This is a genomic window from Xanthomonas axonopodis pv. maculifoliigardeniae (genome assembly GCF_041519315.1).
Taxonomy (GTDB): domain Bacteria; phylum Pseudomonadota; class Gammaproteobacteria; order Xanthomonadales; family Xanthomonadaceae; genus Xanthomonas; species Xanthomonas euvesicatoria.
This window is the reverse complement of sequence record NZ_CP167998.1, coordinates 3,616,962-3,674,632: the sequence shown is the minus strand read 5'-3', so window position 1 is coordinate 3,674,632 and position 57,671 is coordinate 3,616,962. Positions and strand designations below refer to the sequence as shown.

At 65.2% G+C, this 57,671-nt stretch carries 40 protein-coding genes, 1 tRNA gene, 1 other RNA gene and 1 pseudogene (2 of these 43 cut by a window edge); 22 read left to right on the top strand and 21 right to left on the bottom strand.

Translation table 11 applies throughout. From position 1 onward, the window contains the following. On the top strand, nucleotides 1-22 hold the end of the coding sequence (locus ACDH77_RS15710; protein WP_003487259.1) for a class I fructose-bisphosphate aldolase. The gene continues 983 nt to the left of window position 1, outside the view; 22 of the gene's 1,005 nt are visible here — the last part of the coding sequence; its start codon lies beyond the left edge, outside the window; its stop codon occupies nucleotides 20-22. A gap of 215 nt (nucleotides 23-237) precedes the next feature. On the opposite strand, the gene ACDH77_RS15705 is transcribed toward ACDH77_RS15710, so the two are convergent. From ACDH77_RS15705 to cobA, 4 genes are all read right to left on the bottom strand, one after another. Continuing rightward, on the bottom strand, nucleotides 238-777 hold the full coding sequence (locus ACDH77_RS15705; protein WP_008574675.1) for an O-acetyl-ADP-ribose deacetylase: 540 nt from the start codon (nucleotides 775-777) through the stop codon (nucleotides 238-240). Nucleotides 778-973: 196 nt separating this feature from the next. Continuing rightward, entirely contained in the window at nucleotides 974-1,480 is a 507-nt protein-coding gene (locus ACDH77_RS15700; RefSeq protein ID WP_031424124.1) for an isoprenylcysteine carboxylmethyltransferase family protein, read from the bottom strand. A gap of 297 nt (nucleotides 1,481-1,777) precedes the next feature. Further along, nucleotides 1,778-2,737 (bottom strand): cysteine synthase A, encoded by a 960-nt coding sequence (cysK, locus tag ACDH77_RS15695; protein ID WP_011348421.1) that lies wholly within the window; start codon nucleotides 2,735-2,737, stop codon nucleotides 1,778-1,780. Between the two features lie 16 nt (nucleotides 2,738-2,753). After that, nucleotides 2,754-3,956: a uroporphyrinogen-III C-methyltransferase gene (gene cobA / locus ACDH77_RS15690; RefSeq protein WP_277573667.1), complete on the bottom strand. Its 1,203-nt coding sequence runs from the start codon at nucleotides 3,954-3,956 to the stop codon at nucleotides 2,754-2,756. A 164-nt stretch (nucleotides 3,957-4,120) separates the two neighbouring features. Here cobA and ACDH77_RS15685 point away from each other — a divergent pair, with 164 nt between their 5' ends. The 3 genes from ACDH77_RS15685 (at nucleotide 4,121) to ACDH77_RS15675 (ending at nucleotide 5,754) form a co-directional block, all read left to right on the top strand. Further along, nucleotides 4,121-5,104 (top strand): LysR family transcriptional regulator, encoded by a 984-nt coding sequence (locus ACDH77_RS15685; RefSeq protein ID WP_372353543.1) that lies wholly within the window; start codon nucleotides 4,121-4,123, stop codon nucleotides 5,102-5,104. Nucleotides 5,105-5,112: 8 nt separating this feature from the next. Further along, the gene (locus ACDH77_RS15680; protein WP_031424117.1) at nucleotides 5,113-5,394 is read left to right on the top strand and encodes a hypothetical protein; all 282 of its coding nucleotides are present in this window, start codon (nucleotides 5,113-5,115) and stop codon (nucleotides 5,392-5,394) included. An 87-nt stretch (nucleotides 5,395-5,481) separates the two neighbouring features. Continuing rightward, nucleotides 5,482-5,754 (top strand): hypothetical protein, encoded by a 273-nt coding sequence (locus tag ACDH77_RS15675; protein WP_372353542.1) that lies wholly within the window; start codon nucleotides 5,482-5,484, stop codon nucleotides 5,752-5,754. 483 nt (nucleotides 5,755-6,237) lie between these two features. Here the strand turns inward: ACDH77_RS15675 and ACDH77_RS15670 are convergent, their stop codons facing one another. Then, nucleotides 6,238-7,434: a sensor histidine kinase gene (locus ACDH77_RS15670; RefSeq protein WP_031424111.1), complete on the bottom strand. Its 1,197-nt coding sequence runs from the start codon at nucleotides 7,432-7,434 to the stop codon at nucleotides 6,238-6,240. A 304-nt stretch (nucleotides 7,435-7,738) separates the two neighbouring features. Here ACDH77_RS15670 and ACDH77_RS15665 point away from each other — a divergent pair, with 304 nt between their 5' ends. From ACDH77_RS15665 to ACDH77_RS15655, 3 genes are all read left to right on the top strand, one after another. Next, a complete protein-coding gene (locus ACDH77_RS15665; protein ID WP_057681792.1) occupies nucleotides 7,739-8,176 on the top strand; it encodes a DUF2946 family protein in 438 nt (145 codons plus the stop codon). A gap of 195 nt (nucleotides 8,177-8,371) precedes the next feature. After that, complete coding sequence (locus ACDH77_RS15660; protein WP_372353914.1) at nucleotides 8,372-10,375, top strand: TonB-dependent receptor; 2,004 nt, start codon at nucleotides 8,372-8,374, stop codon at nucleotides 10,373-10,375. Beyond that, nucleotides 10,375-11,976: a PepSY domain-containing protein gene (locus tag ACDH77_RS15655; RefSeq protein WP_031424107.1), complete on the top strand. Its 1,602-nt coding sequence runs from the start codon at nucleotides 10,375-10,377 to the stop codon at nucleotides 11,974-11,976. Before ACDH77_RS15660 ends, ACDH77_RS15655 begins: the two co-directional genes overlap by 1 nt. Nucleotides 11,977-12,102: 126 nt before the next feature. Here ACDH77_RS15655 and ACDH77_RS15650 read toward each other — a convergent pair whose 3' ends face one another. The 3 genes from ACDH77_RS15650 to ACDH77_RS15640 all read right to left on the bottom strand — a co-directional run bounded on the left by ACDH77_RS15650 (nucleotide 12,103) and on the right by ACDH77_RS15640 (nucleotide 16,502). After that, nucleotides 12,103-12,828: a phosphoadenylyl-sulfate reductase gene (locus tag ACDH77_RS15650; RefSeq protein WP_031424105.1), complete on the bottom strand. Its 726-nt coding sequence runs from the start codon at nucleotides 12,826-12,828 to the stop codon at nucleotides 12,103-12,105. Further along, the gene (gene cysI, locus ACDH77_RS15645; RefSeq protein ID WP_031424103.1) at nucleotides 12,825-14,531 is read right to left on the bottom strand and encodes an assimilatory sulfite reductase (NADPH) hemoprotein subunit; all 1,707 of its coding nucleotides are present in this window, start codon (nucleotides 14,529-14,531) and stop codon (nucleotides 12,825-12,827) included. Before cysI ends, ACDH77_RS15650 begins: the two co-directional genes overlap by 4 nt. Nucleotides 14,532-14,654: 123 nt before the next feature. Further along, on the bottom strand, nucleotides 14,655-16,502 hold the full coding sequence (locus ACDH77_RS15640; protein WP_031424101.1) for an assimilatory sulfite reductase (NADPH) flavoprotein subunit: 1,848 nt from the start codon (nucleotides 16,500-16,502) through the stop codon (nucleotides 14,655-14,657). Between the two features lie 179 nt (nucleotides 16,503-16,681). Between ACDH77_RS15640 and cysD the strand changes: the two genes are divergently transcribed. The 6 genes from cysD to ACDH77_RS15610 all read left to right on the top strand — a co-directional run bounded on the left by cysD (nucleotide 16,682) and on the right by ACDH77_RS15610 (nucleotide 27,188). Continuing rightward, entirely contained in the window at nucleotides 16,682-17,590 is a 909-nt protein-coding gene (gene cysD / locus ACDH77_RS15635) for a sulfate adenylyltransferase subunit CysD (protein ID WP_031424099.1), read from the top strand. A 17-nt stretch (nucleotides 17,591-17,607) separates the two neighbouring features. Next, nucleotides 17,608-19,566, top strand: coding sequence for a sulfate adenylyltransferase subunit CysN (gene cysN / locus ACDH77_RS15630; RefSeq protein ID WP_372353913.1), 1,959 nt, complete (start codon nucleotides 17,608-17,610; stop codon nucleotides 19,564-19,566). 59 nt (nucleotides 19,567-19,625) lie between these two features. Next, a non-coding RNA gene (locus ACDH77_RS15625) (sX9 sRNA) lies at nucleotides 19,626-19,699 on the top strand. Between the two features lie 268 nt (nucleotides 19,700-19,967). Further along, nucleotides 19,968-21,038, top strand: coding sequence for an efflux RND transporter periplasmic adaptor subunit (locus ACDH77_RS15620; RefSeq protein ID WP_029820154.1), 1,071 nt, complete (start codon nucleotides 19,968-19,970; stop codon nucleotides 21,036-21,038). Further along, nucleotides 21,035-24,160, top strand: a complete 3,126-nt coding sequence (locus ACDH77_RS15615) for an efflux RND transporter permease subunit (protein WP_011348407.1) — start codon at nucleotides 21,035-21,037, stop codon at nucleotides 24,158-24,160. Before ACDH77_RS15620 ends, ACDH77_RS15615 begins: the two co-directional genes overlap by 4 nt. A gap of 352 nt (nucleotides 24,161-24,512) precedes the next feature. Next, nucleotides 24,513-27,188 carry a M1 family metallopeptidase gene (locus tag ACDH77_RS15610; RefSeq protein WP_372353541.1) on the top strand — a complete coding sequence of 892 codons (2,676 nt, stop codon included), beginning with the start codon at nucleotides 24,513-24,515 and terminating at the stop codon, nucleotides 27,186-27,188. A 324-nt stretch (nucleotides 27,189-27,512) separates the two neighbouring features. Here ACDH77_RS15610 and ACDH77_RS15605 read toward each other — a convergent pair whose 3' ends face one another. Next, nucleotides 27,513-28,490, bottom strand: coding sequence for a hypothetical protein (locus tag ACDH77_RS15605; RefSeq protein ID WP_008576809.1), 978 nt, complete (start codon nucleotides 28,488-28,490; stop codon nucleotides 27,513-27,515). Between the two features lie 593 nt (nucleotides 28,491-29,083). Here ACDH77_RS15605 and ACDH77_RS15600 point away from each other — a divergent pair. The 3 genes from ACDH77_RS15600 to ACDH77_RS15590 all read left to right on the top strand — a co-directional run bounded on the left by ACDH77_RS15600 (nucleotide 29,084) and on the right by ACDH77_RS15590 (nucleotide 32,365). Continuing rightward, entirely contained in the window at nucleotides 29,084-29,653 is a 570-nt protein-coding gene (locus ACDH77_RS15600) for a GNAT family N-acetyltransferase (RefSeq protein WP_218488867.1), read from the top strand. Nucleotides 29,654-29,942: 289 nt separating this feature from the next. Next, on the top strand, nucleotides 29,943-30,860 hold the full coding sequence (locus ACDH77_RS15595) for a TrmH family RNA methyltransferase (protein WP_033479195.1): 918 nt from the start codon (nucleotides 29,943-29,945) through the stop codon (nucleotides 30,858-30,860). Then, nucleotides 30,860-32,365, top strand: a complete 1,506-nt coding sequence (locus ACDH77_RS15590) for a carboxylesterase/lipase family protein (RefSeq protein WP_218211954.1) — start codon at nucleotides 30,860-30,862, stop codon at nucleotides 32,363-32,365. The genes ACDH77_RS15595 and ACDH77_RS15590 overlap by 1 nt, the downstream gene beginning before the upstream one ends. 50 nt (nucleotides 32,366-32,415) lie before the next feature. Here the strand turns inward: ACDH77_RS15590 and ACDH77_RS15585 are convergent, their stop codons facing one another. After that, a complete protein-coding gene (locus ACDH77_RS15585) occupies nucleotides 32,416-33,903 on the bottom strand; it encodes a neprosin family prolyl endopeptidase (protein ID WP_206212848.1) in 1,488 nt (495 codons plus the stop codon). Between the two features lie 300 nt (nucleotides 33,904-34,203). Further along, the gene (locus ACDH77_RS15580) at nucleotides 34,204-36,168 is read right to left on the bottom strand and encodes a glycoside hydrolase family 97 protein (RefSeq protein WP_372353540.1); all 1,965 of its coding nucleotides are present in this window, start codon (nucleotides 36,166-36,168) and stop codon (nucleotides 34,204-34,206) included. Nucleotides 36,169-36,386: 218 nt separating this feature from the next. On the opposite strand from ACDH77_RS15580, the gene ACDH77_RS15575 reads away from it, so the two are divergent. Beyond that, complete coding sequence (locus tag ACDH77_RS15575) at nucleotides 36,387-39,854, top strand: glycoside hydrolase family 2 (protein WP_031424086.1); 3,468 nt, start codon at nucleotides 36,387-36,389, stop codon at nucleotides 39,852-39,854. Nucleotides 39,855-39,994: 140 nt separating this feature from the next. Further along, complete coding sequence (locus tag ACDH77_RS15570; protein ID WP_014090908.1) at nucleotides 39,995-42,931, top strand: TonB-dependent receptor; 2,937 nt, start codon at nucleotides 39,995-39,997, stop codon at nucleotides 42,929-42,931. Nucleotides 42,932-43,302: 371 nt separating this feature from the next. On the opposite strand, the gene ACDH77_RS15565 is transcribed toward ACDH77_RS15570, so the two are convergent. The 5 genes from ACDH77_RS15565 to ACDH77_RS15545 all read right to left on the bottom strand — a co-directional run bounded on the left by ACDH77_RS15565 (nucleotide 43,303) and on the right by ACDH77_RS15545 (nucleotide 48,199). Then, the gene (locus tag ACDH77_RS15565) at nucleotides 43,303-44,355 is read right to left on the bottom strand and encodes a LacI family DNA-binding transcriptional regulator (RefSeq protein WP_008576822.1); all 1,053 of its coding nucleotides are present in this window, start codon (nucleotides 44,353-44,355) and stop codon (nucleotides 43,303-43,305) included. A gap of 355 nt (nucleotides 44,356-44,710) precedes the next feature. Then, nucleotides 44,711-46,129 carry a M28 family peptidase gene (locus ACDH77_RS15560; protein ID WP_031424084.1) on the bottom strand — a complete coding sequence of 473 codons (1,419 nt, stop codon included), beginning with the start codon at nucleotides 46,127-46,129 and terminating at the stop codon, nucleotides 44,711-44,713. Between the two features lie 123 nt (nucleotides 46,130-46,252). Continuing rightward, nucleotides 46,253-46,684 carry a large-conductance mechanosensitive channel protein MscL gene (gene mscL / locus ACDH77_RS15555; protein WP_003487203.1) on the bottom strand — a complete coding sequence of 144 codons (432 nt, stop codon included), beginning with the start codon at nucleotides 46,682-46,684 and terminating at the stop codon, nucleotides 46,253-46,255. Nucleotides 46,685-46,744: 60 nt separating this feature from the next. Beyond that, nucleotides 46,745-47,458 carry a fumarylacetoacetate hydrolase family protein gene (locus tag ACDH77_RS15550; RefSeq protein WP_008576826.1) on the bottom strand — a complete coding sequence of 238 codons (714 nt, stop codon included), beginning with the start codon at nucleotides 47,456-47,458 and terminating at the stop codon, nucleotides 46,745-46,747. A gap of 465 nt (nucleotides 47,459-47,923) precedes the next feature. Then, complete coding sequence (locus tag ACDH77_RS15545; RefSeq protein ID WP_008576828.1) at nucleotides 47,924-48,199, bottom strand: hypothetical protein; 276 nt, start codon at nucleotides 48,197-48,199, stop codon at nucleotides 47,924-47,926. Nucleotides 48,200-48,457: 258 nt separating this feature from the next. On the opposite strand from ACDH77_RS15545, the gene ACDH77_RS15540 reads away from it, so the two are divergent. Continuing rightward, the gene (locus ACDH77_RS15540; protein ID WP_008576830.1) at nucleotides 48,458-48,799 is read left to right on the top strand and encodes a Rieske (2Fe-2S) protein; all 342 of its coding nucleotides are present in this window, start codon (nucleotides 48,458-48,460) and stop codon (nucleotides 48,797-48,799) included. A gap of 60 nt (nucleotides 48,800-48,859) precedes the next feature. On the opposite strand, the gene ACDH77_RS15535 is transcribed toward ACDH77_RS15540, so the two are convergent. The 4 genes from ACDH77_RS15535 to thiS all read right to left on the bottom strand — a co-directional run bounded on the left by ACDH77_RS15535 (nucleotide 48,860) and on the right by thiS (nucleotide 52,851). Next, a complete protein-coding gene (locus ACDH77_RS15535; protein ID WP_008576832.1) occupies nucleotides 48,860-50,722 on the bottom strand; it encodes an SLC13 family permease in 1,863 nt (620 codons plus the stop codon). 37 nt (nucleotides 50,723-50,759) lie between these two features. Then, a complete protein-coding gene (trmB, locus tag ACDH77_RS15530) occupies nucleotides 50,760-51,551 on the bottom strand; it encodes a tRNA (guanosine(46)-N7)-methyltransferase TrmB (RefSeq protein ID WP_029820146.1) in 792 nt (263 codons plus the stop codon). 255 nt (nucleotides 51,552-51,806) lie between these two features. Continuing rightward, a complete protein-coding gene (locus tag ACDH77_RS15525) occupies nucleotides 51,807-52,601 on the bottom strand; it encodes a thiazole synthase (protein ID WP_011348384.1) in 795 nt (264 codons plus the stop codon). A 49-nt stretch (nucleotides 52,602-52,650) separates the two neighbouring features. Continuing rightward, nucleotides 52,651-52,851 carry a sulfur carrier protein ThiS gene (thiS, locus tag ACDH77_RS15520; RefSeq protein WP_008576838.1) on the bottom strand — a complete coding sequence of 67 codons (201 nt, stop codon included), beginning with the start codon at nucleotides 52,849-52,851 and terminating at the stop codon, nucleotides 52,651-52,653. A 188-nt stretch (nucleotides 52,852-53,039) separates the two neighbouring features. Here thiS and ACDH77_RS15515 point away from each other — a divergent pair, with 188 nt between their 5' ends. From ACDH77_RS15515 to ACDH77_RS15505, 3 genes and pseudogenes are all read left to right on the top strand, one after another. Continuing rightward, entirely contained in the window at nucleotides 53,040-54,824 is a 1,785-nt protein-coding gene (locus ACDH77_RS15515) for an autotransporter outer membrane beta-barrel domain-containing protein (protein ID WP_122272416.1), read from the top strand. A 118-nt stretch (nucleotides 54,825-54,942) separates the two neighbouring features. Then, nucleotides 54,943-55,016 (top strand) — tRNA-Gly (locus ACDH77_RS15510). 115 nt (nucleotides 55,017-55,131) lie between these two features. Next, nucleotides 55,132-56,692 (top strand): annotated as a pseudogene (locus tag ACDH77_RS15505) (tyrosine-type recombinase/integrase). Nucleotides 56,693-57,523: 831 nt separating this feature from the next. Here ACDH77_RS15505 and ACDH77_RS15500 read toward each other — a convergent pair. Further along, a protein-coding gene (locus ACDH77_RS15500) for a hypothetical protein (protein WP_039443891.1) crosses the window boundary here: on the bottom strand, nucleotides 57,524-57,671 show its final stretch. 584 nt of this gene lie beyond the right edge of the window; the window shows 148 of its 732 coding nt (coding positions 585-732); the start codon falls outside the window, past its right edge; it ends in the stop codon at nucleotides 57,524-57,526.

Below are 57,671 nucleotides of genomic sequence, written 5' to 3'. Positions count from 1 at the left end.
GCTGGGTAAGTGGAAGGGTTGATCGATTGATGGCGGCTGCAAGGCCGCCGCATCGATGAAACAAACACGCCGGCAGCGATGCCGGCGTTTTTTGTTTGCCGCATCCACAGGTGCGCTTCGATGCCGCGCGAAAAACGCAAAGGGCGCCTTTCGGCGCCCTTTGCTCCAATCGGAATCGCTCAATGGCTTGCGCAATCCAGCCGGGCGATGCGGCAGGCCGCCAACGTCAATCCGATCTCAGGCCGCCGCAGTTTCCTGGGTGGCCAGCGCCTGCTGGTAGGCCTTGTAGGTCGCCTCGTTGTAGGCCACCAAGACAATGTGCTTGGGCACCTTGTGCGAGCGCTGCCAATCGCGCGTTTCGGTCACGGCGATGCGCGCTGCCTGATACAGCGGATAGCCGTAGATGCCGCAGCTGATCGCCGGGAACGCGATCGAGTGCAGCATCATCTGTTCGGCGAGTTTCAGCGATTGCCAATAGCAGTTGGCCAGCTGTTCGGGTTCGTTGTGCTTGCCGTCGCGCCACACCGGGCCGACGGTATGAAAGACGTGGCGTGCCTTCAAATTGAAACCGTCGGTGATGCGGATTTCGCCGGTGGGGCAACGCACGCCCGGTCGCACCTGCGGCAACGCTTCGCAGGCTTCCAGCAAGCGCGGGCCGGCGGCACGGTGGATGGCGCCATCGACGCCACCACCGCCGAGCAGTGATTCGTTGGCGGCGTTGACGATGACGTCAACGTCGAGTTCGGTGATGTCGCCTTGCCAGACTTCGATTCTCATAGCGCGATAATTATGCGAATTGCATGATGGGCGCGTGATGGGGAGCACGCTGCGGAATCCGCACGCTATCGGCCATTCATCTCATCTGCTGCGACTGTCCGACGGGGTGGAATGTATGCCGCCCCGCGACACCTTGTCGCTGCCTCGGGGCGATCGGCAACAACCTTCGCCACGCATGAGGCGATGCATGTCGGGTCTACAACCAGCGGCGGACACGCGCGCAGTAGTCGTTGTAGTGGCGGCCGAATTCGGCGCGCAGCCGCGCCTCTTCGAACGGAATGACATAGCGCTGCAGCGCAAGCCACGGCAGCGGCACCAACACAACCGCCCACAGCAGGCCAAGTTGCAGGCACAGGCCGATGTAGCTCAGCACCAAGGCCTGGTACATCGGGTTGCGGGTGACGCGATACGGGCCGTCCAGCACCAGGCGCGAGGGATGGCCGCTGGGCATGATGGTGGTGCGCCGACGCGCAAACAGCACGAAGCAGCTCACCGCCAACGCCAGGCCGAGGCAGGCGATGCCGCCACCAGCCAATTCGATACAGGCCAGCGGCGCGGGAGGAGGGAGAGGCAGGTCCAGCGCGTCTTGCAACCATGCGCCCAGCCCCAGGGCGAGCGCAAAGTGGACCGGGGAGGTCATTTTTACCAGCCATGGCGCCCGTGCGGCACGGGTCTCGCTGTGTCCATACGGCTGGTTGCTCACACATCTCTCCCTACATTACGGCCGCCATCCTAACGTTTCCTTGACATGGACGGGAGTGCGGGCGTCCCGACATCCGGGAAACGGGGCGGATGCTGCGCCCAGCGCGAGGCGTGCCGGGCACGTGTCACGCCTGGTTTCGGCAATACCGCGTGCGCTTTCACCTCGGGGCGGTCACGGATCGTGGGCACGACGTGGCCGCCGCGACGCGGGGTCTTTCGGCGCAAGTGCACTGTTCGGCCGGGGCCAAAAAAAGCCGCGCATTGCGCGGCTTCGGGCCTGGTCATCGACTGCGCCCGATCAGGGCAGGCCTGCCAGCCAGTCGTCGTCGGAGCCTTCGTTGATGTCGGCAAAGAGCGGGGTCGAGAAGTAGCGTTCTCCGGTGTCCGGCAGCATCGCCAGGATGACGGCGCCAGATGCGGCGCCTTCTGCCACCCGCAGCGCGGTGGCGACGGTGGCACCGCCGGAGATGCCGGTGAAGATGCCTTCTTCGGCGGCCAGGCGCCGCGCGACGGTGATCGCGTCGGTGTCTTCCACGCTCAGGACCTGGTGGGCGGCCTCGCGGTTGAGCACCTCGGGCACGAAGTCCGGCGTCCAGCCCTGGATCTTGTGCGGCTTCCAGTCCTGGCCTTGCAGCAGGGCGGCGCCAGCCGGCTCCGAGGCGGTGATGCGCACTTCCGGTCGCGCAACGCGCAGGACCTCGCCCACGCCGGTGAGGGTGCCGCCGGTGCCCCAGCCGGTGACGAAATGATCCAGCCGGTGGCCGGCGAAGTCACGCAGGATTTCGGCAGCGGTGGTGTTGCGGTGGTAGGCCGGGTTGGCCGGATTGGCGAACTGGCTGGCCAGGAACCAGCCGTGCTGTTCGGCCAGTTCCTTGGCTTTGCGCACCATGCCGCTGCCGCGCTCGGCAGCCGGGGTCAGGATGACCTTGGCGCCGTAGGCACGCATCAGCTTGCGGCGTTCGATGGAGAAGGTTTCCACCATGGTGGCGACGAATTTGTAGCCGCGCGCTGCGGCCACCATCGCCAGTGCCACGCCGGTGTTGCCGGAGGTGGCTTCGACGATGGTGTCGCCGGGCTTGAGCAGGCCGCGTTGTTCGGCGTCGAGGATGATCGCCAGCGCCAGCCGGTCCTTGACCGAGCCGCCGGGATTGAACGATTCGACCTTGACGTACAAGGTCACGTTGTCCGGGGCGAGGCGTTGGAGCTTGACCACCGGGGTGCGGCCGATGGTGTCGAGAATGTTGTCGTACAGGGCCATGGGGTCTCCGTCGGGGTCAGGCTGCGTGGGCCAGTGTGGGCGTGTGGGGCGTTGCGCCGGGTGAGTGCGGCGGCGAGGCGCTCAGCGGCGCGCTGCCGAACCAGTGCAGCGTCTGCGCCAGCGTCGCCACCTCGCCCAGGATCAGCAGCGCCGGGGCGGCCACGGCATGCTGCCGGGCGCTGGCGGCCAGGCTGGCGAGCGTACCGGTGATTATGCGTTGCTGCGGGCGCGAGCCGTTTTCGACCAGCGCAAACGGGGTGGAGGCTGCGCGCCCGGCCTGCAGCAGCCGCTGCTGGATGGTGTCCAGGCCGGCCACGCCCATGTAGAAGGCCAGCGTCTGCCGCTCCTGGCCGAGCGCCTGCCAGTCCAGCGTGTCCAGCGAATCCTTGCAGTGCGCGGTGATCAGGCGCAGCGATTGCGCGTGGTCGCGGTGGGTGAGCGGGATGCCGGCATACGCAGCGCAGGCGATGGCTGCGGTGATGCCGGGAATCACCTGGAAGCCGATACCGTGCGCGCGCAGGAATTCCAGCTCTTCGCCGCCGCGGCCGAACACGAACGGGTCGCCGCCCTTCAGCCGCACCACGCGGCGACCGGCGCGGGCGTGGTCCAGCATCAGGGCGTGGATCTGTTCCTGCCGGGTGCTATGGCCTTGCGCCGACTTGCCCACCTCGATGAGGTGCGCGCCATGCCGAGCCAGGCGCAGGATCTGCGGGCTGACCAGGCGGTCGTGCAGCACCACCTCGGCCTGACGCAGTACGCGCAGCGCATGCCGGGTGAGCAGGCCGGGATCGCCGGGGCCTGCGCCGACCAGGCTCACGTTGCCGGGCGCCAGCGTGCCGATCGGGCTGCGCGGTGCGGGGGAGCGCGCAGGAGCCGTTGCCGACGCCGCAGGCGTCGCGGCGTGGGTCAGCAGCCGGTGGGCGCTGGCCGCATGGCGCAGGGCGTCGTTGAGCGCTTCCGATTCGCTGGCGGCAATAGTGAGCCACAGCGGTTGGTCGGGTTGCGCCAGCCATGCCGGGTCGAACCGACCGGCCAACCAGCGCAGCTGCCCGGCCTGCGCCCAGTGCCGCAGCTGCGCCGTGAGCTCGGGCGCGCCCACCAGCGGCAGCGCACCGGCCTGCAGCAGCTGGGCAGTGGCGCGTTCGGCATCGGCACCGCCGCCGACCACCAGGACGGCACGGCCACGCAGGTCGGCAAGCAGCGGGAACGCAGGAGTCACGGTTCGGCAGCATCCTTGAGGAAGGGCCAGACCGTAACGCCGGCTTATAGCCGTCGGAAATGACTTCATCCATCCTAAAAATAGCGTTCGGTTATAAGCTGGCCCGCAGAACTCCTCTACAGTCGAAGTCCTTGTAGCGCCTCGCGCTTTTTTGGATATAAGCCATGACGCTGACCCAACTTCGCTATCTGGTGGCCATTGCCGATGCCGAGCTGAACATCACCCTGGCCGCCGCGCGCGTGCACGCGACCCAGCCCGGCCTGTCCAAGCAGCTCAAGCAGCTGGAGGACGAACTGGGCTTTCTGCTGTTCGTGCGCAAGGGACGTAGCCTGGACGCAGTGACGCCGGCCGGTGTGGAAGTGATCGAGCGCGCGCGCGCGGTGCTGTCGGAGGCCAACAACATCCGCACCTATGCGGCCAACCAGCGCCGCGAAAGCCAGGGCCAGCTGACCCTGACCACCACCCATACCCAGGCGCGCTTCGTGCTGCCGCCGGCGGTGGCACAGATCAAGAATGCCTACCCGCAAGTGAGCGTGCATCTGCAGCAGGCCGCCGAAAGTGCGGCCCTGGATCTGCTGAGCCAGGGCGATGCGGACATCGCGGTGGTCAGCACCGCCGGTGGCGAGCCGAGCGCCGGCATCGCAGTGCCGCTGTACCGCTGGCGGCGGCTGGTGGTGGTGCCGCGGGGGCATGCACTGGATCACCCGCGCACGGCACCGGACATGCAGGCGCTGGCCCAGCATCCGCTGATCAGCTACGAATCCTCCACCCGGCCGGGCTCGTCGCTGCAGCGCGCGTTTGCGCAGGTGGGGCTGGAGCCGAGCATTGCGCTGACCGCGCTGGATGCCGACCTGATCAAGACCTATGTGCGCGCAGGGCTTGGCGTGGGATTGGTCGCGGAAATGGCGGTCAATGCCTTCGACGAGGACCTGCGTGCCTGGCCGGCGCCGGCGCCGATTGCCGAGTGCATCGCCTGGGCGGTGCTGCCGCGCGACCGCGTGCTGCGCGACTACGCGCTGGACCTGGTGCATGTGCTCGCGCCGCAAATCGACAAGCGCGACCTACGTCGCGTGCTGGACGGCAATCAGGCACCGAACTGGCCGTTGCCGCCGACCTGGGAATCGCTGACCCAGACCATCACCAGTTGAGCGGCACGATGACCGAGCCCTTGCGCCCCGCACTGAGCAGGCTGTGGTCGTCCGAGCCGGACGGCGGCATGTCGCTGCAGCTGTCGGCCAGCATCGCGGGCCGCGAACATGAGGTGCTGACGGTGCTGGCCGACCCGCGCGACGAAGCGTTATGGGTGGCGGTGCAGGCGGGCAGCACGCGCGTGCAGATCCCGCTGGAAGTGCTGCGCAAGGCGCTGGACGTTGCGGCCGAGGATGTGCATTCGGCCGAGTGGTTCGCGCGCCAGGATGCGGATGCGTCCGACGTCTGAGGCCGGGATATGGGCGGCTAGCACAGCCCACCGGGCAGTGGTCAGGCGATGTGGACGGCGCACGGGAGGGAGCCGGAGTGGACGTGCGTGCATGCCCCTTCCAAACGGTGGCGGCTTGGCCGTGTGATCGGTGCGTTCGCGATGACCTTGGTGCTGCACTGCAGCGCAATCGCCGCAAAAAAATATCCGCAGGATCAATGGGATGCGTGTCTGCCCGGCAGCCCTGCCATGCGTGCTGTGGGTGATTTTCCCTACCCGTGTCAGGGCGATGCAGTCGGCGTCGACCGGGCGCATCAAGTTGCGCGCTGCGTTGTCGAAAACCCTTATAGCAACCATGACGCGACACTCTCGAACGTCTAGGGGTGGACGGCGCAGAGCTGGCGATGCAGATGATCGCATTGCCGGTGTGTTTCGCGGTGTCGTCGAAGGGTTGCTAGCGCTGTCGCATCACTGTTGCGCGAGGCTGTGCACAGAGCGGCTGGCGCATCCGGGTCCCTGGGGAGAGGCCTGGCGTGCTTGGCGGCGGACCCGGGTCGGGAGCCCGGGTCCGCTTTTTTTATGTTCCGCAGCGAGCATCGGTTAAAGATGGAACAGCGCCAAGACCTGCCCATGCACGGCAGGCAGTGCGCGATCGGAGCCGGTGCTGGATTCTGACACCTGCGGCGAGTTGCCGGGTCTTAGCGGTCGCCACTGAGGCGCGACTTGGCGTGGCGCGGGCAGCTGCAACGTCGGGCCGACGGGATGGAGGGTTCGCGCGTTGAGGTCTGGCCACAGACCGGTGCCCCACTAGGTGAGACCCAGGCGTTCGCCGCGCAGCCCGAATACGCAGCGGGCCACACATCTTTAGGCCAACGGAATCCGCACCGAAAAACAGGTGCCGCCCTGCGGCCGCGGCCGGACGTCCACTTCACAGCCCAACGTCTCGGCAGTGCGATGCACGATCCACAGGCCGATGCCCAAACCGTCGCTGCGCGGGTCGGCCTGGCGAAACGCCTGGAAGACCTGCTCGGGTTGGTCCATGTTCAAGCCGATGCCGCTGTCGATGATCTCCACTTCCGCAAAACCGGGGCGGCGGCGGGTGCCGACCAGCACGCGGCCACGCTCGGTGTACTTGATGGCATTGCCGACCAGGTTGCCGATCAAGGTGGTCAGCAGTGTGGGGTGGCTGCGCACGCGCAGCGAGGTGTGCACATAGCGAAGGGCCAGGTACTTGTCGATGGCCGGTTGACGCCACACGCCGAGGATCGAATGCAGCACGTCTTCCAGCTGCAGTGGCTGCAGGTCCGGCATGGCGGCCTTGCTCGCGGCCGCCAGCGTGGCCAGCTCGTCCAGGCTGCGGCCCACCAGGCTGATCGCATCGCGCGCGGTGACCAGGTTGGGAACGGCGTCGACGTCGGCGTGCCGGCGCATCTTGTCGATGGCGTAGGCGGCAGTGCGCAATGGGGTCTTCAGATCGTGCCCGGCGATGGCCATCAGGCGGCTGCGGTAGCGATCGGATTCCTCGGCGATTGCCAGTGCGCGGCGCAATTCCAGCTGCGCCATGGTCTGGCGTGCCAATGCGCGCAGGGCTTCCACCTGCTCCTCGGTGAGTTGGCGCGGCTGCCGGTCGAGCACGCACACCGTGCCTAGCGGCAGGCCGTCGGGTGTCTTCAACAAGGCACCTGCATAGAAATGCAGCGGCGCCTCGCCGGTGACCAGCGGGTTGCGCGCGAAGCGGATGTCATGGCGCGTGTCGGGCACCACCAGCACATCGTTCTCGAGCAGCGCATGCGCGCACATCGACTTGAACAGCGGGGTTTCGCGCTCGCCCATCCCGAGCTCACTCTTGAACCACTGGCGGTCCGCATCGACCAGGCTGATCAGTGCGATCGGCGTCTGGCAAATGATCGAGGCAAGCCGGGTGATGTCATCGAAGGCCGCTTCGCGCGGGGTGTCGAGAATGCCGTAGCTGCGCAGCGCCTGCAGACGCAATGCTTCGCTGGGGGGCTTGGGTGCGCAGGGAAGCGGTTCGGCCGCTCGATCGGACAGGACGGTACTCATGCGCGCGGCTACAGGGTGGAAGCGGCAAGCATAGGGCATGCCAAGGCCGATCGTGTGCTTGCAGTCACAGAGGTGGGACGAAAGTGTGACTGCCGACCAGGACGGCGGTGCGTGGACGGGGCCGGCATGCGGTAAACGGGCCTGGGGCTGAAGCGGCAGGCCCATCCGGTTCTGGCGCGCCGGCTCCGGCGCATGCCTGGGCGCGGGTCATCCGGGGCTGACCGGGACAGCCAGGTGCGACATGCGGTCGCGCATCGGCCGCGACCATCGCCGCCGGCCTGCGTGGCGGCTTACACTTCGACGCATGCTGCGTTTGTCCCGTCGCCACCGGTTGTTGCCCCTGCTTGCCTGTCTGGCGGTGGTGCTGATGCTGGTCGCTCCGCTGATCAGCCGCTGGAGCCAGGCGCAGCCGATCGAGCCGATGTGCATGGGTGCTGCGGCACTGTCTGCAGAGCGCGCGCTGCATGCCGGTCATCGAACCCCGCCGCCCGGTCTGGCTGCGGACGCGCACTCCGGCGCCGTAGTGAACATGCCGCACGCCGGCACCCATGATGCAGCGACGCATGGCGAAGCCTGCGATTACTGCGTCCTGGCCGCACGCTTGCTGCCATTGCTCATGGCGGCGTTGCTGTGCCTGCTGCAACTGCGGCCGACGCCGGCCCCGACACTCACCCAGGCAAGCGCACGCTCGGTCTTTCGATGGGCCGCACTCGGCGCACGTGGGCCACCATTGGGCGCATAAGGTGGCCCCTGTGCGGGCGTCCACGCAGCAAGGCCCCGTGCGCGCCTGAGGTTGTCGGCGCCCCTGCCGGGCAGTGCGGGCGACTCGCTTCTGATCGAGTGATGCCGATGCGCGCCGCGATGGTGGCAGCGCACGGCTGTGCGGCCGTGCAGCCACGGCGAAGGGTTGGTCATGCGTTTGCGGTTGTTGAAAACGATGTGGTATGCGCCGTCGTTGGCGCTGGTGTGGGGGCCTGCATGCGATGTGCAGGCGCAAGACGCCGCACTCACGCTGGGCAAGGTGCAGGTGAGCGAACATGCGCAGCGCAGCCCGAGCACGGCGCGCGTGCTGAGCTCGGTGGATGTGATCGGCGGCGAGCTGCTGCAAGATCAACATGTGGACTACAGCTGGGAACTGCTGATGCGCGCGCCCGGGGTGCAGGTCACCCAATTCCGCATGGGCACCGATGCGGGGCGCTTTTCGTTCCGCGGATTCAATGGCGAGGGGCGCATCAATGCGGTGAAGCTGCTGATCGACGGCATCCCCAGCAACGATAACGCTGGCGCCATGCCGTACCTGGACGCGGTGTTTCCGCAGGACATCAGCGCCATCGAGATCGTGCGCGGCACCAACGACGCGCGCTATGGCCTGAATGCCATTGCCGGCAGCGTGGACGTGCTCACCCGTACCGGCGGCAACGACGGCCGCTTGAGCGTGACGGCCGGCAGCTTCGATGCGCGCGAGGTGCAACTGAGCAAAGGTTTCGAACAGGGCGCCTGGAGCCAGAACTACGTGCTGGCCTGGCGCGACTCGGACGGGTATCGCGATCATGCCGACGCACGCAAGCGCAGCGTGGCGGGCAAGTGGTTCTACACCGACCCGGACGGCGCATTCCGCGCGGGGCTCACCACGCGGTACTACGACAACCATGCCTTGGAAGCCGGCTATCTGGATGCCGCCACCGCGCGTGCGGCGCCGCGCAGTTCGCCGGACTATGCGCAGAACGACCGAAGCGAGCGTCGTCTACGCCAGACTGCGTTGCATGCGGACGGTGCGCTCGGTGAGCAGGCGCAATGGAGCGCCAAGGCCTACCAGAACGACTACCGCAACCAACGCTGGGTGCGGTTTTCTGCGGCCGGGCTGCAGCAGGAACGCGATACCGACGAAACCCATCGCGGGCTGCTGCTGCGTAGCAACTGGCAGCCGGACTGGGGTGCGCTGCAGGCCAACCTGGAAGCCGGGGTGGATGCGCAGTGGCAGGCCAACCAATCGCAGCGGTATCGCACGGTGGCCCGTGTGCGCGGGGCACAGCTGCGCGATTGGGACTACGACCTGCGCACGCGTGGCGCGTATGTGCAGGCGGTGCTGACCCCCATTGCGCGCCTGCAGCTGGTGCCGGGGTATCGCATCGATCGTGTCGATGGACAGCTGCACAACGTGCTGGCCGGCAGCATTGCGCCGGTCTACGACTACGGCACCATCAAGCAACCCAAGTTCAGTGCGAGCTACCGCGTGGGCGAGCAGAGCAGCGTGTATGCGAACTGGGGGCGCACCTTCCAGATCGGCAGCGGCGATGGCGCCTACCGTCGCCAGCCCGGCAACCTCGGGCCCTCGATCAACGAAGGTTGGGAGACCGGCTTCAAGTTCGCGCCGTCGTCCCTGCTGGATGGGCGCCTGGCGTATTGGGAGCAGCGCGCATCCGGGGAGGTGGCGACCGTTCTCGGCGTCAATGGCGTGGTCGGCATTGGCGATGTGGCCAATGTCGGCCGTACGCTGCGGCGCGGCTGGGATGCGCAGATCAACCTGCAGCCGGCCGAGCATTGGCGTGCATGGGTTTCGTATTCGCGGCAGAAGGCCAGCATCGCCACACCCGATCCGAGCGCCCCGGCCACGCGCGGCAAGGAGATCGAAAACGTGCCGCACTGGTTGGCCACCGCCGGGTTGGAGTGGCAGGTCAGTTCGTCGGTGCAGGTGAGCGCCTGGGGCAACGCACAAGGCGATTACTACCTGGAACGCACCAACACGTTGGGCCGCACCGGTGGCTACGCCTTGCTCAACCTGGGCGCGCGCTGGGCGGTGGACGCGCGCAATGCGCTCAGCCTGCAGCTACGCAATGTCACCGATCGCGCGTATGTGTACGCCTGGTACGACAGCGGCAGCTCCGGTTACTCGCCCGGCGATGGACGTGCGTTGTCGGTGTCGTGGGATTGGAGCTTCTGATGCATGCAACGATTGACCACGGTGGCGTGGACGAGTCGCGCCAAACCAGCCGCTGGCGCTTCTATCGCGCGGTGTGGCGCTGGCATTTTTATGTCGGGCTGCTTGTGCTGCCTTTCATCATCTGGCTGGCGGTGACCGGGGCTGCGTTCCTGTACCAGGACGCCATCGACCGCAGCGTGCACCACGGGTTGAAGGTGGTGCCGGTAGGCGATGTGCGCCTGCCCGCGCAGCAGTTGGTTGCCGCTGCACAAGGGCGCTATGGCGGCCGCTTGTTTGTGTACACCACGCCCAAACGCGCCGATGCGAGCGCGGAGATCGGGTTGGTGGATGCGCACGGCGTGCGCCAGGTGGTGTATGTCGATCCGTACCGTGCGCGGGTGTTGGGTGTCTTGCCCGAGCACGGCACGCTCAGCTGGACCATCCGCCGGCTGCATAGTCTTGCGCTGGTGGGGCCATATGCCCGCGGCCTGATCGAAATGGCCGGCGGATGGGTCATCGTGCTGGTGCTCACGGGCGTGTATCTGTGGTGGCCGCGCGGGCGACGCGGCGGCGTGATCAGCGTGCGCGGCAAGTCGACACAGCGGCTGTTCTGGCGCGACCTGCACGCAGTGACCGGTGCCGGGGTTGGTGCGATCCTGCTGTTCCTGGCGCTGACCGGCATGCCGTGGTCGTGGCTGTGGGGTGCGCAGGTCAATCGCTGGGTCAATGGGCATGATTTCGGCTATCCCGCCGGGCTGCGCGTGCAGCAGCCGATGTCGCAGCAGCGCTTGACCGACAGCGGCGAGCCGGCATGGTCGTTGCGGCAGGCGCGCCTGCCGGAATCTGTGGTGCCTGCACAGCCAACTGGCGCGGTGGATGAGCACGCGCATGGCGAGCACGCACGTGCGTTGCAGGTGGGCGACGAGCATCCCGAGCGTTCCCGGCAGGGAGCGCTCCCGACAAGCGCAGCGCATGCAGGCCATGAAGAACACGCAGGGCACTTGGCCCAGGCGGAGCACGCGGCCCAACACGCGCATTCGGCAGACAACGCGCATGCCGATCACGGCGATTCCGCTGGATTCGCTGCGCCAGGACGCGGCGCGATCGGTCTGGATGCAGCGATGGCGCGTTTCGAGGCCCGCGGCATCCAGCCGGGATATAGCGTGGCGCCGCCGCGTGGTGCGACCGGGGTCTATACCGCGTCGGTGTACCCGGCCGATCTGCAGCGGCAGCGCGTGATCCACCTGGATCAATACAGCGGTGCGGTGCTGCTGGACATGCGTTACCGCGACTACGGGCCGCTGGCCAAGCTGCTGGAATGGGGCATCAACGTGCACCTGGGGCAGCAATACGGCACTGCCAACCAGTTGATCCTGTTGTTCGCCTGCATCGCCATTGTGCTGTTGTGCGTCAGCGCGGCGGTGATGTGGTGGAAGCGCCGCCCCAGCGGGGGCCTGGGTGTACCGCCGTTGCCGGCCGACCCGCGCACGCTACGCGGCTTGATGATGCTGCTGGTGCTGTGCGGGCTGATCTTTCCGCTGGTCGGCCTGTCGTTGTTGCTGATGTGGGCGTTCGATCGTTACTGGATGCGGCGCACGCACGCCGGTGCCTCGGCGCGGTGACGGGCGCGTCGGTGCATGAGCACAGCGCGCAGTGCACCGCCGCTGCATCCTGGATGCAGCCTGCCCATGCAACTGCAGCACATGCTGGTCAAGCGTCACCTGCACAAGTGCACGTGACCGCTGCCGCTAGATGTCTTCGTGGATGCCGCACTCGCGTTTCAGGCCGAAGAAACGCGTGTCTTCCTCGCGCATGCCAGGCTCCCAGCGACGGGTGGTGTGGAAATCGCCGATGGACACGTAGCCTTGTTCCCAGAGCGGGTGATACGGCAGATCGTGTGCTTGCAGGTATTGCCACACATCGCGATCGGTCCAGTCGGCGATCGGGCTGATCTTGTAGCGCTCGCCGCGCTTCTGCACGATCGGCGTCTGCGCGCGGCCGCCGGACTGGCTGCGGCGCAGGCCGGTAAACCAGGTGCCCACCTCGAGTTCGTCCAGGGCGCGCCGCATCGGTTCGACCTTGCGCAGGTTGTTGTATTGATCGATGCCGACCATGCCCTGTTCCCACAGGCGGCCGTGGCGCGCTTCCATCCAGGCGCGGCTGACCAGCGGGCGATATACCTTGAGGTTGAGCTTGAGTCGCTCGGTCAGGGCATCGGCGAAGCGGTAGGTTTCCGGAAACAGATATCCGGTGTCGATCAAAATCACCGGAATGTCGGGGCGTTGCTGACTGAGCAAATGCAAGGTGACGGCCGATTGCGCGCCGAAGCTGGACGACAAGGCCGCGTTCTGCGGGCCATGCTGCAGCGCCCAGGCCACGCGTTGGTCGGCGCGCAGCCCTTCCAGCTGCGCATTGAGCGCGTCCAGATCGTCGAACGCGGAAGAGGTAATCGATGCAGCGGGCAGCGCGGTCATGCGAGCAATTCCAGGTCGAGGCGACGGTGCGTGGGGTAGGGCGGCAACGCGATCACGCCGGCGCGGTGCAGGAAATCGCCGAAGCCTTCATCGTTGGCGTGGTCGCCTTCGGTGGCATAGCGCGCCAGCAGCGGTTGCAATGCAGCCAGGATCTCCGGCTCGGTGATGTTTTCGCGATACAGCGTATTGAGGCGTTGGCCGCGGCGGTCGCCACCCAGCATCAGGTTGTAGCGCCCGGGGGCCTTGCCGACCAGCGCGATTTCGGCCAGGTACGGGCGCGAGCAGCCGTTCGGGCAGCCGGACACGCGCAGCACGATCGGCGTGTCGGCCAGTCCATGTTGTTGCAGCAGCGGCTGCAGCGCGGCGCTGAAATCGGGCAGGTAGCGTTCGGCCTCGGCCATCGCCAGGCCGCAGGTGGGCAGTGCCACGCAGGCCATTGCGCCGCGCGCCAGGGCGGTGGCGGCGCGGTTGCCGGCATCCAGCGCGTACTGCGCCACCAGCGCGTCGACGCGTGCGCGCTCGCTGCCCGGTACGCCGGCGATCACCAGGTTCTGGTTAGGCGTCATGCGGAATTCGCCGACGTTCAACTGCGCGATTGCGCGCAACCCGCTCAGATGCGCAGCGGTGTCGGTGTCGGCAATGCGACCGGCCGGCAAGGAGAGGGTCAGGTGCCATCGCCCGTCTTCGCCTTCGACCCAGCCATAGCGGTCGCCGTTGTGGTCGAACGCGAACGGCTGCGCCGGTTGCAATGCGAAGCCGGCGCGGCGCGCGATTTCGGCCACGATGGTGTCCAGCCCGTGGTCGTCGATGGTGTATTTGAAGCGCGCGCGCTTGCGCACCGCCCGGTTGCCGAAGTCGCGCTGCGTGGTGACCACGGCCGTGGCGATATCGAGCAACTGGTCGCGGGTGACGAAGCCGATCACGTTGGCCACCCGCGGCCAGGTCTCGGCATCGCCGTGCGAGGCGCCCATGCCGCCACCGATGCTGACGTTGTAGCCCAGCAATTGCCCATCGCGCAGGATGGCGATGAAGCCCAGATCGTTGGCGAAGACGTCCACATCGTTGAGCGGCGGTGCGGCGAAACCGATCTTGAACTTGCGTGGCAGATACCGCTCGCCATAGATCGGCTCCTCCTCGCTGCCGGAGCCGGACACGCGCTCTTCGTCCAGCCAGATTTCGTAGTACGCCCGCGTGTTGGGCAGCAGGTGCTCGGACACGCGCGCCGCATCGGCATACAGCGTGGCATGCGCCTGCGACAGCAGCGGATTTGCGGCCACCTGCACGTTGCGATTCACATCGCCGCAGGCGGCCAGCGTATCGATCAAGGTGGCATTGATGGCCTGCATGGTGGCCTTCAATTCGCGCTTGATCACGCCATGGAACTGGAAGGCCTGGCGCGTGGTGACGCGCAGCGAATGATTGGCATAACGGGTGGCGATGCCATCCAGTGCCAGCCACTGCGTGGGCGTGATCACTCCGCCCGGCGTGCGCGTGCGGATCATGAACTGGTACGCCGGCTCCAGCTTCTGCCGCCGCCGCTCATCGCGGATGTCGCGGTCGTCCTGCTGGTAGCTGCCGTGGTACTTGATCAGGGTCTGATCGTCCTCACGCAACGCCCCGGTCACCGCATCGGCCAGGCTCTGCTGCAACGATCCACGCAGACGGCGGCTTTCGGATTTGATGTCTTCGACGGAGTGGCTCATAACGGGATTCGGCATTCGTGATTGGGGATTAGCAACAGCAAAGCGCGGGCATTACCCACACAGCACAAAGATCGCGGACACCCGCTCTCACGAATCCCCAATCCCCACTCCCCAATCCCGGCACTAATAGACATCCCGCGCATAGCGCCCCTCCACCTGCAATTGGGTGAGATACGCGGCGGCGGTCTCGGCATCCAGGGCGCCGTGAGTGGCGACGATGTCGAGCAGCGCGGCGTGCACGTCCTTGCCCATGCGGGTGGCGCCGCACACATACACGTGCGCGCCGGCCTGCAGCCAGGCATGGACCTCGGCGCCACGCGCGCGCAGGCGGTGTTGCACGTAGAGCTTTTCGGCCTGGTCGCGCGAGAACGCCAGGTCCAGCGCGTGCAACTCGCCGCGTTGCAGGGCCAGCTGCCATTCGGCCTGGTACAGGAAATCGGTATTGAAATGCTGGGCGCCGAAGAACAACCAGTTACGGCCCTTGGCGCCGGTTTCCGCACGCTCCTGCACGAAGCCGCGGAACGGTGCCACGCCGGTGCCCGGGCCGATCATCAGGATGTCGCGATCGGTATCGGCCGGCACGCGGAAGCGGTGGTTGGGTTCGATGTACACCGGCGCAGTGTCGCCTTCGGCAAGCGCGGCCAGAAAGCCGCTGGCCGAACCCAGATGCGCATGCCCATGCGCCTGGTAGGCGACCTCGTCCACCGCCAGATGCACCTCATCGCCCACGCGCTTGCGGCTGGAGGCGATGGAATACAGCCGCGGGGTGAGCGGACGCAGCGCGGCGAGCAGGCCGGCGTGGTCCCAATCCGCCGGCCAGCGGCGCAGCACGTCGATCACCTGATGATCGGCGAGCAGCGACGCCAGGCCGGCAGTCTGGGTGGGGGCGAGCAGCGCTTGCAGTTCTTGCGCGCCTGCGCGCTCGGCATGTGCGGTGAGAAACGGCCGCGACAGCTTGGTCAGTTCGCGCTGGGTGGCGAGCCATGCATGCACTGCCAGTGTCTGCTCGCCGACGGTGACGACGGCGTTGCCGTCCAACCGCAATGTCTGCAGCACCGCATCGACCAACGCAGGCGGATTGCGGTGGCGGATGCCCAGCGCATCGCCCGGCTCATAGCTCAGGCCACTGCCTTCCAACGAAAATTCCAGATGCCGCACGCGCTTGCCGGGGACCGCGTAGACGCGAAATCCCGGGCCCTTGAAATCGCGTCCGCTGATGATCTGATTGGACAACAGCTCGGCGGCGAACGGCTGCTGCTGCGACCACACCGGCGTGGCCGGGGTGCTGCGCAGTGGCGTGACCGTGGCCGAGTGCAGGCCGCCCTTGAGTTGCTCGCGCGCATGCGTGAGCGCCTGCGCGCGCCACGGCACGGCGACGCTGTCGATGTCCAGATCGGCTTCGCCGCGCGGCTGCACGCGGCGGCCGCCCAGTTCGGCCAGGCGCTCGTCGATGCGTCGGGCGATACCGCAAAAATCGGCATAACTGGAATCGCCCAGCCCCAGCACTGCGTACTTGAGCTCGGGCAGCTTGGGCGCGCGACGGCTGGTCAGGAATTCCACCAGGCCGATCGCATCGTCGGGCGGGTCACCTTCGCCTTGGGTGCTGATCACCACATACAACAGCCGCTCGCTGGCCAGTTCGCGGGTGGGGTAGGCGTCGGCGCGCAACAGGCGCACGCTCAGACCTGCGGCTTCGGCCTCGGCGGCCAGGTGCTCTGCCTGGCGACGCGCGTTGCCGGTCTGGCTGCCGTACACCACGGTCAGGCGCTGGCCGTCCAGGGCGATTGCCTGTGCTTGTCCGCCCGGCAACACGGCCAGCGCGCGCGGCGGATGGCCCTGCGCCAGCCCGGCGGTGTAACCGGACAGCCACCACAGCGATGCGGTATCCAGGCCGTCGACCAACCGGTCCAGCAGCGCCTTGCGCTCGTCGGGCAAGGGGCTGGGCGGTAGCGCGGAACTGGCGGCGGTCATTCGGATCCGGGGGATTTGATGAGAGGGACGATGTTAGGGAAGCGTTGCGCCCACCAGAAAGGAATTGCCGTTATCGCGTTATGCCGGGCGCTTATTTCGCGCAGTCATCGGGGCGGCACACACTGCAGCGCCTTGCCCTACCATCGGCTGGTCTGCCCGCCGACACCCACGACATTCCGATGACCCTGCCGCCGCTGTCCCATCTCGACCGGCTCGAAGCCGAAAGCATCCACATCCTGCGCGAAGTCGCCGCCGAGTTCCGGGCTCCGGTGATGCTGTATTCGGTGGGCAAGGACAGTTCGGTGCTGCTGCACCTGCTACTCAAGGCGTTCGCGCCATCGCGGCCGCCGATTCCGCTGCTGCATATCGATACACGCTGGAAGTTCCGCGAGATGATCGCCTTCCGCGACCGCCGCGCGGCCGAGACCGGCGTGGACCTGCGCGTGCACATCAACCCCGACGGCGTTGCGCAGGACGTTGGCCCGATCAGCCACGGTGCCGCCGTGCACACCGACATCATGAAAACCCAGGGCCTGAAGCAGGCCCTGGAGCACGGCGGCTTCGATGCGGCGATCGGTGGGGCACGCCGCGACGAAGAGAAATCGCGGGCCAAGGAGCGCGTCTTTTCGTTTCGTACCGCACGCCACCGCTGGGACCCGAAGAACCAGCGCCCGGAGTTGTGGAATCTGTACAACGCGCGCACCGGTCCGGGCGAAAGCGTGCGCGTGTTTCCGCTCTCCAACTGGACCGAGCTGGACATCTGGCTGTACATCTACCGCGAGAAGATTCCGGTGGTGCCGCTGTACTTCGCCGCCCCGCGCCCGGTGGTGGAGCGCGACGGCGCCTGGATCATGGTCGACGACGCGCGCCTGCCGCTGCGCCCTGGCGAAACCCCGCAACTGCGCTCGGTGCGCTTCCGTACGCTGGGCTGCTACCCGCTCACCGGCGCCATCGACTCCGAGGCCGACACGCTGGAAGCGGTCATCGCCGAAATGCTGGTCAGCACCAGCTCCGAGCGCCAGGGCCGCATGATCGACCACGCCCCGGGCGCATCGATGGAACAGAAGAAGCTTGAGGGATATTTCTGATGGGCAGTGAATGGGGAATGGAGAATGGGGAATCGCAACAGCGGTTGCCGGAAGACGTCACGTTGGCGGAGAACGCTTTTGCGATTCCCGATTCCCGACTCCCGATTCCCGGCACCATCGGCGCCTACCTCCAGCAACACGAATCCAAGCCGCTGCTGCGCTTCATCACCTGCGGCAGCGTGGACGACGGCAAGAGCACGCTGATCGGGCGGTTGCTCTACGACAGCAAGCGCTTGTTCGACGATCAGCTTGCCGCGCTGGAAAGCGATAGCCGACGGCATGGCACCCAGGGCGGGGGCATCGACTATGCCCTGCTGATGGACGGGCTGGCGGCCGAACGCGAGCAGGGCATCACCATCGATGTGGCCTACCGCTATTTCGATACCGACCGGCGGAAATTCATCGTGGCCGATTGCCCCGGGCACGAGCAGTACACGCGCAACATGGCCACCGGTGCGTCGACCGCCGATGTGGCGGTGGTGCTGGTGGATGCACGCAAGGGCCTGCTGACGCAGACCCGCAGGCATAGCTACATCGTGTCGTTGCTGGGCATCCGGCATGTGGTGCTGGCGGTCAACAAGATGGACCTGGTGGACTACGACGCGCAGGTGTTCGCCGACATCGCAGAAGGCTACACCGCACTTGCCGCGCAGCTGGGCATCGCCCAGGTGCAGTGCATTCCGCTGTCGGCGCTGGCGGGCGAAAATCTGTCCAGCGCTTCGACGCAGATGCCGTGGTACGGCGGCCCGCATCTGCTGCAGCACCTGGACACCGTGCAGTTGGAGTCGCTGGACGCTGGTAGCGGCCTGCGCCTGCCGGTGCAATGGGTCAACCGCCCCAACGCGCAGTTCCGTGGCTATGCGGGCACGATTGCCGCCGGCCAGGTGCGTGCGGGCGATGCGGTGGTGGTCGTGCCGTCCGGGCGCCGCACGCAGGTGGCAAGCGTGCGCGATGCCAGCGGCGAGGTCGACAGCGCACGCGCCGGGCAGGCAGTGACGCTGACCTTGCGCGATGAGATCGACATCAGCCGTGGCGACATCATTGCCGCCGTCGACGACCCGCCGGAGGTGGCCGACCAGTTCGCCGCGCATCTGCTGTGGATGGACGATGCTGCGTTGCTGCCCGGCCGCCCGTACTGGCTCAAGATCGGCACCCGCACCGTGACCGTGAGCATCAGCGAGATCAAGCACAAGGTCGATGTGAACACGCAGGAGCGGCTGGCCGCCAAGCGCCTGGAACTCAACGAGGTGGGTTACTGCAACCTGGCACTGGACGAACCGATCGCGTTCTCGCCTTACGCGCGCAACCGCGTGCTCGGCGGATTCATCCTGATCGACCGCCAAAGCAATGCCACCGTGGCCGCCGGCACGCTGGAATTCGCGTTGCGCCGCGCCGGCAACGTGCACTGGCAGCATCTGGACGTGGATCGCAGCGCACGTGCGCGCATCAAGGGCCAAGCGCCACGCGTGCTGTGGTTTACCGGGCTGTCGGGGGCCGGCAAGTCCACGGTCGCCAACCTGGTCGACAAGCGCCTGCACGCGCTGGGCTATCACACCTTCATCCTGGACGGCGACAACGTGCGCCACGGGCTCAACCGCGACCTGGGCTTCACCGACGAAGACCGCGTGGAAAACATCCGTCGCGTGGCCGAAGTGGCCCGGCTGATGGCCGATGCCGGCCTGATCGTGCTGGTGAGTTTCATTTCGCCATTCCGTGCCGAGCGGCAGCTGGCGCGCGAACGCTTCGACCAGGGCGAGTTCGTCGAGGTCTTCGTGGACGTGCCGCTGGCCGTTGCCGAAGCGCGCGATGTGAAAGGGCTGTACCGCAAGGCGCGCGCCGGGCAGATTCCCAATTTCACCGGGATCGACTCGCCGTACGAGGCACCCCAGAACCCGGAGATCCATCTTCACGCCGATGGTGAGAATGTAGAGGCGCTGGCGCACCATGTGCTCGAATATCTGGGACTGGAACGCTAAGCGCGGCTAGTAAAACTCCTGCGCAGCCGCCAGGCGGGCGCGGCCGGTGCTCGATCGGCATGTACCACTCGTACACTCCGGTTCTGAGTGCGCCGTCCGCACCCACCTGACTGCTCGCTACGTTTTGTTAGCCGCTCTAAGGGCGGCTAACACGACAGGGCATGCGGTCGTCAGGCAAACGCGGTGCGTGTACGCAGCGGCGGTGTATGACCCCATACACGCCGTTATTGCATACCGGCGGCGCCCGTCTGGCGAATGCGCGGCCAGGTGCTGGCCGCGCTGACCAGCGCATCGTGCCAAGGACAGCAAGGGTCTTTGGTCATGGTGCAAAGCGCGCCCTTTCTGTCAATTCATGGCGGCTAGGTCGGTAAACTTTCGACGTACCCCGCCAGGATGTTCTGATGCCTGTTCTGCCCAGCGCGCGCGTTTGCGCCGCGCTCTTGTTGGCCGCTGTCCTGGCCGGTTGTAGCCGTCAGGCCAGCACGCCGGCCGCCGCCAAACCCATTCCGGTCTCGGTGCAGACGGTGGCCACCCAACCCTGGAACTCGACCGTGCAGTCGATCGCCACCGTGCGTGCGCGCGAATCGGTGGCGCTCACCGCCGCAGTCAGCGATGTGGTGGAGCAGGTGTATTTCGACAGCGGCGACGAGGTCAAGGCCGGGCAATTGCTGCTGCGTCTGCGCGGCAATTCGCAGCAGGCGGCACTGACCGCCGCACAGGCCACCTTCGAAGAGACCGACCAGTTGTACCGCCGCCAGTTGAGTCTGGTTGGCCAGCAACTGGTGGCCAAGTCCACCGTGGACACGCAGCGCGCGCTGCGCGATGCCGCACAGGCGCGCGTGCAGCAGATGCGCGCGGAAATCACCGACCGCGAAGTGCGCGCGCCGTTTTCCGGCGTGCTGGGCATCCGCCAGATCAGCCCTGGCTCGCTGATCACCTCCAGCACGGTGATCGCCACGTTGGACGATGTGGCGCGCATGTATGTGGATTTCCAGGTGCCGGAATCGCAGTTCGGCCTGGTGCAACTCGGTAATGCCGTGAGCGGCAGCGCGGCGGCGTATCCGGGCGCGCAGTTCCAGGGCGAGGTGGTGACCATCGATTCGCGGATCGATGAGACCACGCGCTCGGTGACGGTACGTGCGGATTTCCCCAACGACGATCGCCGGCTGCGTCCGGGCATGCTGCTGGATGTGCGGCTGTTCCAGCCGGCGCGGCAGGCGGTGGTGATTCCGGAAATTGCGGTGGTGCAGGTGGGGCGCGAATCGTACGTCTTCCGGGTCAAGCCCGACAGCACCGTGGAGCGCGCCGATGTGCGGCTGGGCGAGCGTCGCGACGGCAAGGTGGAAATCCTCGAAGGCATCAAGGCCGGTGAGCGCATCGTGGTCGATGGCACCGGCAAGCTGCGCCCGGGCCTGAAGGTTGCCGATCAGGCCGCGCCCGCAGCGCCACGCCCGCAGGCGGCCGCACAATGAAACTCTCCGACCTGTCGATCACCCGCCCGGTGATGGCGGTGGTGATGAGTTTGCTGCTGATCGTGCTGGGGGTGATGTCGTTCACCCGCCTCACGCTGCGCGAGTTGCCGGCCATCGACCCGCCCATCGTCTCGGTGGATGTGGAATACACCGGCGCCTCTGCCGCAGTGGTGGAAAGCCGCATCACCCAGGTGCTGGAAGACGCGCTGGCCGGCATCGAGGGCATCTCCACCATCGAGGCGCGCAGCCGTAATGGCTCCTCCGACATCAGTATCGAGTTCGTGCAATCGCGCGATGTGGAAGCGGCCGCCAACGACGTGCGCGATGCGGTCAGCCGGGTGTCCGACCGCATGCCCGACCAGGCGCGTCCACCGGAGATTTCCAAGGTCGAAGCCGACGCCGACCCCATCCTGTGGCTCAACATGAGCTCCAGCACGATGGACACGCTGCAGCTGTCCGACTACGCCGAGCGCTACGTGGTCGACCGCTTCTCCAGCCTGGATGGCGTGGCGCAGGTGCGGATCGGCGGGCGCCAGCGCTATGCGATGCGTATCTGGCTGGACCGCGACCAATTGGCGGCACGCGAACTCACCGTGGCCGATGTGGAAGCGGCGCTGCAGAACGAAAACGTCGAGCTGCCCGCCGGCAGCATCGAATCGGCGCAGCGCGATTTCACCTTGCGCGTGGAGCGCAGTTATCTCAAGCCCGAAGACTTCGCCAAGTTGCCGTTGAACAAGGGCGAGGGCGGTTACGTGGTACGGCTGGGCGATGTGGCCAGGGTGGAGCTGACCTCGGCCGAGCGGCGCGCCTATTTCCAGAGCAATGGCGTGCCCAACGTGGGGCTGGGCATCGTGCGCAACTCCACCGCCAATGCGCTGGACGTGGCGCGTGAGGCGCGCGCGCAAGCCGAAGAAGTGCAGAAGTCGCTCCCGAAGGGCACCAACATCTTCGTTGCCTTCGATACCACCACCTTCATCGATGCGGCGGTGGAGCGCGTGTATCACACGCTGGTGGAAGCGGTGGTGCTGGTGCTGGTGGTGATCTGGGTGTTTCTGGGCAGCGCGCGTGCCGCGCTGATCCCTGCGGTGACGGTACCGGTGTGCCTGATTGCCGCGTTCATTGCGCTATACGCCTTCGATTTTTCGATCAACCTGCTCACCCTGCTGGCCTTGGTGCTGTGTATCGGCCTGGTGGTGGACGACGCCATCGTGGTGGTGGAAAACATCCAGCGCCGGATCGATCTGGGCGAACCGCCGCTGGTGGCCGCCAAGCGCGGCACCGGGCAGGTGGCGTTCGCGGTGATTGCGACCACGGCCGTGCTGGTGGCGGTGTTTCTGCCGGTCGGTTTTCTGGAAGGCAATACCGGGCGGCTATTCCGCGAATTGGCGGTGGCGCTGGCGGCGGCAGTGGCGATCTCGGCCTTCGTGGCGCTGACGCTGACGCCGATGATGTCGTCCAAGTTGTTGCGCGCGCATGGGCAGGCCAAGCCCAATCGCTTCCACCGCTGGTTCGATGGGCGCATGCAGGCGGTATCCGGTGCGTATGGGCGCTCGCTGGAGCGGCATGTGCACCGCACCTGGATCTTTGCGCTGTTGATGCTGTTGGCGCTGGGCGCCAGCGCATGGCTGATGGGCCGCATTCCTTCCGAACTGGCGCCGGCCGAAGACCGCGGCAATTTCCAGATCATGATCGACGGCCCCGAAGGGGCCGGCTTCGATTACACGGTGGGGCAGATGCATCAGGTGGAAGACATCCTGCGCCCCTTCGTGGGGCCGGACAAACCCATCGTGCGCGCCAACCCGCGCGTGCCCGGCGGCTTTGGCAGCAGCGAGGAAATGCACACCGGCCGGGTCAGCGTGTTCTTGCAGGATTGGGAAAAGCGCTCCCGCCCCACCACCGAAGTGGCCGATGAGGTGCAGCAGAAACTCAATGTGCTCAGCGGCGTGCGTGCGCGCACGCAGGTGAGCGGCGGGCTGGTGCGTAGCCGTGGACAACCGTTCCAGCTGGTGCTGGGCGGGCCGGATTACGCGGAGATTGCGCAATGGCGCGACCGCATTTTGCAGCGCATGGAAGCCAACCCCGGTCTGGTCGGCCCCGACTCTGATTACAAGGAAACCCGCCCGCAGATGCGCGTCAATATCGACCGCCTGCGCGCGGCCGATCTGGGCGTGCCGGTCACTGCCATCGGCGGGGCGCTGGAAGCGTTGATGGGCTCGCGCCGCGTCACCACCTTCGTCGACAATGGCGAGGAATACGACGTGATGCTGCAGGCCGGGCGCGAAGGCCGCATGTCGCCGGAAGACCTCACCGCCATTCGCGTGCGTTCCAACCGTGGCGAACTGATCCCGCTGTCCAACCTGGTGACCTTGAGCGAAGTGGCCGAAGCCGGCACCTTGAATCGCTTCAATCGCCTGCGTGCGATCACCATCACCGCCGGCCTGGCCCCGGGCTACCCGCTTGGCGATGCCATCGCCTGGGCGCAGCAGGCCGCGCAGGAAGAGCTTCCCGAATATGCGCAGGTGGACTGGAAAGGCGAATCGCGCGAGTACCAGCAATCGGGCAGTGCGGTGTTGCTGACCTTCGGCATGGCGCTGCTGGTGGTGTATCTGGTGCTGGCCGCGCAGTTCGAAAGCTTCGCGCACCCGTTGGTGATCATGCTCACCGTGCCGTTGGCCGTGCTGGGCGCGCTGGTGGGGCTGTGGCTGACCGGCGGCACGCTCAATCTGTTCAGTCAGATCGGCATCGTGATGCTGGTGGGGCTGGCGGCCAAGAACGGCATCCTGATCGTGGAATTCGCCAACCAGTTGCGCGACGAAGGGCGCAGTGTGCATGCGGCCATCGTGGAGTCGGCATCGGTGCGTTTGCGCCCGATCCTGATGACCTCGATTGCGACGGTGGTCGGCGCGATTCCGCTGGTGGTGGCCGGCGGGCCTGGCTCGGCCAGCCGCGCCACCATCGGCGTGGTGGTGATCTTCGGCGTCTCGCTGTCCACGTTGTTGTCGCTGTACGTGGTGCCGGCGTTCTACAGCCTGATCGCGCCGTTTACCAAGTCGCCCGAAGCGGTGGCACGCCAGCTGGAAACCCTGGAAGCGCAGACGCCGTCGGTGGGTGGGCATGCGTGAACGCGGCCGGCAGCGCAACGGCTGCCGGCGTTCGTCGAGGCGGGGAATGTGTCAGGCCATCGACGTGCTGGGCCGGTGTGTGCATTCGTCCATCTGAGCGGCCGGTGTCGCTGCGCTGCGCGGTACGTTGCATGCGGCGGCGATGCCGCGTGCTGCGATACGTCTCATATGGTTGTGCACGGTAGGCCGTCGCTGCGAGCCTCATAACGGTGCCCAGCCAGGACGGGCGCGCATTGTGGCCGGTCCTGTGGGCGCGGCACAGCACGGGTGCGCGCCAGTCGCCAACCAATGGCCCATGACAGTCACGGGTGGATATGGTGCACTTCGACGATTGCCATCCTCGGAGTTGTCGATGCGTCGTCTTGCCTGCCTGCTTGCTCCTTCCCTTCTCGCGTTGTGCTGCGGCAACGTGCTGGCACAGTCGTCCGGCGAGCCGGTTCCCAATGGTCGTCTGCCGACCTGGGCAGTACCGGAGCGCTACAGCCTCGCGCTCAAGATCGACCCGGAGCAGACGCAATTCAGCGGCCGCACCACCATCCGCGTGCAGCTCAAGCAGGCGTCCGACCATCTCTGGCTGCACGGCAAGGAATTGAAGGTCAGCAAGGTCACCGTCAAGCCCGGCAAGGGCAAGGCGCTGACTGCACGCTACGTGGAAGCCGATGCGCAAACCGGCGTGGCAAGGCTGGATTTCGGCCGCACGCTCTCGCCGCAGACGCTTACCGTGGAGATCGCCTACAGCGCGCCGCTCAACCAACAGCTGCAGGGCCTTTACCAGGTGAAATACCAGGGCAAGGCGTATGCGATGACGCAGATGGAGCCGATCAGTGCGCGCTACGCGTTCCCCGGCTTCGACGAGCCGGCGTTCAAGACGCCGTTCGACATCAGCCTGACCGTGCCCAGCGATGACCAGGCGCTGGCCAACACCATCGCGACCTCGACCAAGCCCGCCGGCAAGGGCTGGAAGACGGTGACGTTCGCCCCGACCGTGCCGCTGCCGACCTATCTGGTCGCCTACGCCGCCGGCCCGTGGGACGTGGTGGATGTGGCGCCGATGCCGGCCACCCCGCAGCGCCCCAACGCCACGCCGTTGCGCGGCATTGCCGCCAAGGGCCAGGGCCCGCGCATCACCCCCGCACTGGACCAGACCCCGGCCATCATCGCCGCGCTGGAGGACTACTACGCCTTCGGTTATCCATTCGACAAGCTCGATCTGGTCGCAGCGCCGGACTTCAGCGCCGGCGCGATGGAAAACCCGGGGTTTGTGACCTTCCGCGATTGGCTGCTGTTGTTGGACAAGGATTCGCCGGCCGAGAACGTGCAGCGTTCCTTCAACGTCAATGCGCACGAGCTGGCGCATCAGTGGACCGGCGACACCGTGACCATGGCGTGGTGGGACGACCTGTGGCTCAACGAAGCGTTCGCGACCTGGATGCAGCAGAAGATCACCATGCAGCTGCATCCGGAATACCACGCCAATCTGGACCGTATCGGCGGTGCGCAGCATGCGATGGAAAACGACAGCCTGGTGAGCGCACGCAAGATTCGCCAGCCGATCACCGGCAATGGCGATATCGAAACCGCCTTCGACGGCATCACCTACCAGAAGGGCGCGGCGGTGCTGGCGATGTTTGAAGCCTTCGTTGGCGAAGGCGTGTTCCGTCAGGGCATGCGCGCCTATATCGCCAAGCATAAGTTCGGCAACGCCACCGCCGATGACCTGGTCGATGCAATCGCAGAAGCGGCCGGCAAGGGCGATGATTTCAAGGCCGCATTCCGCAGCTTCCTCAACCAGCCGGGCGTGCCGTATCTGCAGACCCAGGTGGCGCGCGAAGGCGGCAAGACCGTGGTCAAGCTGCAGCAGCAACGCTACCTGCCGCTGGGCTCCAGCGGCTCTGCCGCGCAACAGTGGGGCGTGCCGGTGTGCGTGAAGTACGGCAAGGGCAAGAACCAGGTTGGCACCGCCTGCCAGTTGCTTGAGGGCGGCAGCGGCAGCATCGTGCTGGAAGGCGCCGGCAAGAACACCTGGGTGTTCCCGAATGCGCGTGGCGCCGGCTATTACCGTTTCTCGCTGCCCAGCAAGCAGTTGGCGGCGCTGGGCAAGCAGGTCGGCCAGCTGGACGATAACGAACAGCTCGCCTACGCCGATGCGATCAATGCGGCGTACCGTCACGGTGATGCCGACAACGCGGCCGTGCTGGCAGCGCTCGCGCAGTTGGCGCCGTCGGCATCGGCCGATGTGTCGACCGCGTTGCTGGACCGCTTCGGGTGGATCTGGCGTTACCAGGCCACCACCGAGGCCCAGCGCGGCGCATTGCGCAAGGCCGCCGAACAGGCGTACCTGCCGCGTCTGCGTGCGCTGGGCTACACGCGGCGCAGCGGTGAGTCGATCGACGACACCGCACTGCGCACGTCGCTGGCCAGTGTGTTCGCCTTGCGTCTGCAGAACGCAGAGGTCCGCAAGGCCCTGCTGGCGCAAGGCGATGCGGTGCTGGCCGGCGGCAAGGGTGCGCTGGATTTCTCCGCCGCCAACCCGGACTTGCTCGGCACCGTGCTGGCAGTGACTGTCCAGGAACGCGGCGCACCGGCAGTGCAGGCGCTGATCGATGCATTGCGCACGCATGCAGACCCGGCCCAGCGCAACGCCATGATCGCCGCACTGGGTGCGGTGCAGGACCCGGCGCTGCTGAAGCAGGTGCGCGATTTCGCGCTGACCGACGCGATCAAGGTGGGCGAGATGAAGAGCCTGCTGATGCGAGGGCACAGCGATGAGCGTTCGCGTGAGTCGATGTGGGCCTGGTTCACCGCCAACTTCGACCGCATCGTGCAACGCAGTGGCTCGTTCGATGGTGGCGGGTTGCCGGCGCTGGGTGCTTCCGGTGGCTGCAGCGTGGACGAGGCCGATCGCCTGGATGCGTTCTTCAAGCCGCGCCTGGCCAAGCTCAGTGGCGCCGACCGTGGCCTGGCGCAGACCGGCGAGACCATCCGCCTGTGCGCTGCGCTACGGCAGGCGCAGGCCCGCAAGCGTTAAAGGCCATCCGCTCCGGTGGCAACGCAAGATCCCACCGGCCTGGCGTGAGCGACTCGGGATCATCACTCATCCAGTGAGGTTGGTTCTACTGCATCGGCCGCAGGCGAAAGTGCTACACGCGTTGATGTGGCACGGGCGCCACAACAACGTGCCAGGTTGGAGTGATTGCTTCCTCATGCCGAGCCGATGTTAGCCAAGGCCGCCACTGGCGATGCAGCAAGCGGCTCAGCTATAGGACCGCACGACCTGCGGCGTTGCCATCCCTCGGTTTCTCTGCGAGCGTGAAGCGCCGCCGGTTTCTAGCGGCGGCGCGAAATTACGCTTTTAGTAGTGGATGGTTGCCGTGGTGGAGGTAGTGTCCAACTGGTAGTTGCATTGCAAATCGAGGCCGGAGTTATCGATGATCTCCTCCCACGGCGGCGACCTGACCTGCTTCATCCGGTAGTCGTATACGGCCACCCCGGTGAACGTGATATTGCCGCTCGCCGGATACTCGTCACAACTGTCCACCGAGTACACCTCCAGTGCGCCCGCCATGATCTGGGTCAGATCGCCATAGGAGGTAGTGCTGAGCCTTACGCTGCGTCCGCTGGTGACATTGCGGGTATCGATGTTCCAGCTTGAGCAGACGCTTCCGGCAGCACATGTCGCATAGACGTCCCCGTTGATCTGGTCGCCGCTCTTGGCTGGAATGAAATCGCTATACCAGACCACGCCCTCCTTGCAGCAGTTCCAACTGCTCAGGTCCCAGCTGTTGCTTTCGCCGCGGTAACCCAGTACCGGTTGCAGAATGACAGGCGTATCGCTTTGCAATGCCGGAAAGAAGTAGATCGTCTGCCTCGCCACGTTGGTTGGGTTCGGCGGCACTTTCCAATTCGCCACGATGCGTCCGGGCGACACCCCGCTGTAGTACCCGGCTGAGCTGATGTAGGCGTGGTCGATGGCAGCCGGGACGGGGCTGCGCTTTTTGAAGGCAGCGCTGGACGCGCCGCGGCGGACCTCCTGACCGTCCAGACCAAGACCATTGGGCCGTACCCGAACGCCGTTGGAGGTGAAATTATCCTGGCTGCAGCGCGCAGATTGTTCCTGGATACCATTGGCTTTTTGCAGCGTGCCGTCGGCAAGAATACGTTCGCTAGCGCCAATATGACGAACACAGGCAGGCGCGAAATAACCGAACGGCGTCTGCACATAGTCCTGCGGGACACCAGCAGGCTTGTGCTGGCCGGCGAGATTGGCCACGCGCGTGAGTCGTGCGTCCGGCGCCTGGGTCTGCGCAAACGCGGTGCCGGTAGTACTCATGCCAACCAGAGTTAGAAACAGAAGCGCTGCAGCGCTCGCATAACGGCGTGACGCGGAGCGCTGGGTCGGTGATTCGGAATTCAAGAGCCTCTCCAAAGCGAGTTAAAAAAGTTGAGAAGTCGAGCTGTGCCGCCAGAGCTATGCACACGAATGCACATCGGCCTGGCACAGTCGCGAGATGTAGACGGGGGGAATGGATGATTGTTCGTCGAGATGATTGCTATGCGGCCAAAGGGGCGCTGAAGATGACCGGGCTATGAAAGTTCCGCTTGTGGTTTTTCGTCGAATTAAGCGCTCAAATACGCATACTTTCGACAAGCATGCGCTGTATCGCATTCGCATATTTAACCCCGTTTGGTTCTCGTACCGAGACGAATGGGCGCTTGCAGCGAGTCGTCTCAAAACGCGGCGCGCAGGTGGTCTGCGTGGAGCTTGATCGACTCAGGTGTCGGAGCAGCCACACACCTCACGCCAATGCAGGCACGGCTGTCGGCTCTGGCGAATCGATCCGCTCGCGCGCAGGCACGCAAGCGCAGAATGCGCGTTCGCGGCGGTGGGAGCAGCATGGCGCGTCCGCCACCGCGAGTGCCGGTATGGATCAGGCGATACACCTGCGAGGCGAGAGCTTCGTATTGCGCCGCTGGCGTGCAGACGACCTGGATGCCTTGGTGCGGCATGCCAACGACCCGCTGGTGCCGCGCGGATTGAGCGAGCGATTCCCTCACCCATATACTCGTGCCGATGGCGAAGCGTTCCTAGCGGGTAGGGTTGTCGATTTGCGAGACCCGGTGCTGGCCATCGAGATCGATGGCCAGGCCTGCGGCACGATCGCAGTGCGCCCAGGGCAGGGCGAACGTCGCTACTCGGCCGAGCTGGGGTATTGGATCGGTCGCACGTATTGGGGCCGCGGCTGGATGACACGCATCGTGGGCACGTATGTCGCCTGGGCGATGCAGACACGACCGCTGTATCGCGTGCAGGCCACTGTGCTCGATCGCAATCCTGCATCGGCCACGGTGTTGCTGCGCAATGGCTTCGTCGAAGAAGGCGTCAGCCGCTGTGCGCTGCTCAAGCCGGATGGGCTGCACGATCTGCGTGTGTTCGCACGGGTGAATCCACCCGTTGCGGTTGGCGTGCCGGTGTGCGTATCCGCCCCTGCGTGATTGCATGCACATGATGGCCAGCTGCAGGACGGGAAATGGCCGCCGCAGGAGTCTGGCAGATGCTGCTGGCCTTCGGGTCGCGTCGACGCCTCCTGCCGGGCGGCACGACGTTCAACATGCCTCAGCGCAGCCGCCATGTACGGACCATCGCGCCGGTGGCTTACCATCGGCGTCACTGCCTGTGCGGCAGCGGCCCTACCGGTGCTGCAACACGATCGACACGCAGACGGCGAAACGGCCGGAAGCAGCCGTTCCGCACTGCAAGCAACTCGAACTCCTGGATCCGACAATGACACAGCATGATGGACGCGGCGGACGGCCGCCACGCGACGGCGGCTCCGGCCCCTCGCACAACCCGTGGGGCCGCGCTGCGCCGCGCACACCTGCACCGCGCAGTGCCGCACCCCGCGCTCCAGCGCAGCACACTTCCGCTGTCACGCCACCTGCCGCTGCAGCAAGCGGCAACGCGCGTGAGGTGCGGCTGTACGGCATCAACGCCGTGCAGGCCGTGTTCAAGGCGCGCCCGCAGGCGCTGCGCAAGCTGTACCTGAGCGAGGCGCGCATTCCGCAGTTCAAGGCGCTGCTGGCCTGGTGCGTGACCCAGCGCATCGGCTATCGGGTGGTGGACGAGGCCGATCTGAGCAAGCTCGCTGCCAGTGCGCACCATGAAGGCATCGTCGCCGAGGTGCTGCGCGTCGCCCCGCAACCGTTGCAGGAATGGCTGGCCGCGTTGCCGCAGGGCCCGGTGCTGGCGCTGTGGCTGGACGGGGTGGGCAACCCGCACAACTTCGGGGCGATATTGCGCTCGTCGGCGCACTTCGGTGTGGCCGGTCTGTTGTTGCCGGCCGGCTCCACGTTGGGCCTGTCGGGCGCGGCGGCACGCGTGGCCGAAGGCGGCGCCGAAGCGGTACCGCTGGTGCAACTGCCCGACACTGCAACGGCGATGGCGCAGCTGCGCCAGGCCGGTTTTGCGATTGCCGCGACCTTGGTCGATGGTGGCCAGGACGTCTTCGCCGCCGCGCTGCCGCAGCGCCTGGTGTATGTGATGGGCGCGGAAAGCGAAGGCATGGACCGCGCCTTCGCGCGCGATTGCGATCTGCAGTTGTCGATCCGCGGCAGCGGCAAGGTGGAAAGTCTCAACGTCGCCTCGGCCACTGCGGTCTTCCAGGCCGCCTGGCACGCGCGCGTGCTCAACGGAGAACACTGATGGTGCGTTTTTGTGCGTTGTTGCTTGCGACCGGTTGCCTGTTCAGTGCCAACGCGTCTGCCGCCACGCCGGCGGCACCTCCCGAGGTGCGCACCGATCATGGGGCGGTGCGTGGCCAATGGCAGGACGACGGCAGTGCGGTCTTCCGCGCGATCCCCTTCGCTGCGCCGCCACTGGGCGCGCTGCGCTGGCGCCCGCCGCAACCGGTCGCCGCATGGACGCAGGTGCGCGACGCCACTCAGGCCGCCACGCCGTGCGTGCAGCCGGCGCTGGGCTGGAACAACGCCATGGCCAGGCGCGGCACCGAAGATTGCCTCTATGTCGAAGTGCAGACACCGCAGTTGCATCCGGCCAAGCCGCTGCCGGTGTTCGTATGGATCCACGGTGGCGCGAACGTGGCCGGCGGCGCCGACGGACATCTGCCCACCAACCTGGTGGCGCAGGGCATGCTGGTGGTGACGCTGCAATACCGGCTGGGCGCGCTGGGGTTCCTGTCGTTGCCGGAGCTGACCGATGGCGACAACGAAGCCGCCGGCAATGTCGCCTTGCTCGATCAGATCGCGGCGCTGCAATGGGTGCGCGACAACATCGCGCAGTTCGGCGGCGACCCCGCGCGAGTCACGATTGCCGGGCAGTCGGCCGGCGGCCAGGACGTGGGCTTGCTGATGCTCAGCCCGCTCGCACGTGGCCTGTTCTCGGCAGCCATCGAACAGAGCGGCACTGCCGGCTTCGGCCTGCCGGCGCGCAGCCTGGAAGACAATCGCGCGCTGGGTGTGAGCATTGCCAAACGTGCCGGCATCGACGATTCGGCCACACGGCTGGCGCAACTACGCGCGTTGCCGGCCGACCAACTGCTCAAGGCCGCGCAGGGCGTGGATGTGCCGGCCTTGGATGACGACGGCTATATCTGGTTGCAGGCGGTGGTCGACGGGCGCGTGCTGCCACGTGCGCCGGCCGAACTGCTGGCTGCCGGCGCGCAGGCAAAGGTGCCACTGTTGATCGGTTACGTGGTGCAGGAACTGCGCTATGGCGGCGAGGACGGCGCCGAGAAGCGGGTGCGCCGCGACTATCCCGACCACGCCGACACCATCCTGCAAACGCATCGTGCCGCTATCGCGCAGCGCGCCGCGCGGCAAGGCAATGCATCCATGCAATTGTCCACCGATCTCACCTTCCGCTGCCCGGCGGTGACCGTGGCGCAACGCCAGGCTGCGCTGGGCGTGCCGGTGTGGCATTACGTGTTCGATACGGCGGTGCCCGGTGGGCAGGTGACACATAGCGCCGAGTTGCCGTTCCTGTTCAAGAATCTGCCGATCGGCCAGCCGCCGGTGTCCCTGCAGCGCTATTGGGCCGCGTTCGTGCAGCAGGGCAATCCGAATGCCAAGGGCCTGCCGGCTTGGCCGGCATTTGCGCCGGCACAGGCGGGGCTGCAGTTCGATGCGCGTGGCGTGCAACCCATCAAGCACGCGCGTCCGGCGGTATGTGCAGGCGTGGACTTGCCCTGATCGATCGCGCGCACCAAACGGTGCGCGCGATCGACCCAACGCAACTCGATTCAGCGTTCGCAGCCCGGCCCACCGAAATAGAAACCACCATTCTGCATTTCCGGCGACAAGCCGGTGCGGGTGACGCCGGCATCCAAGGCATACGGATAGCTGTAACCGGCCATCGCCAGCGTGTAGCAGGACGGATGCTCCACGCTCAGCGATGACAGGCGCTGCACGGGATGGGTGACCATCGCCGCATCGCGGTAGAAGTGGTTGGCCTGGAATGCGGCCTGGCGATAGCCGGCCGCTGCGAACTGACCGCTCCCCATGCGTGTGCTGGCTACACCGCTGTTGGTCGAGACCTCGCCGCCTGCGCTCACGTACGCAACGCGTCCATCGGCGAGATCGCCCGAATACAGTGATGCTTTGTAGTAACCGATCCATTCGCCGTCCAGGCGCAGCCACCAGTTGCCGTCGGTATTCTTCTGGAATTCGACACCCAGCAGGGTCTGCTTGCCGCCTGCAATGCTGAATCCTGCGGCCGGCTGAGCGCCCAGGACATGTCGCGTGCTGGTCTGCACGAAATCGCTGCAATCCAGATTATGACAACCTGTAGTGACGTAACCGTCCTGGGTGGAATAAATGAAAACGATCGGCTTGTTGCCCCAGCCTGCGTCTGGCTGGATCTCCCAGCCCACTTCAAGTGTTTGCACTTGCTCGCTTGCGCTTTCACCAACGATCCATATCTGACTGATGGTTTGTTTCTCGTTGGTGGAGCGTAACGTGGGTGCCCAAAGATTGATGTCGGCTCCCGCGCCTGTGACCGATGTGCCGGCGGTATCCAGAAAGACGATGGAGTAGTAATGCGTTACCGGCGCCGCTTCCTGCACCGCCGGCACAGCGTCAGCCTGCCTGGGAGCGATCGCGCGCGGGGTTGTGCCGCGTAGAAAGCTACGCAGATTCGCATGCTTGCTCATCTCGGCCAAGCCGATGCGTTCGAACGGCACGCTGCCGGTGTCGCAACGTTGACCCGGGTTGACCGGCGCCACCGTCCCCTTGTTACTTGAGAGGGAGGGGGGTGCCGCCGGCGTGCTGCCATCGCGCAAGGCAGGTTGCTGCGCACTTGGAATGCAATCGAACACCTTGCCGTCCTGTTGCACGCTGCGCAGCACGGTCAGACCGTTGTAACGATTGAACAGATAACGCTGCATTTCGGCGAAGGCGGTGGGATCGCTGACCTTGGCCGCAGCACCACGTGTTGCGTAACTGAGCTGCGCCTGCGCATCCAGAAACGCCTTGAAGTCCCGCGTGACCTGCGGAAATGCCCGGGATGCAGCCAGCGACGTGCCAAGCGCGTCGCGTTGGGTAGTTGCGACGCTTGCGGTGGCCGGTGTGCGAAGCAAGGGTGGCATCAGTGTATCAATGCTGCGGTCGCTGGTCGTCGAGATCGATGGCGATAGCAGCGTGGCAGCGCCGGCTGTGGGAGCCAGTGCAAAAACGCAAAGCGCAGCAATCGCGTGGCTGATCGATATCGGCCGATGAGAACGGAAGGTCATGTGTTGTCCCTTGGCGCCGGAATGAAACTGCCTGCACGCGGCGTACCATGCAGGACAGCAGCTTCAGTCCGCAGGTGCATTCCGAGTTCCGTTCGGGGCGCATGCCTGCGTTGAAGGCGTGCGCAGTCTAGCTGTGCAAAAAACAACTGGATGGGCAACAATGCATTGCGTGACATCAGGCACGAAGCAAGCGCAATGCGCTAAGCGGATGCCATGTCAATGGTCATGCACACCTTTGCGTACGGCGTTTGCTATTGCGCAAAGGTGTGCCAGTTCACTCCACTATCAGCATGGCTGCTCTTACTTTTTTTGCAGCCTCACTGCAGCGCCGCCGCCTGCAGCAAGCGCAAGCTGCAATGTGTCGTTACGTGTGAGCCTGCGTGTGTCGATGCGTACGTCGCTCGGGGTCTCTCCATCGGTATAGATGGTGGCGGTCCAACTGCCTTCGCTCAGGAACGAGAGCGGCAGGGTCAGCGTGCGCGCCTGCTCGTTGGTCATCGCGCCCACATACCAGTCCTTGCCGCTACGCCGCGCCAGTGCGATGTGCTCGCCGATGGCGCCATCCAATGCGCGCGTCTGGTCCCAGCTTGCAGGCACATCGCGCAGGAACTGCGCGGCGGGCACGTTTTCATATTGCTCGGGACTGTCGGCAACCACCGCGAACGGACTCTCGTAGACCACATACATCGCCAATTGCTGCGCGCGTGTGGTCATCACCTGCGGCCCGAAGTGCTGTGGCTTGAACTCGGCCGGGCGGACATTGCGGAAGCCGCCAGGGGTGTAATCCATCGGTCCAAGCAACATGCGCGTAAACGGCAAGGTGAGGTTGTGGGTCGCGGTGATGCGTGCGCTCCACTTGTTGTACTCGGCGCCGAGCACGCCCTCTTGGGTGAGATAGTTCGGATAGGTGCGGGTCAGCCCGGTCGGGTGATACGCACCGTGCAGATCCACCAGCAACCTGTGCTCTGCAGCCTTGCTTAGCAGACGATGATAGAAGTCCACCATCTGCTGGTCGTCGCGGTCCATGAAATCGACCTTGATGCCCTTGATGCCCAGCTGCTGGTACCAGGTGAGCGCTTGGTCCATGTGCGCATCGAGCGCGCGCCAGTGCGCCCACAGCCACAGCCCCACATGGCGCTTGCGTGCGTAGTTCACCAGGCCAGGCAGATCGAGTTGCTCGACCGGGCGGAGAATGTCTGCATCGGCGTTGTACTGGCCATCGCCGGTACTGCCGTAGTACCAGCCGTCGTCGATCAGCATGTATTGCAGCTTCAAATCCCGCGCATGATCGATATAGCGCTGGATGGTGGCGGTATTCATGCCCGGGTTCGCCACCCCGCTGGCCAGGCTGCCCGACCACCAATCCCACGCCGATTTGCCCGCGCGCACCCAACTCGCATCGAAGGCAGGTGGCGGGTTCAGCGCGGAAATCAAATTGGATTCGATCAGGCTCGCGGGGTTGTCGGCCAGCATGATCACCCGCCATGGCGTGGCGAAATCGCGTCCCTTGGCATCGATGCTGACCGCCACCGTGGGGTCGTCCAAGCGCGGCGAAAGTTTTGCCGACACGCCCAGACCGCCATCGGAACGACCGGTGAGATACAAGCCGGCGTAATCGCGCAGATTCGCTTCGCCGATCGCAAGCGTGGTGCCGTTGGCATCGGTCTGGCACACCAGCGGTAACTCGAGCAGATGATGCGCGCGCAATCTGGATGCGGCGATTGCATCGTATTCGCCCTCGTGGCTGGTTCCGAAGCGGCCCAGATTCAAGTTCCAGCAGCGGTAATCGTGGGGGAATGCAAAGCTGGTGAGTTCGTCGCGAATGCGCACCTGGCCCGCATCCGGCAAGACGTAACGCAGCGCAATGCCGTCGTCATACGCACGCAGTTCGATGTTGAGCTTGCGGCGTTGCGTATCGGCCAGTTGCACGCGCAGTTCTCGATAGTGGTCGCGTGCCTGTCGCGTCTTTCCCACCGCCAAGGTGAAGCGGCTGTCGTGCAGTTCGGTCGTGCTGCCTTCTAGCGTCATGTCACGGCCGAGCTTGTTGCCTCGGCCCAGATCCAGCCCGAGCGGTGCATCGTCGAGCACCAACGTGTTGCGATACAGCACGCGATAGCTGGGCACGCCGCCGTCGCGCAGCGTGAATTCCACTTGCGTGCGTGCATCGGGCGACTGTACGCGCAAGCTCTGTGCTGCAACGGGTGCAGCGATCAAACACAACAATGCACATGCCGCGGGGACTGCGGACTGGATCAGGTTTCGCATGATTCCCTCCTCCTGGGATTGCCAACCCTAACGCAGAAAGGTTGTTGTCGATATCCAGCTGGGGTAACGTTACCTCGCACCATGGCCGCTGAAACAGGGGCGGCAGCCACGGGCGGCATCACGGAGGTCATGACGCAGAACGTCTGCACGACGGGTTGCCGATTGCATCGAAGCGGTGTGCACCGTTGTGTGGCAGTAGAGCTTGGGAGAGGCCTCTAATGCTGATGGTTCGCAGGGCGTTCCGCCGCGGAGCGCTGTGGGTGTTGTGTGCTTGCATGGGTTGGACTGCAGTGGAGGCAGCGCCTGCCGACGATCCGCCCGGTCCGTATGACGTGCGCGTGCTTGCCGGTGGCGTTGCGCTGACCAAGAAGCTCGCCGCCCAGACGCCGTGGTTGTCTGCCGATGCGGACTGGAGCGTGGTTGGATGGGTGCGCCCATCACGTTCGATTACAGGTCCTGCATTGATTGCAGGCGTCGGCGATCCGCAAGGCGCAGGCCGGTACTTCGCAATCGATGGCGGCACACTCGGCTTTGCGCAGGGCGCCGACAATGTGCTGCGCAGTACGCAGACCTTGCGTGCAGGCAGCTGGACGCAAGTGGCCGCAGTTGCCCAGGGAGAACGCCTGACCCTGTACGCCAACGGCCGCAAGGTCGCCAGCGGTCGTGTGCAACGGACGGCCATCGCGCCGACGCTCGTCTTCGGTCCACGCCAGCAACCTGCGGCGTATACGCAACATTTCGGCGGCGATATCGCGGGCTTTACCGCACAGGCGGGCGCGCTGGATGCACAGGCCATTGCACGGCTTGCCGCAAACGCGCCGGATCCGGCACTGCAGCGCTTCGAAGACGCATCGCCAGGCTGGCGTTTGCAGGTCAAGCAGATGGCCGGCCAGCTTGCGCCGCAGCCGGCTGCGACGTTGCCGCGCAGCAGCGCAGCGTTCTCGGCGCCGGTTGCACAGCCAGTACCGGATGCGCCTGCGCTGCAATCGCTGGATGCCGCATCCTGGCGTGTGGATGCATGGCAACTGGCCGCAGCACCGGAGCTTGGTGCAGCGACCGGCGCCACGCTGTCGCGTCGTGATGACACCACCGGCAATGCGTCGTGGCGTGTGGCGACCGTGCCCGGTACCGTGCTCACCACGCTGGTCGACCGTGGCGTGTATCCGGATCCGGACATCGGCCTGAACAATATGGCCATTCCCGAAGCGTTGAGCCGTCAGGACTGGTGGTACCGCAGCAGTTTCGATCTGCCTGCCGCCGCGCAAGGCAAGTGTCTGGAACTGCTGTTCAATGGCATCAACTATGCCGGCGAAGTCTGGGTCAACGGCGTGCAGGTCGGGCGTACGCGCGGCGCATTCGCACGCGGTCGTTTCGATGTCAGCAGGCAGCTCAAGCCAGGTCGCAACGTCATTGCGGTACGGGTGTCGCCGCCACCGCATCCGGGCATTGCGCACGAACAATCGATGCGCGCAGGCGTCGGCGAAAACGGCGGCATGCAGGCCCTGGATGGCCCGACCTTTATCGCCACCGAGGGTTGGGACTGGATTCCCGCGGTACGCGACCGTAATGCCGGTCTGTGGCAGGACGTGCAGTTGCACGCCAGCGGCCCGCTCGCACTTGGCGACATCCAGGTGCTGACCGCGCGCTTGGCGCCGGATCATCAACGCGCCGAACTGGAAATCAATGTGCCGCTGCGCAACGACACGCCTGCCGCAGTGCAGGGCAATGTGCAGCTGGCCTTCGGCGATTTGACCATCCAGCGCCAGGTCACGGTGCCGGCCGGCGGCAGTACGCTGAAGTTCACCGCGGCCGACACGCCGCAGTTGCGCCTCGTCAACCCGCGCCTGTGGTGGCCCAACGGCTACGGCGAGCCTGCGCTGTACACGCTGCAAGTGGGGGTCGATGTGGAAGGCGCGCGCTCGGATGCGCAGCAGCTGCGCTTCGGTATTCGCGAAGTGACCTACGAGCTGTCGTTATTCGACGACGATGGCGCATTGCGCCGTGTACTGGTCGATCTCAACCAGGCCCGCCAGCGTGGCGAACGCATCGTCGATGTACGCCATGCGGCGATCCGGCCGGTACCCGGCGGCAACGCGCAGTCGCTGTATCCCGGTGCGCTGGGCTCGCCGGCAGTTCAGCAGCTGGACGATTCCACGCTGGCCCCGCATCTGGTCATCCGCATCAACGGTGTGCGCATTGCGGTGAAGGGCGGTAACTGGGGCATGGACGATTGGCGCAAGCGCGTGTCGCGTGAGCGGCTGGAGCCGTACTTTCGCCTGCAGCGCGATGCGCACTTCAATGTGGTGCGCAACTGGGTCGGGCAGAACACCGAAGCAAACTTCTTCGAGCTGGCCGACGAATACGGCATGTTGGTGCTCAACGATTTCTGGCAGTCCACGCAGAACTACAACATGGAACCGGCCGACGCGGCGCTGTTCCTGGACAACGCGGCCGAGGTGATCAAGCGCTTCCGAAATCATCCGTCCATCGTGTTGTGGTTCGGGCGCAACGAAGGCGTGCCGGCCCCCATCCTCAACGAAGGCCTGGACAAGCTGGTCGCCGAACTCGACGGCACGCGCTGGTACACAGGAAGCTCCAACGAGATCAATTTACAAGGCAGTGGGCCGTACAACTATCGCGAGCCGGTGGCCTACTTCAACAAGCTGGCGCAGGGCTTCTCGGTGGAAGTGGGCACGCCATCGTTCTCCACGCTGGAGTCGTTCAAGGCCTCGGTGCCGGCGGTTGGCGACCAATGGCCAATCAGCGACGCCTGGGCGTACCACGATTGGCACCAGTCCGGTAATGGCGATACCAACAGTTTCATGCGCACGCTGACCGACAAGCTGGGCGCACCGACCAGCCTAGAGGATTTCGATCGCAAGGCGCAGCTGCTCAATTACGAAACCCATCGCGCCATCTTCGAAGGCTTCAACGCGCAACTGTGGAGCAAGAACAGCGGCCGCCTGCTGTGGATGAGCCATCCGGCGTGGCCGAGCAACATGTGGCAGGTGTATAGCCACGATTACGACACCCACGCCGCGTATTACGGCGTGCGCACTGCAGCCGAGACGCTGCATGTGCAGATGAATCTGCCGGGGCACGACGTGGTCGTGGTCAACAACGCTGCCACGCCGGTGCGTGGATTGCGTGTGCGTGCACAGGTGTACGCACACGACGGCACGCTGCTGCAACAGCGCGAACAGCCGCTGGACGCCGCGGCAGTGGCAGTGTCGGCACCCGTGCTGCAGTTGGCGCCGTTGCTGACGGACACCAACGGGCTGGGCTTTGTGCGGCTGCAGTTGCTCGACCGCGACGCGGTGGTGCGTTCGCGCAACTTCTACTGGGTGGCGCGCGATGCGGTGGCGATGCGTGGGCTGGATGCGCTCGCAAAGGTGCCGTTGCAGCTCACCACGCAATTGCAGCAGGGCAACGAGACCGTGCTGCGCGCCACTGTCCGCAACCGGTCGCAGCAGGTGGCCCTCAACACCAAGTTGACCCTGGTGGATGCGCAAGGCCAACGCATCCTGCCGGCCTATTACAGCGACAACTATCTGAGCCTGGTACCAGGCGAAGAGCGCGTGGTGGAAATTCGCGGGCCGTCCGCTGCCACCTTGCGCAACGCCACGCTGCAACTGCGTGGCTGGAATGCCGAACCATCGACAGGTGTCGCCAACGGGGTTCCGTAGCGACGTCTGCGTGTTGCCGCGCCGTGCCATGCACAGTGCCTCGCACTGACGCACCGTCTGGTACGTCAGCCAATACCGCATTGCCGTGCCGGCAATGCCAGTCGAAACGGTCGTGGATTTGTCATCCCTGGGAGGGGACCATGAACAAGCTGCATTCGAATACCCGCCATACCCCGTTGGCCGCCGCGCTCGCGGCTGCGCTCACCCTGCTTGCCGGCGGCGCAAGCGCGCAGGACACCGCCACCGCTCCAGGCGTCACCGAACTGGACAAGGTGATGGTCAAGGGCGTGCGCGGCGCGCAGGCCGAAGCCATCGAGAACAAGCGCAGCGCGGCGCAGATCATCGATTCGATCTCTGCCGAAGACATCGGCAAATTGCCCGACGTCACCATCACCGATTCCCTGCAGCGCGTGCCTGGCGTGCAGATCCGGCGGTCGGCCGGCGAAGGTTCGCAGCTCAATATCCGCGGCATGCCGCAGGTGCAGACCACCATGAACGGGGAGTTGTACCTGAGTGCAGGCGGCGGCGATCAATATGGTCAGCCGAACATCGGCCGCGCGCAGCCGGATTTCGTGGACATTCCACCCACGCTGTTCAGTGGCGTGGACGTGATCAAGTCGCCCACTGCCGCCGATCTGGATGGCGGCATCAGCGGCACGGTCTCATTGAAGACGCGGCGCCCATTCGATCTGCCGGAAGGCTGGACCTTCAGCGGCCAGGCCGAAGGCTCGTACGGCGATCGGGTGCAGAAGGCCAACGCGCTGTACTCGGGGCTGGCCAGTTTTCGCACCGCGCGTTGGGGCGCGTTGCTGGCGGTGTCGTATTCGGATGCCACGCTGGAAAACAAGCACCCCAGCGTGTATTCCAACGGCGCACAGAAATCCACCGAACAGAACGTCGGCTTCGACTTCAACGGCGATGGACGTATCGGCAGCAATACCGACCCGGGCAACCTGCCGCGCGACTACTTCTACAACTGGGTGGCGACCGAACTGGATAACCGCAGCACCGATCGCCAGCGCACCGGCATCAATGGCTCGTTCCAGTTCAACATCAACGATTCGTGGACCGTGTTGGCGGACGCGGCCTACACCAAGCTCGAAGACCACGACACCTCGGTTGCCGCGCAGCTGCACACCGGTTGGGCGACCAATCAGTTGCAGCCGGGATCTGTGGTCGATCCCAACGGCGTGTTGGAGTACGGCAATTTTCGTTACAACCGCTTTCAGGCGCATTCGATGGCCGGGGTGGCGGATTCGGATGCGCTCAATACCAATCTGGAATTGCGTTACGACGACGGCGGCCCATTCCGTGCCTCGTTCCGCTGGGTGCATGGCGATGCGCAGCGCACCTACGACGAAGCGCGTGCCGATGCAGCAGTGACGCGCGGCGACCAGATCCCACGTGCCGGCGGCGTGACCCAGTGGGCCAACGTCAATGGCCTGCCCACCGTGGATGCATCGGTGGATTTCCGCGGCACCTACCCGGCAGTCAACCTCGCGACCGATGTGTCCAATCCAGACAATTGGCAGCTGATGTCCACCTGGGCGCAGGGCAACAAGATCGACGCAAAGATGGACGCATTCCGCGCCGATGGCACCTTCGAGTTCGACGAGGGCGTGGTACGCGGCTTCCAGTTCGGCATTCGCTACGGTGAGCGCGATTTCAAGCTCGATACCTATCGGTATCTGTCGCCGGTGTCGTCCAGCTGTGCCGACCCGAACCGTTCGCTGTACTACTACAAGGATCCGCTGATCGTCGATACCTGCAGCGGCGTGTCCGAAGCGCGCTTGCTGCCGTTCAATTCGATTCCCGGCTACTGGGCGTATTTCAACGACTTCGATCCGCTCAAGGTCACCGGCCTGGGCAGTCAGGGCCTACCGGCGATCAACCCGCAGGCGATGAAAGACCCGGTTGCTTATCTCAACAGCCTGTATCCGGGCAACGTGGCGTATCAGCAGGCAGCCGATTCCTACCAGGTCACCGAAAAAACCAGCTCGGCCTATTTCATGGCCAACCTGGAAGGCGGGACCGGCACGCGCGTGCCGTGGACGGCCAACATCGGTGCGCGCATCGTGCAGACCAAGCTGGCGATCGACCAGTACCTGAGCAGCGGCAACGTCTATATCGGCAATGTCGAATGGAACGGCGTCAGTCCCGCGATCGGCACCAACCGTCTCAATCGCCAGTACACCGATGTGCTGCCCAGCGCGAACCTGTCGCTGGACGTCACCGACGCGCAGAAGCTGCGTTTCGCCTACAACAAGGCGGTTGCGCGTCAGGACCTGCCCGATCTGGGCCGTGGTCTGGTGAGCTTCTATGCGGTCAACGGCACGCCGCCGCGCAATCCGTCGCTGCCATCGGATGCGGTGCTGTTCCTCAATGGCCGTTCGGGCAATCCGGATCTGGATCCGTATCGCGCCACCAACTACAACGCCTCGTGGGAATGGTATTTCGCCGATGCCTCGTTGATCAGCGTGGGTGCGTTTCTGATCGACGTGAAGTCGTTCCCCACCACCGTTACCAATATCGAAGCCTTGCCCGATGCCGATGGCGTCGTGCGTGCGGGCGGCCCGGTCGAGCGCATCGTCAATGGTGGCGGAGGCAAGATCAAGGGCTTTGAAATCGGCTACCAGCAGGCCTTCGATTTCCTGCCGGGCTGGCTGAGCGGCTTCGGCACCAACATCAACTACACCTTCTCCGATGCCGATACCGACAACACCGATATCGACGGCAACACGCTGCCGATCGGCGACAACTCCAAGCACCAGGCCAACGCGGTGCTGTGGTATCAGAAGGACAAGCTGCAGGCGCGCGTGGCCTACAACTGGCGCAGCAAGCGCTTCAGCCAGGTCAACAGTTCCGCATGGGGCGACGAGCTGGCGATCTGGAACGACGACGTCGGTTACCTGGACGCGTCGCTGAGCTACGACGTCAACGATCACCTGACCCTGTACGCCCAGGCCACCAACCTGACTGGCGAAAGCGAACGCCGTTACGCGCAGTGGACCAATCACTACTTCGACCAGAACATCTTCGAGCGTCGCTACTACGCGGGTCTGCGTTTGCGCTTCTGATGCCATGCACTGGTGAAAGACACTGATGTGCGGCACGGTGCGTCCCCGCGCGGTGCCGCACATGCGGTTGTCCTCCTTCCTCTCCAAGCGGTCATTGCGCGTTCTTCCCGTCGCCGTTTGATACGGCGCTGCAGTACGTTCGGCGGTGACGTCGAATACCCTCCCATTTCGGCTACATCGTCGGGAAGCGATGTGGCCGTTTTTTTGCGTGGTAGGGCGGGCGTCTGCGCAATCACGCCGGCAGTTGAATGCTGCAACTGTCAGTCTGATTGCTGTTGAAACGGCAGCGGTCGGCCGCGACGGCGCAGCGTGCGCACAGAGTGAGGTGATGCGTCTATGCCGACCCGGGATGGTGATGGCGCGCTGTGGCGCTATGTCTTCGGCGGCCCTGCCGTCGAGCCACGCTTGACCAGCGTGTACTTCATCACCTGATGCACGCCGGGTGCGGTGTCGCCCTTGCGGCGTTGACGAACCGCGTCGGCCAGCAGTGACACAGCAGCACGACCCATCGCAGTGACCGGTTGGTGCACGGTGGTGAGTTCGGGCCAGATGGTGGTGGCCACCGGCGTATCGTCGAAGCCGGCGATGGAGACATCTTCGGGCACGCGCAAGCCCAGTCCGTGCGCGACCGCCACCGCTGCGGCCGCCATGTCGTCGTTGCTGCAGAAGATCGCCGTGGGTGGTGGCCGCTGCGCCAACAGGCTGCGTGCGGCCAGAAGACCGGAGTGATAGGTGAACAGGCCCTCGGCGATCAAGCCATCTGCGACCGACACGCCGGCAGCGTGCAGGCTGTCGAGATAGCCGTTGGCGCGCAGTGCGCTCGGGGTGTGTTTGGGGTCGCCCTTGATCAACGCAATGCGACGATGCCCGAGCTCGATCAGGTGGTCGACGATGGCGCGTGCGGCCTGGTAGTCGTCGATCCGCACCGAGCTGATTTGCGCCATCGGTGCGCCGCTGGCCACCGCCACGACCGGAATGCCGCGCGCATCGAGTTCGGCGATGGTCTGGCGCGAGTCGCATAACGGCGGTGGCAGGATCACCCCATCGACGCCGGCAGCGAGCAGGCGCTCGGTGGCCGCACGCTGGCTGCGGATGGCACCGCACTTCTCCACCATGACCTGGCTGCCGGTGAGGCTGCTCTGCTCAAGCAGGCCGAGCATGAATTGATTGAGGTATGCGGCGCTCGGGTTGCTGTACAGCACGCCGATACGCAGCAGCCCGCTGGTCCGCAACGAGCGGCCGGCGAGGTTGGGCCGGTAGCCCAATGCCTGTACCGAGGCCTCCACGCGCGCGCGCATCGCTTCGCCCACATGCGGGTGACGGTTGATCACACGCGAAGCGGTCATCGGCGAGACGCCGGCGTGTTTGGCGACATCCAACAACGTCGCCGCATTGTTCGCACTGCGTTGGCGCTTGGCCACCATTGTGTGTGCTCATCCTGGAGTAAGAGCGAATGGGCGCGCTACCGGTTCGACGTGTGAAGCGACCACGGAAAACAACCGACCCATCACCTGACGCAGTACCAGCGGCGGCTGCCGGTCATCGCCGAATCCACCGCCTACGCACCGCTGCCGAGCAAGTGATGTGCCTCTACCCGGTACGACCCGCGGCCAGTGGCAGCCGCTTCATCGCAACTGCGCACTTGCCAGACGAACGCGCCGATCTGCGCAAGCAGCAGCGCCAGGCATCGTGCGATTCCTGCATGCGCCTGGCGCTTGAAAACCGGCAAATCACGGCCGAATCGAGCGTTCGGCGCATACCCCGCATCGTCCTGGCCATTCACTCGCTCGGCGGTTGCACGCTCTTCGCGCGGCTGCCGAAATCGCCATCGGCTTCTGCGGCGAGATACGCAAACACGGTGTAGGCGGCCACGTTCTGCGCGAGCGCCTTCGGGTCGATCTTGTCCAGCGTGTCGTCGGCGGTGTGGTGCAGGTCGAAGTAGTCGGTGCCATCCTGCGCCAGCCACCCCCAGGCTCCACCCTTGGCGGAAATCGGCCCGACATCCGGGCCGGGGCCGCCCTTGCCCGGTTCATACGCGATGCCCAGCGGTGCCAGCACCTCGGCAATCTGCCTGGTCGCTGCACGCGAGTCGTCCGGTGCGGCCGCGCCGGTGTTGAACGCATAGATGCGTCCGGCGCCGAAGTCGCTTTCCGCGCCGATCTGATGCAGTGCCATGTCCTTGGCATCGGTGCCATGCGCGGCGGCATACGCCTTGCCGCCGTACAGGCCTTGCTCCTCGTTGGCGAAGGCCACCACGCGGATGGTGCGCTTGGGTGGCTGCTTGAGCTGGCCGATCAGGTGGCCGGCAGCCATCGTGATCGCCACGCCGGCGCCGTCGTCGATGGCGCCGGTGCCCAGATCCCATGAATCCAGATGTCCGCCGATCACCACCACTTCCTTGGGCTTGCTGCGCCCGGTGATTTCGCCGATCACGTTGTACGAGGTGGCCGTGCCGTCCCAGCCGCAATCCAACTCCAGGCGCACGCGCGTGCTGCCCAGTGCGGTGAGCCGCGCGAGCTGGTTGGCATCGGGCACCGACAGCGCTGCAGCCGGCACCGGCGTCAGGCCCTCATCGAAACGGGTGATGCCGGTATGCGGCACGCGGTGCGAGTCGGTGCCGGCCGAGCGCATGACAAATCCAATGGCACCCTTGCGGATCGCTTCGGACGGCCCCTTGCTGCGCACGGCGCCGCCATTGCCGTAATCCTTGCCGTCGCGCGCCTTGACCATCTGGTAATCGACGAAGGCAATCTTGCCGGCCAGCGAGCCGGCTGGCGCGGCCTGCAACGCAGCAAGCGTTTCGAAACGCACCACCTCGCCCTCGACAGTGCCGCCCGGGCTGCCGCCCAATGCGGTGATGGTCAACGGCTGCGCATGCGCCCCGATCACGACAGCGTGTTCGCTGCGACGCTCCCATTTCGGAAAGGTCACCGGCTCGGTCCATACCTTGTCGAAACCCAGCGAAGCGAATTTCGCCTTGGCCCAGGCCACCGCACGCGGGTCTGCTTCGCCACCTGCAATGCGCGGGCCCACCTCGGTGGTCAACGATTGGACCACCGAAAAGCCGGTGTCATCGGCCAGCGCCTGCTCGCGTAGCTGCGCTGCGGTACGCAATGCGCTGTCGGGGATGCTGGTCTGCGCGGCGAGTGCGGAGGAGCAGGCGAGTAGGGCAGAGATGGCAACAGCGAGACGACGCATGCAGGGCGGCTCCAACGACAAGGGGACCCCGAGCTTATCAGCGCCAGGTCCCCCGTCTGCGTGCGAAAGGTCATCCTTCTGCGCGAAGTTGCGCCACAGGATGCGCCAGTTGGTTGTGCCCGCTTACAGCGCGCCCGGCGGCTTGAGCGTGTCGTTCTTGAGCGCGTCGCGAATCTCGCGCAGCAGCAGTACTTCTTCGCTCGGGCCCTTCGGCGCGTCCGGCTTGCGGTGGGTCACGCGGTTGATCAACTTGACCACCAGAAAGATCGCGAAAGCGATGATCAGGAACTGCACGACGGTGTTGATGAAATCGCCGTAGCCAATGGCAACGGCCGGGATTTCCTTGCCGGTGGCATCGACGCCGGCCGGCTTGAGTACCCACGCCAGGCGCGAAAAATCCACATTGCCGATGGCCCAACCGATCGGCGGCATGATGATTTTCTCCACCAGCGCGGTGACGATCTTGCCGAACGCCGCACCGATGACCACACCGACCGCCAGGTCGATGACATTGCCGCGCATTGCGAATTGCTTGAATTCGCTGACCATTCCCATAGTGCACTCCAACTGCGGTCGCGGACCAACTGCCGCAGCCCGATCGTAGCCGGCTCGATGTCAGCCCGCGATGATGCCGTGGCGCTCGGCGACGTTCTCCAGGCGCGCACTGAACTGGTCGCCCGGCAGCAACGGGCCGACGCCGGCCGGCGTGCCCATGAAGATCAGGTCGCCTGCGCGCAGTGCGTAGAGTTTGGAAAGCTCATGCAGGATCTCCGGCACGTTCCAGATCATTTGATCCAGCAACGACTGCTGACGCACCTGGCCGTTGACCTCCAGCGACAGATTCAGCGCCTCCAACGCGCCGACTTCGCCGGCATGCACCAGCTCGCTGATCGGTGCGGAGTGATCGAAGCCCTTCGCGATATCCCACGGCAAGCCCTTGGCCTTGGCCGCGGCCTGCAGGTCGCGACGGGTCAGATCCAGGCCCACGCCGTAGCCGTAGATCAGGCGCTCGGCCTGTTCCACCGGCAACTCGCCGGCCGGCGCATCGCTGCCCAGCGCCACCACCAGTTCCACTTCATGGTGCAGTTCCTTGGTGCCGGGCGGGTAGGGAATGTGGTCGCCGTGGCCGACCACGATGGCATCGGCAGGCTTCATGAAAAAGGTCGGCTGGCCACGCTCGGCCTTGGAGGCTGGTGCGGTGGCGCCCATCTCGCGCGCATGGTCGGCAAAGTTGCGCCCCACGCAGTAGATGCGATGCACCGGAAAACTACCACCACCCACCACAGGAATGCGCGGAACATCGGCGGCGGGAATCACATCGTGGGTCATGCGCGCATCCTCAACATACGGGCAGATGAGTCTAGCGGTTCGCCTGTGTACGACGGAACCATGACGCTTTGCATCCAGTGCATGACATGGCCGGGCTGGCAGCGCTGCGAGGCCTCTGAAGCGTCGACGCGTGAGTGGCAATGGGTACAACCAGACGATTGCGAACCCACTACAGAGCTGGCAGTGCGGCGCTGGCGTTCGATGCGAGCGCGGTGTGCATTGATGCGGCAGTGAGAAGACGTGCGCGCAGGGCGGTGAACTGGTGCTCGAAGCAGCACCCAATGCGCCTGTGGCCCATCAGCGCAGCGCAGCACCCGGCGACATGGCACTGCTCAACGCGCGGCAAGCCGTCGCACGCCAGGTGTGGCGTGCTGGAATCAAATCATCATCGATGCAGGCATCGGCCAAACCCCGCACCTGCTGCGCAGGCCGAGACCGCGGCGCAGCGATGCAGTCAGCCAAGTGTCAGTGCGACAACGGCAACGCGGGCTTGCGCACCACGTGGTACTCGGCGTCGACCACGCGTGCCTGCTGCGGTGTGCGGCGGTTCGACTTGCTCAACAGCTTCCAGGCGATGCCGCCCAGGATCATCGCTGCGCCAACGAACACGCTGAAGAAGATCAGCACCGCAAGGATCACCAGACCGGCCAGGCCGGCGGCAACGCGCACCAATGGGTGACGCGGCTTGCGCGGCGCAAACAGGTGATGGAAGTTGCCGAATTGGAAGAGGCGTGCAGGCATGGCGGTGGGCTGCCGGGCAGGAAACGAGGGCGCAGTATCGTTGCGGTTTCATGTCATTGAGTGAAAAGTTCGTTAATTGACACTGCAATTTGCGAAGGCGATCACGTGCGGCAGGCGTCGATGACGGCGTATACGGCCAGTTGTGGCCGGTTGGCTGGGCAATGGCGTTGTCCCGCAGTCGCCGTCTGGGGCTCCCCGTGCTGGCCAGGCGCGCGTGCCACAATCCAGGCCCATTGCCATCGTTGCCCGGTCCCCTGCATGTCGTTGCCATCGCCCACCACGCTTGCCACGTTGATGCAGATTCCCGATGCCGGGTTTCTGGAAGTGGAAGCACTGCTGGAGAGCGGTGCCGAATCGCTGGTGCTGTATCGCGAAGGCACCCAGGTCCGTGCGTGGTTGAACATCTGCCCGCATGCCGGCCGCCGGCTGGACTGGGCGCCGGGGCAGTTCCTGAAGACCAAGGAAGGGCAGTTGGTGTGCGCCGCGCACGGTGCGGCCTTCGAACTCAGCGGTGGCGAATGCGTCAGCGGCCCATGCCGCGGCCAATCGTTGTTTGCGGTGCCGGTGCGGGTTGAAGATGAGCAGGTGCTGCTGGGGTAAGCGCCAGCAACGATTGCCGATGACGCTTTGTCGGCCGCTCGAAAAAAGCGCAACGCCGGATCAGCGCGCCGCCCACCAGAACATCAGGTTGATCACCGATACCATCACCACGATGTAGATCAGCGACAGCGGTGCGCCCACGCGCCACAACTCGCGCGGTTGATAGTTGGCCGGGCCGGCCACCATCGAGATCACCGGGTTGGACGCGGTCATCAGGTTGTTGGACGCCGACAACGCCACGATCAGCGCGAAGGCGGTGGGGTTGCCGTTGGCGGCCAGCGCCAGATTGACTGCAATGGGCACCATCACGATGGTCGCGCCCACGTGGCTGATCACCAAGGAAAAAGCTGTGGTCAACAGTGCCAGGCTGATTTCCAGCGCCCACACCGGCACGCCTTCGGGCAGGCGGTCGATGGTGTGGCCGGCAACCCAGGCCGCGGTGCCGCTGCTGTCCATGGCCCAGCCCAGCGGAATCAGCCCGGCCATCATGAAGATGGTCTTCCAGTTGATCGAGGCGTAGGCCTCGTCCATGCGCAGCACGCCGCTGACCAGCATGCAGGCCACGCCGGTCATCAGTGTCAGCGCCACCGGCAGGCGCGAGGTCAGTGCGATCAGGATGGTGAAGGCGAAGATCGCCATCGCGATCTTGAACTTGTGCGGACGCTGCTCGCCTTTGGGGAAGTCGGTCACCGGCACGAAATCGCGGCTTTCCGCCGCCTGGGCCAGGTCCTGCCAGATGCTGTGGAAGACCAGCATGTCGCCGGCGCGCAGCGGCACGTTGCGCACGTCTTCGCGGATGACCTGCTTGTCGCGGTTGATTGCCAACAGGCTGATGCCCGCCTGCTTGCGCAAGCGCAATTCGCCGGCGCTCTTGCCGATCAACCGCGAGTTCGGCGGAATCAACGCTTCGGAAATACCGGCCAGGCTGGGATTAAACAAATCGCCCAGGTTGCGCAGGCGCGAGGACATGCGCAGGAACTGGTTTTGCGCAAAGTCGGCCACTTCCTGGCGCGGGCCCATCGCGCCGAGCACGCTGCCGACCCAGATGCGCATATCGGCCGGTGGCGCCAGGCGGGTGTCGTTACCGGTCTTGAGCGCAAGCAGCAACGGTGCATCGTGCAAGGCTTCGGCCTCGCCCAGGGTCATGCCCACCAGCGGGCTTTCGGCGGTGACGGTCAGCTCGAACACATCGCCGTCGATGCCGTAGGTCTTGGCGAAATAGCTTTCGGTGCGCGAGGGCGTCACGCCTTCGTTGATCAGGCGTTCTTCTTCGATCAGCTTGCGGTCGCCGTAGAAGCGGAAGTACAGCAGTGCGGCGATCAGCAGCGCCACGCCGATCGGCAGCGGCGCGAACATCGTCAACGGCTCGATGCTGGCCATGCCCGAGGGCAGGTTGTTGTTGGCCGAGACCAGCAGGTCGTTGAGCAGGATCAGCGGCGAATTGCCCACCATGGTGAGCGCGCCGCCCATCACGATGGCCGCGGCGATCGGCAGCAGCATGCGCTGCAAGGTGAGCCCGGTGCGTGCGGCCAGGCGCGAGGCGACCGGCAGGTACAACGCCATCACCGAGGGGTTTTGCATGAACGAGGAGTTCAAGCCGGAGATGGCCAGCGTCATCATCATCAGGCGCTGCTCGCTGCCGTGCGAACGCCGCAACAACCAGGTGGCCAACCGGTTCAACGCACCGGTGCGCTCCAGCCCCGCGCCCAGAATGGTGGTAGCGATGATGCTCATCACCGCATTACCGGAAAACCCACCGAACAGTTCTTCCGGCGCCACCAGCCCGGTGACGCCCAAGACCACCAGCACGATCAATGCCACCACGTCGGCGCGAATGCGCTCGAACAGGAACATCGCCATCGTGAAACCGACCAGCCCGAGGACGAGCTTCATATCGTTGGTCAGCGTCAGCGCGGTGTCCATTGGGGGCCGGGATTCGTGATTCGGGAGTGGAGATTGGTTAAAAGCGCTGAAGCGTCTGGTTGCCGGGGATGCCGCTGTTACGAATCCCCAATCCCGATTCCCGGTCATAAAGCAAATCCCACACACCGTGCCCAAGCTTCTGGCCGCGCGTCTCGAAGTGGGTTTGCGGGCGCCAGGCCGGGCGTTCGACGTGGCCGCGCGGGCCGGCGCGATTGACCAGGCCCGGGGTGGCATCGAGCACGTCCCACATCTGTTCGGCGTAATCGGCCCAGTCGGTGGCCGCATGCAGGCGGCCGCCCTCGCGCAGCTTGCGCACCAGCAACTGCGCGAATGCCGGCTGGATCAGGCGGCGCTTGTTGTGCCGCTTCTTGTGCCATGGATCGGGGAAATAGATACGCACTTCGTCCAGCGCGCCGTCGGCGATTTCGTGTTCCAGCACTTCCACCGCGTCGTGGTGATACAGGCGCACATGGGTGCTGCCGTCTTCGTCCAGCGCGTTGAGCAGGCGGCCCACGCCAGGAGCATGCACCTCGATGCCGATGTAATCGCGGCTTGGGTCCTGCTGCGCGGCAAAGCGCAACGCGGCGCCATTACCGAAGCCGATCTCCAGCACCTTGTGCGCATCGCGTCCGAAGGTGGCAGCCAGATCGCGCGGCGCACCGGTGTAGTCCAGCCCGAACCGCGGCCACAGGTCGTCGAAGGCGCGTTGCTGCGCGGGGGTGAAACGGCCCTGGCGCAGCACGAAGCTGCGCACCTGCCGGCGGCCCTCTTCGATGGTGAAGGGCTTGGGCGGCATCTTGGCGCCGTCGCTGGTGAAAGGATCAGTCATGAATTAAGTCATCGGCAAAACGAAAGCCCCTCTCCCACCGGAGCGAGGAGGCACAGTTTGCGCGCCATGGGCGCGCGTGCCTGGGAGCGCCCGCGACGCAGGCACGGGCCAGGGCGCGGAGCGGGGCAGAGGTCGGGGTGAGGGTACGGCGCGAGGGGGCGCTCGCAGCAACGCGCGATCTGGCAGCGGTCATATCCGGCACTCCGCACTGCCAATCATTGCGCCTCGGCCGCAATGTCAACGCAGACCGCCCACTCATCCAATCACACCATCCACCGGGCTCGACGCCGATGCATAGCGCTTGCGCGGAATCCGCCCGGCCAGGAACGCCTCGCGTCCGGCCTCGATCGCCTTGCGCATCGCGCTGGCCATCAGGATCGGGTCGCGCGCACCGGCAATGGCGGTGTTCATCAGTACGCCATCGCAGCCCAGCTCCATGGCGATTGCCGCATCCGAGGCGGTGCCCACCCCAGCGTCGACAATGATCGGCACCTTGGCGTTGTCGATGATTTCCAGCAGGTTGTACTTGTTCTGGATGCCCAGTCCCGAGCCGATCGGCGCGGCCAGCGGCATCACCGCCACGCAGCCGATCTCTTCCAGGCGCTTGGCCAGGATCGGGTCGTCGGAGGTGTAGACCATCACCTCGAAACCATCGGCGACCAGTTGTTCGGCAGCCTTGAGCGTCTGCACCACATCCGGGTACAGGGTCTTCTCGTCGCCAAGCACTTCGAGCTTGGTGAGGTTGTGGCCGTCCAGCAGTTCGCGCGCCAACCGGCAGGTGCGTACCGCCTCTTCGGCGGTGTAGCAGCCGGCGGTGTTGGGCAGCAGCGTGTAGCGCTCCGGCGGCAGCACATCCAGCAGGCTGGGTGCGTTGGGGTCCTGGCCGATGTTCACCCGGCGAATGGCGACGGTGACGATTTCGGCTGCGGCGGCTTCGGTGGCCAGGCGGGTTTCGTCCAGGTCCTTGAACTTGCCGGTGCCGGTGAGCAGGCGCGAACGGTAGTGTTTGCCGGCGATGACCAGCGCATCAGAGGGGGCGGGATTCGTCATGCGCCAATTATCACCGATCGGACGCGGATGCGCCGGCTTGCGCGGCGCATCAGCCGCCGCCCAGCGCGTGCACGATTTCCACCACATCGCCCTCGCGTAATGCGTGATCTGCATGCCGTCCGCGCGGCACGATTTCGCCATTGACCTCTACCGCGACGCGGCGTTGTGCTAAGCCTTCCTGCTCCAGCAGGGTGGCCAGCGGCAAATTGTCCGGAAGCGTGCGCGGGGTGCCGTTGAGTTGGATGTTCATGTCATCATTGTTGCATCGCGTGCCGCTCCGGCGCGCGTTTTTGCGTTATGCGGCAATGCAGCGTGAGCGCGGGCGGCCAGGGTGAAACCATGTGCCATTCGCCAGCGTACGTATGCACGCCGGTCCGGTCCCACTCACTTCAAGCAGGCATTCCGATGGCTTCCACACTTCGCCCGATCCGCTCCCTGATGGCTATGGCCATCGCTATTGCGGCCGCCCCGGCCATGGCCGAGTCGGCCTTCGACCAGACCGTGTTCTTCGGCGACAGCCTCACCGACAGCGGGTATTACAACCCGCTGCTGCCGGCCGCTTCGCGCGCGGTCACCGGCAAGTTCACCACCAACCCGGGTTGGGTGTGGGCCGAATATGTCGGCGACCATTTCGGCACCAATGCCGCGCCCAACGGGAACGGCCAGACCGGCGACAACTACGCTGCCGGCGGTGCGCGCATCCAGGCCAGCTCGGTCAGCGCACTCGGCGCTGCGCCGTCGGTGACCAGCCAGATCAACACCTATCTCACCGCCAACGGCGGCCGTGCCAACCCCAATGCGCTGTACACCGTATGGGGCGGCGCCAACGACCTGCTCGCCGCGTCCCTCGCTCCGGCCCAGGCCCAGGCCATCATCGGCAGCGCAGTCACCGCCCAGGTCGGTGCCGTGGCCACCTTGCAGAATGCCGGCGCGCGTTACGTCATGGTGCCGACCATTCCGGACGTCGGCCTCACCCCGCGCTTCCGCGCCGGCGGCGCCGTGGGGATGGCGCAGGGCACCGCTGCGGCCACGGCCTATAACACCGCCTTGTTCAATGGCCTGCAGTCCGCTGGCCTGCGCGTGATTCCGGTCGACACCTTCCACATGCTGCAGGAAATCGTCGCCAACCCGGGCACCTATGGTTTCAGCAATGTCACCAGCACCGCCTGCAACCCGGCCGTGCCGTTGCCGGCCTGTAACCCGACCAGCCTGGTCGCCGCCAATGCGCAGAACACCTATGTGTTCGCCGATGGCATCCACCCGACCACGGCGGTGCACCAGATCCTGGGCGAATACGCCATCTCGTTGCTGGAAGCGCCGCGTCTGCAGCAGGTGCTGACGCATTCGGCGCAGGCCGGCGGCCGCGCGCGCGCCGACCAGGTGGCCTGGCATCTGGACGGCAAGCCGGACGCCGACGGCATGCGTTGGTGGGGCAGCGTGCGCGGCGACATGCAGCGTTACGACCACGCGGACCTGTACGACGGCATGGCGCCGGCCGGCCTGTTCGGTGTGGATTGGACTGCAGGCGACCTGGTGTTCGGTGGTTTTGCCGGTTTCGGCCGCATGGACGCCGACTTCGGTAACCGCAACGGCAGCTTCAAGCAGGACGACACCACCCTGGGCGGCTTCTTCGGCTGGTACACCGGCCCGGTGTGGGTCAATGCGCAGGTCAGCTACAGCTGGCTGAGCTACGACGTGGACCGCGAAGTGCAGCTCGGGCCGACCACCCGCGTGCACAGCGGCTCGCCGGACGGCAGCAACCTCACCGCCGCCCTCAACGCCGGGTATTCGCTGGGCGAAGGCAACCTCAAGTACGGCCCGGTGGCCGGCCTGACCTGGCAGAAGATCAAGCTCGACGGCTATACCGAAAGCAACGACAGCGCCACCGCGCTGGGCTACGCCAATCAGGACATCGATTCGCTGGTGGGCCGCGTTGGCTTCCAGGTGCGTCTGGACGGCGCCATGGTCAAGCCGTACCTGCAGGCAACCTACGACCACGAGTTCAAGGACGGCGGCGAAGCCAGCGCCTGGCTGCAGTCGATGCCGGAAGTGGGCATGTACACCGTTCCTGGTCAGAACTTCGATCGCAACTACGCCACTGTCGTCCTGGGTGCCCGCACCGGGCTGTGGGGCTTGCAGAGCAACATCGGCCTGAGCACCACCACCGCCCAGCGCAGTGCCCGCGACGCGACCTTGTTCGTGAACTTCAGCGGCAACTTCTGAGGCGCGGCTAGCCACAGATAGTTCACACGCAACATCTGAGGGCCGGGCAACCGGCCCTCGTTCTATCTGCGCACATTGCGCCGGACACCTGCGCCCGCATAAACTCTGTCAGCGCCAGGCGGGCGTAGCTCAATGGTAGAGCTGTAGCTTCCCAAGCTACTGACGTGGGTTCGATTCCCATCGCCCGCTCCAGAGCTTCCGCCAAGTCTGTAAGCTGTTGACTGGTTTGGATATTTTGGCCGATTGATGATTCCGAGCGATGCCCCTTTAGGTATCAATCGAGGTATCAATCTTGCCCAAGCCTCTGATGATTTCGCGCTCTGCTGGCTTGTATGCGCGCTTCTTTGTTCCCACCGATCTTCGAGCCCTGATTGGCTCGCGTTACCTTGTGCGCTCGTTGGGAAACCGTCGTGGGGACCACGCCAGGCTGGCGGCGGCCACGATGGGGATGGCACTATCGATGGCATTCGATGCCATGCGGAAAGGGATGACCGTGGATCTGGACGAACTGCTCAGGAAGGTCCGCAGTGGTGACATTCAAGAGCTCATACTGAAAGACGTGACGCTGCCGGACGGCACGCGCATCGCCCAGGCGCAGCTGGACAACCCCCCCCGATGCCGCGATGTTCGGAGACCTGATGGCGCGGTCTCGCCAAGTGGAACCGGCCAAGGTCACGTCGGCGAGGGTGGCCAAGCGTCAGCAACAGGTGCGAGAGGCCAGTCAACGCATCTCCGGCGATGCATCGAAGGCGCTGATGCTGTCCAAGGCGATGGCCGATCATTTGAGGGACCTGGCGGGGGCACGCCTACACCAAAAGACCGTGCTCGAAAGCCGCCACACCCTGCGTCTGTTTGCCGGGATCATCGGCAAGGACGTGCCCGTGGGCTCGCTGACCCAGGATCACGTCCGGGCCTTCTTCGAGGGCGTGCGTTACTGGCCTTCCAATGCGACCAAGCGGCCGGCCTATCGGGACCTGTCGGTGCCCGCGGTCATCAAGCTGGCGAAGAAGAACCAGGAGCCGGAGCCGGCGGCGTGGACCATGGCCAAGCACCGGCAACGGTTGAGCGTCTTTCTGGTGTCGCTGGTCGAGGGCAAACATCTGGCGGTGAATCCGCTGGCGGGCATCCGAGCGATTTCCACGCCTGATTCGGAAGACACGGGCTCGCCTTTCACGGACGCCGAGTTGAAGGCGATCTTTGACCCGGTGGAGTTCCCGAAGTGGGCGTCGAAGTATCCGCATCGGTGGTTCGGGCCGATCCTCGGGCTCTACTCCGGCGCTCGCGTCAACGAGATCGCGCAGCTCCGGCTGGAGGACATCGACACCATTGATGGCGTGCCCGGTTTCTTCGTGCGCAAAGTCGGGAAGAAGCAGAGCATCAAGAACAAGCACAGCCGGCGGTTCATTCCGCTGGCTCAGCCGGTCATCGATTGCGGATTCCTGACCTACGTGGAAGAGGCCCGACAGGCTGGAGTGGAGCGGCTATTCCCGGACCTGCCCAACTCGACAGGACTGGGCTATGGGCGGCAGCTGAGCCGCCAGTTCTCCGTCTATATCAAGCGGCAAGGGGTGGCGGAGAAGGGGCAGGGGTTCCACGGGTTCCGGCACACCATCGCTTCAAAGCTTGACGAGGCGGGGGTGTCGGCTTCGGCGATCGGAGCACTCACGGGGCACGGGACCGGGCAGACGGTCTTGGAGAAGTTCTACATCGACAGGCGAAGCCTGCCGGACCGGGTGGCAACCCTTGCGAAGTTCAGTCCGCCTATCTTGCTTCCTGGTTACAGTTCAGGCCTTTTCAAAAAGCTGTGCGATAAAAAAAGTAAATTCAATTATGGATACATTGACGAAAGAGGAAGTAGTTTCGGCTAAAAGGGGGGTAATAGTTGTTCGCTACACCGTCTGCGATAGTTACGGTGAGCCTGTTCCTCACTTTATTCAGCCTTACGGACGGTTCATAGTCATTGATACCAATGGGCCGCCTCAGGTGCTAGCGCAAACGGACTCCCTCGACGAAGCTTGGGGATTCGTAAACGAAAGGGCAGATCTGGTGCCTGCACAGCAGCCGTTGCCAAAAGAATTCTTGAGCAAGGCGTTTGCTCCAGGCGTCGCTGGGGATCCACCCATCGGCGACTTACACGGATCGATCGATATAGTCGGGGAGGATGGTGAGCCGACAGAGGATCAATTTGAGAACAGATGGGTCACTGCCTCTGAACACGGGACGGCAAGGATATGACCGGGCTTACCATCTTAGCCGGTTATCCATCACTGAAGTCACTGAACGAGGCATTGGCGGCTTCGACTTCAGTAAGTCTTGCTAAACCCCATGAGAGTCGTTATCGCCGGAGCTAGAATCCGGCGCCGCTCCATATGTTTTAGGAACAGCGCAGATATTCTGATGCTGCCACCTGGGGGTTATGGATGGGCCCCATGAGTAAATGTGTTCCTGCCAATGCGAAATCGCAATCTGGACGGCCCGATCTGCGTCCAGCTTTGCCTGCTCTGGGTCAACGCGCGCGAGGGACGTTAAAAAGGCCTGATTCCAAAATTCTTCGATTGTCATGTCGTTTGATTCGCTGCGATAGGTTTCGCTTCTTAACAGACTAGGAAAGGATGTCAAGGATGGAGCAGATGTTTTTAACTAACAAAGAAGCCCGGTGTTGGCGCCTTCTCGCCTTTTCTTGCTGCGGTGCTTCGCACCTATCGCTGTCCGCCGCTGCTTGGTGGCTTTGGGTGGCCCAGCGTTGATGCAATCTTGGGCTTAGCGAACTCAGGAGGGCGCAAAACCGTATCCTCTGCGCTTAGCGGGCAAGCGCGGCGAACAAACTGAACGCCATCATCAGTAACG

Excerpts from the sequence above, each read along its gene's own strand:
- ACDH77_RS15705 (WP_008574675.1), bottom strand. The coding sequence starts at position 777 with ATGAGAATCGAAGTCTGGCAAGGCGACATCACCGAACTCGACGTTGAC.
- cysK (WP_011348421.1), bottom strand. The coding sequence starts at position 2,737 with ATGGCCCTGTACGACAACATTCTCGACACCATCGGCCGCACCCCGGTG.
- ACDH77_RS15685 (WP_372353543.1), top strand. The coding sequence starts at position 4,121 with ATGACGCTGACCCAACTTCGCTATCTGGTGGCCATTGCCGATGCCGAG.
- ACDH77_RS15680 (WP_031424117.1), top strand. The coding sequence starts at position 5,113 with ATGACCGAGCCCTTGCGCCCCGCACTGAGCAGGCTGTGGTCGTCCGAG.
- ACDH77_RS15670 (WP_031424111.1), bottom strand. The coding sequence starts at position 7,434 with ATGAGTACCGTCCTGTCCGATCGAGCGGCCGAACCGCTTCCCTGCGCA.
- ACDH77_RS15665 (WP_057681792.1), top strand. The coding sequence starts at position 7,739 with ATGCTGCGTTTGTCCCGTCGCCACCGGTTGTTGCCCCTGCTTGCCTGT.
- ACDH77_RS15660 (WP_372353914.1), top strand. The coding sequence starts at position 8,372 with ATGTGGTATGCGCCGTCGTTGGCGCTGGTGTGGGGGCCTGCATGCGAT.
- ACDH77_RS15655 (WP_031424107.1), top strand. The coding sequence starts at position 10,375 with ATGCATGCAACGATTGACCACGGTGGCGTGGACGAGTCGCGCCAAACC.
- ACDH77_RS15650 (WP_031424105.1), bottom strand. The coding sequence starts at position 12,828 with ATGACCGCGCTGCCCGCTGCATCGATTACCTCTTCCGCGTTCGACGAT.
- cysI (WP_031424103.1), bottom strand. The coding sequence starts at position 14,531 with ATGAGCCACTCCGTCGAAGACATCAAATCCGAAAGCCGCCGTCTGCGT.
- ACDH77_RS15640 (WP_031424101.1), bottom strand. The coding sequence starts at position 16,502 with ATGACCGCCGCCAGTTCCGCGCTACCGCCCAGCCCCTTGCCCGACGAG.
- cysD (WP_031424099.1), top strand. The coding sequence starts at position 16,682 with ATGACCCTGCCGCCGCTGTCCCATCTCGACCGGCTCGAAGCCGAAAGC.
- cysN (WP_372353913.1), top strand. The coding sequence starts at position 17,608 with ATGGAGAATGGGGAATCGCAACAGCGGTTGCCGGAAGACGTCACGTTG.
- ACDH77_RS15620 (WP_029820154.1), top strand. The coding sequence starts at position 19,968 with ATGCCTGTTCTGCCCAGCGCGCGCGTTTGCGCCGCGCTCTTGTTGGCC.
- ACDH77_RS15615 (WP_011348407.1), top strand. The coding sequence starts at position 21,035 with ATGAAACTCTCCGACCTGTCGATCACCCGCCCGGTGATGGCGGTGGTG.
- ACDH77_RS15610 (WP_372353541.1), top strand. The coding sequence starts at position 24,513 with ATGCGTCGTCTTGCCTGCCTGCTTGCTCCTTCCCTTCTCGCGTTGTGC.
- ACDH77_RS15605 (WP_008576809.1), bottom strand. The coding sequence starts at position 28,490 with ATGAGTACTACCGGCACCGCGTTTGCGCAGACCCAGGCGCCGGACGCA.
- ACDH77_RS15600 (WP_218488867.1), top strand. The coding sequence starts at position 29,084 with ATGGATCAGGCGATACACCTGCGAGGCGAGAGCTTCGTATTGCGCCGC.
- ACDH77_RS15595 (WP_033479195.1), top strand. The coding sequence starts at position 29,943 with ATGACACAGCATGATGGACGCGGCGGACGGCCGCCACGCGACGGCGGC.
- ACDH77_RS15590 (WP_218211954.1), top strand. The coding sequence starts at position 30,860 with ATGGTGCGTTTTTGTGCGTTGTTGCTTGCGACCGGTTGCCTGTTCAGT.
- ACDH77_RS15585 (WP_206212848.1), bottom strand. The coding sequence starts at position 33,903 with ATGACCTTCCGTTCTCATCGGCCGATATCGATCAGCCACGCGATTGCT.
- ACDH77_RS15580 (WP_372353540.1), bottom strand. The coding sequence starts at position 36,168 with ATGCGAAACCTGATCCAGTCCGCAGTCCCCGCGGCATGTGCATTGTTG.
- ACDH77_RS15575 (WP_031424086.1), top strand. The coding sequence starts at position 36,387 with ATGCTGATGGTTCGCAGGGCGTTCCGCCGCGGAGCGCTGTGGGTGTTG.
- ACDH77_RS15570 (WP_014090908.1), top strand. The coding sequence starts at position 39,995 with ATGAACAAGCTGCATTCGAATACCCGCCATACCCCGTTGGCCGCCGCG.
- ACDH77_RS15565 (WP_008576822.1), bottom strand. The coding sequence starts at position 44,355 with ATGGTGGCCAAGCGCCAACGCAGTGCGAACAATGCGGCGACGTTGTTG.
- ACDH77_RS15560 (WP_031424084.1), bottom strand. The coding sequence starts at position 46,129 with ATGCGTCGTCTCGCTGTTGCCATCTCTGCCCTACTCGCCTGCTCCTCC.
- mscL (WP_003487203.1), bottom strand. The coding sequence starts at position 46,684 with ATGGGAATGGTCAGCGAATTCAAGCAATTCGCAATGCGCGGCAATGTC.
- ACDH77_RS15550 (WP_008576826.1), bottom strand. The coding sequence starts at position 47,458 with ATGACCCACGATGTGATTCCCGCCGCCGATGTTCCGCGCATTCCTGTG.
- ACDH77_RS15545 (WP_008576828.1), bottom strand. The coding sequence starts at position 48,199 with ATGCCTGCACGCCTCTTCCAATTCGGCAACTTCCATCACCTGTTTGCG.
- ACDH77_RS15540 (WP_008576830.1), top strand. The coding sequence starts at position 48,458 with ATGTCGTTGCCATCGCCCACCACGCTTGCCACGTTGATGCAGATTCCC.
- ACDH77_RS15535 (WP_008576832.1), bottom strand. The coding sequence starts at position 50,722 with ATGGACACCGCGCTGACGCTGACCAACGATATGAAGCTCGTCCTCGGG.
- trmB (WP_029820146.1), bottom strand. The coding sequence starts at position 51,551 with ATGACTGATCCTTTCACCAGCGACGGCGCCAAGATGCCGCCCAAGCCC.
- ACDH77_RS15525 (WP_011348384.1), bottom strand. The coding sequence starts at position 52,601 with ATGACGAATCCCGCCCCCTCTGATGCGCTGGTCATCGCCGGCAAACAC.
- thiS (WP_008576838.1), bottom strand. The coding sequence starts at position 52,851 with ATGAACATCCAACTCAACGGCACCCCGCGCACGCTTCCGGACAATTTG.
- ACDH77_RS15515 (WP_122272416.1), top strand. The coding sequence starts at position 53,040 with ATGGCTATGGCCATCGCTATTGCGGCCGCCCCGGCCATGGCCGAGTCG.